Genomic DNA, 57,671 nt, shown 5'->3' with positions numbered 1-57,671 from the left:
TGGCGGCCATGCGGACAGTTCGCTGGGGGGCGGCTCTGGGGCTCGGTGCGCTGTGGTGGTGGGGTGTGCTGCGGCTCGCGCTGGTGCCGGACGCCGGCGCGGTGGAGGGGGCGGTCGCGGCCGGTGGGTGGGGGCTGAGTCTCCTGCCTGTGCACTGCGTACCGAAGGGGCGGGCGCCGGGACGGCCGGGGGACGCGTCAGGGGGCGCGGGGGGTGGCCCGGCTCTGGGGGGTGCGGTGGGGGCCGCGCTCACCAGGGCATGGCCACCCCGCCGTTCGGGCGGAGGATCTGGCCCGTGGTGAACGCCGAGGCGTCTGAGGCGAGATGCAGCACGGCGTGCGCGATGTCGTCGGGCTCACCGACCCGGCCCAGCGGTGACAGCCTGGCCATGAAGGACTCCGTCCGCGCCTGTGTCGCGCTGTCGTGGCGGTCGGTCATGGGCGTACGGATCCAGCCCGGGGCCACCGCGTTGACGCGGATGCCGTGCGGGCCGACCTCGGTCGCCAGGGTCTTCGTCAGCTGGACCACCGCGGCCTTGGTCACGCCGTAGCAGAGCAAGCCGGGACCGCCGGTGTCGACGGCGCCGGAGGCCATGGTGACGATGCTGCCCCGGGTCCCGTCGGCGATCATCCGGCGGGCCGCTTCCTGGCAAGCGTGCAGTACGCCCTTGAAGTTGACGCTCCACACCCGGTCGAGGTCCTCGTCGCGGGTCTCGAGGACCGGGCTGCTGTGCATGATCCCGGCGATGGCCGCAGTCACATGGAGCCGGTCGCAGGCGGCCACCGCCCGCGCGAGCTCGGCGCGGTCGGTGACGTCGAGATGGTGGGTGTGCGCGGTCCCGTTCCCCGCCTTGATCAGGGTCGCCGTCTCATGCAGGCCCTGCGCGTCACGGTCCGCGCAGTGCACGGTGGCGCCCGCCTGGGCGAGCAGCACGGCCGACGCGCGGCCGATACCGCTGCCGGCGCCGGTGACGAACGCGGTGCGGCCGGTGAGGTCATACGCCGGAATGGGCATGAGGCGACGGTACGAGCGTTTCTGACGGTCCGTCAATTAGGTGGGTGGCGTTGAGCGCGGGGGTTCGGACGGGGTGCTGCGGCGGTGCCCGGTGCCGGCGCGGGGCCCGTCTGGCAGGTGGGGCACCAGTAGGTGGGACGTTCGCGGGAGCCGTCGCCCTGGTCGGCCGCGCGGACGGAGGTGTGGCAGCGCAGACAGGGGCGGGGGGCTCTGCCGTACACGAAGAGGTCGTGGTGGCGGTGGCCCGTCGTGCTGCGGATCGGCCGGTCGCGGTTGGCCTCGAGGAGCTTCTTGGCGAGGGCGGGCAGACGGGTGGCGATGTCCTCCGGGAGCGCGCCGACGGGCAGCCAGGGGGTGACCCGGAGCAGGAAGCACAGCTCACTCTTGTAGACATTGCCGATGCCGGCGAGATTGCGCTGGTCCAGGAGGGCCTCGCCGAGGGGGCGGGCGGGGTCGCTCAGGAGGTTGGCGAGGGCCTGGTCGGGGTCCCAGTCCGGGCCGAGCAGATCAGGGCCGAGGTGGCCCACGGCGCGGTGTTCGTCGGTGGTGCGGATCAGCTCCAGCACGGGGAGGCGGTAGCCGACGGCCGTACGGTCGGTGGTGCCCAGGATCGCGCGGATCTGGTGCGCCGGGCCGCCGCGCCAGCGCTCGTCGTTGCGGTACACCTTCCAGGAGCCGTCCATCCGCAGGTGGGAGTGGAGGGTCACGCCGCCTTCGATGCGGGTGAGGAGGTGTTTGCCGCGGGGGGTCACGTCCAGGACGGTACGGCCGGTGAGGTCGGCCGTGGCGTACTTCGGGACCCTGAGGTCGAAGCGGGACAGGACTTTGCCGGCGAGGGCGGTGTGGAGTCGTCTCGCCGTTTGCCAGACGGTGTCACCTTCGGGCATGGGTCAAGGGTGGCATGGGTTTGGGGTCGGTCGCGCAGGTCCCCTCGCCCCTTCGGGCCGGGCTCTCGTGGTCAGGGGCTCAGTGATCAGGCTCGGATGCGTAGGCCGCGTGGGGTTGCGATGAAGCCTGCTCCTTCGAGAAGGGGGCCGTGGGGGGACGTGAGGGCGGAGGTGCCGTTCACGCGTTCCACGGTGACCGTGCCGAGTGAGCCTGCTCGTGCCGCTGCGGACAGGGCTTCGGCTGCCGGGCGGAGGCGGGGGTCGTCCATCGGTCTGCCGTCCGGGTCGGCGGGCCAGGCCAGCAGGGTCTTGCCGCCGCGCTCCATGTAGAGGGTCAGCTCGCCGTCTACCAGGACCACCAAAGAGCCCGCCTTGCGGCCAGGTTTGTGGCCGGCCTCGGTGGGCGGCTCGGGCCAGGGGAGGGCGGCGCCGTAGGCGTTCGCGGGGTCGGCGGCGGCCAGGACGACGGCTCGGGGGGAGGGGGTGGGGCGGGTGCGGTTCGGGGGGCCGCCTCGGCCGTAGGAGCTGGATTGGTTGTACGCGTTGCTTCGGCCGTGTGGGCTGCTGGGGTTGCTGTAGGAGGTGCCTTCGCCGTACGGGCTGTGCTCGCCGTAGCTGCCGTAGCTGCCGTAGCTGCCGTAGCTGCCGTGGGAGTCGGAGGCGGCCTCGGCGTCTGTGTCCGCGTCTGCCTTGGTCTGGGCGTCGAAATCGGCTGGGGCGAAGGGGGCGCTGAGAGTGGAGGAATTCCTTGGCCCGGGGCCGTCGGGGAGGGCAAGGCTGTCCGGGAAGCCGTCCCAGGGGGCCGGGGTCGGGCCGGGGCCTTCGGTGGAGTCGTGCGGGGTGGGGCTGGGCAGGGGCTCGTTTCGTTCGCGGGCGTTGGCCACGGCCCGTAGGCGGTCCACTGCGCCGTCCATCGCGAACTGGGCGGCGCCCAGACCCTCGACCACATAGCCGCGTCGGGCCTGGCCGCTCTCCTCGAAGACGGAGAGGACGCGGTAGATCGCGGAGAAGCCGCCCTCGACTCCCTCGGCGGCCACGGCGCCTCGGGTCACGACGCCGTGGCGGTCGAGGAGGGTGCGGGCCAGGGCGTGGGCGCGGACAGTGGGGTCGGGCTCCTGGGCGGGGAGGAGGGACCAGCGGCCGGCGACCGTGGGCGGGCCCGTACGGGACTGGGGGCGTGCGGCGGCGGTCAGGGAGCCGTACCGGCCGCGCGGGACCGTGCGCTTGGCGCGGTGGGCGGTGGAGCCCGCGGTGCGGCCCGAGCCGAGGAGGGAGCGCATGGGGGCGAGGGTGTCGTTGGTGAGCCGGCCCGACCAGGCCAGGTCCCAGACGGCATCGGACAGTTGGGGGTCGGTGACGTCGGGGTGGGTGGTCGCGCGGACCTGGTCGGCGATCTGGCGGAAGAACAGGCCGTAGCCGCCGGAGAGGGCGCTCAGGATCGACTCGTGGAGCGCGGTCAGCTCCAGGGGGAGCGGGGGTGGGAGGAGGAGCGGAGCGGAGTCCGCCAGGTACAGCGAGACCCAGCCGTCCTTGCCGGGCAGGGCTCCCGCGCCCGCCCAGACGACTTCGCCGGCCGCGGTGAGCTCGTCGAGCATCGCGGGGGTGTAGTGGGCCACCCGGGTCGGGAGGACCAGTTTCTCCAGCGCGGAGGCGGGCACCGAAGCGCCTTGCAGCTGCTCGATCGCGCGCACCAGTCCGTCGATGCCGCGCAGCCCGTGGCCGCCGCCCACGTGCTGCCACTGCGGCAGGAACTGGGCGAGCGCGGCGGGCGGCACCGGCTCCAGCTCGTGCCGCAGGGCCGCCAGCGAGCGGCGTCGCAGACGGCGCAGCACCGCCGCGTCGCACCACTCCTGGCCGATGCCCGCCGGGTGGAACTCACCCTGCACGACACGGCCGTTCGCCGCGAGGCGGTGGAGGGCGCCGTCCGTGACCGCCACGCCGAGGCCGAAGCGGGCGGCGGCGGTGGCCGAGGTGAACGGGCCGTGCGTGCGCGCGTACCGGGCGAGGAGGTCGCCGAGGGGGTCCTTGACCGGCTCGGTGAAGGCTTCCGGAACGCCGACCGGCAGGGCCGTTCCGAGAGCGTCGCGCAGGCGGCCCGCGTCCTCGATCGCCGCCCAGTGGTCCGTGCCGGCGATCCGGACCCGGATGGCACGGCGGGCCCCGGCCAGCTCCCGCGCCCACTGCGGTTCGGCGCCGCGCTCGGCCAACTCCGCGCCCCTGAGCGGTCCGAGGAGACGAAGCAGGTCCGCGACGCCTTCGGCGTCCTTGACGCGGCGGTCCTCGGTGAGCCACTGCAGCTCCCGCTCCAGCTCGACCAGCACCTCGGCGTCGAGCAGCTCCCGCAGCTCCGCCTGGCCCAGTAGCTCAGCCAGCAGCCGCGAGTCCAGGGAGAGGGCGGCGGCGCGGCGCTCGGCGAGCGGGGAGTCCCCCTCGTACAGGAACTGGGCGACGTAGCCGAAGAGGAGGGAGCGGGCGAAGGGGGAGGGCTCCGGGGTGGTGACCTCGACGAGGCGGACCTTGCGGGACTCGATGTCGCCCATCAGCTCGGTGAGGCCGGGGACGTCGAAGACGTCCTGGAGGCATTCGCGGACCGCTTCCAGGACGATCGGGAACGAGCCGAACTCGCTGGCGACCTGGAGCAATTGGGCCGCGCGCTGGCGCTGCTGCCACAGGGGCGTGCGCTTGCCGGGGTTGCGGCGGGGCAGCAGGAGCGCGCGGGCGGCGCATTCGCGGAAGCGGGACGCGAACAGCGCTGAGCCGCCCACCTGGTCGGTGACGATCTGGTCGACCTCGCCCTTGTCGAAGGCGACGTCCGCCGCGCCGACGGGGGCCTGCTCGGCGTCGTATGCGGTACCCGCCTTCATGGGCTCCATGTCGAGCAGGTCCAGGCCCATCAGGTCGGCGTCGGGCAACCGCAGCACGATGCCGTCGTCGGCGTGCATGACCTGGGCGTCCATGCCGTACCGCTCGGACAGCTTCGCGCCCAGGGCGAGCGCCCAGGGGGCGTGGACCTGGGCGCCGAAGGGGGAGTGGACGACGACCCGCCAGTCGCCCAGCTCGTCGCGGAAGCGTTCGACGACGATCGTGCGGTCGTCGGGGACGTGGCCGCAGGCCTCGCGCTGTTCGGCGAGGTAGGAGAGGACGTTGTCCGCGGCCCAGGCGTCGAGGCCGGCCGCCAGCAGGCGCAGCCGGGCGTCCTCCTCGGACAGGGAGCCCACCTCGCGCAGGAATGCTCCGACCGCGCGGCCCAGTTCGAGCGGGCGGCCGAGCTGGTCGCCCTTCCAGAAGGGCAGGCGGCCCGGGACGCCAGGGGCGGGGGAGACCAGCACCCGGTCGCGGGTGATGTCCTCGATGCGCCAGGAGCTGGTGCCGAGGGTGAAGACGTCCCCGACCCGGGACTCGTACACCATCTCCTCGTCGAGCTCGCCGACCCGGCCGCCGCCCTTCTTGGGGTCGGAGCCGGCGAGGAAGACTCCGAAGAGGCCTCGGTCGGGGATCGTGCCACCGGAGGTGACGGCGAGACGCTGGGCGCCCGGCCGCCCCGTGATCGTCCCGGCGACCCGGTCCCACACCACGCGCGGGCGCAGCTCCGCGAAGGCGTCGGACGGATAGCGGCCCGCGAGCATGTCGAGGACCGCTGTGAACGCGGACTCGGGGAGGGCGGCGAACGGGGCGGCGCGGCGGACGGTGGCGAGGAGGTCGTCGAACTGCCAGGTGTCCATCGAGGTCATGGCGACGACCTGCTGCGCCAGGACGTCCAGGGGGTTGCCGGGGATCCGCATGGACTCGATGGAGCCGCTGCGCATCCGCTCGGTGACCACGGCCGACTGGACCAGGTCGCCGCGGTACTTGGGGAAGACGACGCCTGTGGAGACCGCGCCCACCTGGTGTCCCGCGCGGCCCACGCGTTGCAGGCCGGAGGCGACCGAGGGCGGCGACTCCACCTGGACGACGAGGTCCACCGCGCCCATGTCGATGCCCAGTTCGAGGCTGGAGGTGGCGACGACGGCCGGGAGGCGGCCCGCCTTCAGATCCTCCTCGACCAGGGCGCGCTGCTCCTTGGAGACGGACCCGTGATGGGCCCGCGCGAGGACCGGGGGCGCTCCCTGGGCCGCGCCCGAGCCGCCCATCAACTCGGCCGGGGCGTGATGCTCGTCCAGGGGCTCGCCGGTGGCCCGCTCGTACGCGATCTCGTTGAGCCGGTTGCACAGCCGCTCCGCGAGGCGGCGGGAGTTGGCGAACACGATCGTGGAGCGGTGCGTCTGGACGAGGTCGGCGATCCGCTCCTCGACGTGCGGCCAGATCGACGGCCGCTCCGCGCCCTCGCTGCCGTCGGCGACCGGGGAGCCGCCCAGCTCGCCCAGATCCTCGACCGGCACGACGACGGAGAGGTCGAACTCCTTGCCGGACGGGGGCTGGACGATCTCCACCCGGCGGCGCGGGGAGAGATAGCGCGCGACCTCGTCGACGGGGCGCACGGTGGCGGACAGACCGATACGGCGTGCGGGCCTGGGCAGCAGCTCGTCGAGCCGCTCCAGGGAGAGGGCCAGGTGGGCGCCTCGCTTGGTGCCCGCGACCGCGTGCACCTCGTCCAGGATCACTGTCTCCACGCCCGTGAGCGCGTCGCGCGTGGCCGACGTCAGCATCAGGAACAGCGACTCGGGGGTGGTGATCAGGATGTCCGGCGGGCGCGTGGACAGGGCGCGGCGCTCGGCGGCCGGGGTGTCCCCTGAGCGGATGCCCACCTTGACCTCGGGCTCGGGCAGCCCGAGGCGCACCGATTCCTGTCGGATGCCGGTCAGGGGACTGCGCAGGTTCCGCTCCACGTCCACCGCGAGGGCCTTCAGCGGTGACACGTACAGCACCCGGCAGCGCTTCCTCGGGTCGGCCGGGGGCGGGGTCGACGTCAGCTGGTCCAGCGCGGCGAGGAACGCGGCCAGCGTCTTGCCGGAGCCGGTCGGGGCGACCACCAGCACGTCCGAGCCCTCGCCGATCGCCCGCCACGCGCCCGCCTGGGCCGCGGTGGGCGCGGAGAAGGCCCCCGTGAACCAACCGCGGGTCGCGGGGGAGAAGCCGTCGAGGGCTCGATCTGCGGAGCTGACCATGCCCCCATCCTGCACCCGCCCACTGACAATGGCCCGGGCCTGCGGTCGGACTGTCCGGGTTCGCCTTGGGCGCGACCTCGGCCGGTGGCGGGCCCAGCCCGCCGGTGTCCTGGTGGCCGCGCTGGCCCCCCGGGTCGTCCTCTGGGTGGAGGGGGCCGCAGAGCCGACGACCGACCGGGCGGCCGGAAGGAGGCGGCTGTCGGGCGGCACCGCGCGCGTGCGCCCTGTTTGTGCGGCACGCACGCGTGGCGGCGTTCTCGCCGAACCCCGACCGTCCTCAGCCGATCGGCCGCCCGTACGCCCGCAGCGTCCGCAGCGCCTCGATCGTCACGATCGGGCGGCTTTCCATCGCGGTGCTCGGGGCCCACCGTCGCCAGCGGATCGGCCAACCGCCGTCCTCGGTCTGCTCACTCGCCAGGAAGTCGAGGGAGCGGGCCATCTCCTCGTCGGTGAACCACGCGCGGGCGAGCGACTCCGGGGTGCGGGCGAAGTCGTGCGGGTAGTGGTGCTCGCCCGGTGCGTAACCGGCGGACACGGGGTAGTCGTCGGGCCGGTCCGGATCCAGCGTGGCGAGCCGGTGTTCGCGTACCAGGCGGCCGAGCCGGTCGGCGGCCGCCTGCGCGCGGGGGCGGTCGGGCACGGACTCCAGGAACGCCACGGCGGCGTGGACCTCGTAGGGGTGTGACTTCTCCAGGGACTCGACCGCCTGCCAGCAGAAGTCGGTGGCCCGGAACAGCCACGCGTGCCACACCTGGTTGCGGTGCAGCAGGCCCACCACGGGCCCGGTGGCCAGCAGGTCACTGGGCGGGTCGTCGACGATCGGCACGAACGGCGCGGCCGGGTAGCCCCGCTGGCTGGGATGCACGGCCGGAAGGGCCCCGTCCGGGGTGGACACCGAGGTCAGATAGCGGCAGACCCGCTCCACGCGCTGCCCGCCACAGCGTCCGATCGAGTCCAGGACGCGCAGCGCGTGCCCGGTGTGCAGCGGCTGGCTCACGGGCCCGCGCAGATCGGGTTCGAGCGCGTGGCCGTACCCCTCGTCGGCGTTGCGATAGGCGGCCAGCGCGGCCTCCACCGCGTCGGCACCCCCGTCCAGGAAGTGGTACGCGAAGCGGCGCTGTTCCAGTACGCGCGCGGTCAGCCAGACGAACTGCTCGGCGCGGGCGAGTGGGGTGTGCGCCGGGGACGACGAGGGGAGTGGGGATGCTCCGGTTTCGGCCATGGGTCCGACCGTAGGGCGGAAAGCGGTCTCGGGAGGCGGTCCCGGCGAGGCCCACCCCCTCGGCGGGATACTGGACTCATGCGGTTGACGGTCTTCTGGCAGCGGATGGCGGATCACTTCGGTGAGGGGTACGCCGAAACCTTCGCGCGCGATCACGTGATGTCCGACCTCGGCGGGCGCACCGTGCATGAGGCGCTGGACGCCGGCTGGGAGGCCAAGGACGTGTGGCGCGTGGTGTGCGCGACCATGGGCGTTCCGGCCGAAAACCGCTGAAAGCGCACGGACTTCACCGATCCGTCGCCGGTAGTCGGTCCGGAAGATCCGGGGGCGGCGTCTGATTGTCGGTGGTGTGGGCGAGACTTGGTCCGTGGCCCCCACAGACGAGACCGCGCAGTTCGAGCCCGAGGCACCCCCGTTCGGTACGACACCGCCCACCAGGCCCCTGGCCGGTCCGGGTCCCGGTGCCGCGCCGAACGGCCGCATGCCCGGCTGGCTGCCGCGCGCCATGGTGCTGGCGCTCTCCCTCGTCGCCGTCTTCCAGCTGGGCAGCTGGGCGTTCCACCAGCTCATCGGGCTGCTGGTCAACATCCTCATCGCGTTCTTCCTGGCGCTCGCCATCGAACCCGCGGTGAGCTGGATGGCCTCGAAGGGCCTGCGCAGGGGCTTCGCCACCTTCCTGGTCTTTTTGATCACGCTGATCGGGGCCGCCGGGTTCGTCACCCTGCTCGGCTCGATGCTCGCCGGCCAGATCATCAAGATGGTCGAGGACTTCCCGGCGTACCTCGACTCCGTCATCAGCTGGATCAACACGACCTTCCACACCGAGCTCAAGCGCGTCGACATCCAGGAGGGGCTGCTGCGCTCCGACTGGCTGCAGCGGTACGTGCAGAACAGCGCCACCGGCGTCCTGGACATCTCCACGCAGGTCCTGGGCGGCCTCTTCCAGTTGCTGACGATCGCGCTGTTCTCCTTCTACTTCGCCGCCGACGGCCCACGGCTGCGGCGCGCGCTGTGCTCGGTGCTGCCGCCCGCCAAGCAGGCCGAGGTGCTGCGCGCGTGGGAGATCGCCGTCGACAAGACCGGCGGCTATCTGTACTCACGCGGGCTGATGGCCCTGATCTCAGGTACGGCGCACTACGTCCTGCTGGAGTACCTGGACGTGCCGTACGCGCCCGCGCTCGCGGTCTGGGTCGGTCTGGTCTCGCAGTTCATCCCCACCATCGGCACCTATCTCGCGGGCGCCCTGCCGATGCTGATCGCCTTCACGGTCAACCCCTGGTACGCCCTGTGGGTCCTCGTCTTCGTGGTCATCTACCAGCAGTTCGAGAACTACGTGCTGCAGCCCAAGCTGACCGCCAAGACCGTGGACATCCACCCGGCCGTCGCCTTCGGCTCGGTCATCGCCGGCACCGCGCTCCTCGGCGCCGTCGGCGCGCTCATCGCCATCCCCGCCATCGCCACCCTGCAGGCCTTCCTCGGCGCGTACGTGAAGCGGTACGACGTCACGGACGACCCTCGGGTGCACGGGCACCGCAGACGCGGCTCGCGCAACCTCCTCGCCCGACTGCGCAAGCGCCCGCACGAGAGACGGGAGCAGGACGGGACCGGTGGGGATGTCCTCACGCGCGTGCGCAAGCGGCTGGAGGAGAAGCTGGACCACAGACGACGCACGGGGGACGGGGACGGCGCCGGACCAGGGGGCAGCACCGCACCGGAAGGCGGCTCCAGGCCCGACGACGGCTCGGGCCCCGACAAGGGCTCGGGACCGGACGACGGCCCCAGGCCCGACAACGGCTCCGGCCCTGGCGACGGCACCCCGTGAGGCGGCTGTCGCCGTAACCCGTCCACCCGACCGATGCCGAGCCCGGCACACGGCCCCCGTCCGCGCGTGAACCCACCCCTCCGGAAGCCCTCCGGGGGCCGAGTGGTGCGCTTGACACTAAAATCGAACATCCATTCTTATGGAGGCTCCGGCGGGGCCCCTGGCGGAAGTTCGCCAGGGTTTTCGTGGAGAAGTGCCCGAGTTATCCACAGGTCGGGCGGGCGTCGGGGCCCATTGTCAGTGGCAGGCGTTAGCGTCTTTCACGTGAAGCGATCGACTCAAGCAAATCGGGTGGAACCCATGGCAGGAACCGACCGCGAGAAGGCGCTCGACGCCGCGCTCGCACAGATTGAACGACAGTTCGGCAAGGGTGCGGTGATGCGCCTGGGCGAGCGGCCGAACGAGCCCATCGAGGTCATCCCCACCGGGTCGACCGCACTCGACGTCGCCCTCGGTGTCGGCGGCCTTCCGCGCGGCCGTGTGGTGGAGGTGTACGGCCCGGAGTCCTCCGGTAAGACGACCCTGACCCTGCACGCGGTGGCGAACGCCCAGAAGGCCGGCGGCCAGGTGGCCTTCGTGGACGCCGAGCACGCCCTCGACCCCGAGTACGCGAAGAAGCTCGGCGTCGACATCGACAACCTGATCCTGTCCCAGCCGGACAACGGCGAGCAGGCCCTGGAGATCGTGGACATGCTGGTCCGCTCCGGCGCCCTCGACCTGATCGTCATCGACTCCGTCGCCGCGCTCGTCCCGCGCGCGGAGATCGAGGGTGAGATGGGCGACAGCCACGTCGGTCTGCAGGCCCGCCTGATGAGCCAGGCCCTGCGGAAGATCACCAGCGCGCTCAACCAGTCCAAGACCACCGCGATCTTCATCAACCAGCTCCGCGAGAAGATCGGCGTGATGTTCGGCTCCCCGGAGACCACGACGGGTGGCCGCGCGCTGAAGTTCTACGCCTCCGTGCGCATCGACATCCGGCGCATCGAGACCCTCAAGGACGGCACCGAGGCGGTCGGCAACCGCACCCGCTGCAAGGTCGTCAAGAACAAGGTCGCGCCGCCCTTCAAGCAGGCCGAGTTCGACATCCTCTACGGCCAGGGCATCAGCCGCGAGGGCGGCCTGATCGACATGGGCGTGGAGCACGGCTTCGTCCGCAAGGCCGGCGCCTGGTACACGTACGAAGGCGACCAGCTCGGCCAGGGCAAGGAGAACGCCCGCAACTTCCTGAAGGACAACCCGGACCTCGCCAACGAGATCGAGAAGAAGATCAAGGAGAAGCTGGGCGTCGGCGTCCGGCCCGAGGAGCCCAGCACCGAGCCGGGCGCGGATGCGGCGGTCTCGACCGCGCCTGCCTCGGACGACGCCGCGAAGTCGGTGCCGGCCCCCGCTGCCAAGGCCCCCAAGACCAAGGCCGCGGCGGCGAAGAGCTAGTCCGTGACACGCAGAACGGACTGGGGCGAGTACGCATACCCCAGTGCCCCCGAGAGCCGGGGGCGCGGGGGTACCGGGGGACCCGTCAGGGAAGGGCACGGGTCCGGACCGTACGACGACCCACCGTCGTACGGCGCGGACGGGCTCCATGACGATGAGTTCCACGACGGCGAGCCGTACGACCGTGACGGCGACGGCGACGGCGACGGCTACAGCGACGGCGACGGCGATACCGGTCGGCGTGGGGACGGCTCGCGCTCCGGTGCGGGCTCGGGCGGCGGTGCCCGTCGGCGCGGTGGCGGTGCCTCGCATGGTGTGGGCGACGGCGATGCTCGTGGCCGGCGCGGTGGCCGTGGCGGTCGCCGGCGTGGCTTCGGGGAGTCGGGCGACGGCCCGGACGACGGGGGGCCGCAGGACGGGGGTTCGTCTTTCTCGTCGAGGGCCGAGAAAGGCGAGTCCTCAGGGGACCCGGCTGAGCGGGCGCGCGCGATCTGTCTGCGCCTGCTCACCGGGACCCCGCGCACCCGCAAGCAACTCGCGGACGCCCTGCACAAACGCGAGATCCCCGAGGATGTGGCGGACGAGGTGCTGTCACGGTTCGAGGAGGTCGGGCTGATCAACGACAGCGCGTTCGCGGACGCGTGGGTGGAGTCCCGGCACCACGGCCGGGGCCTGGCCCGTCGAGCCCTCGCCCGTGAGCTGCGCACCAAGGGCGTCGACTCGGCGCTGATCGACGAGGCCGTCTCCCAGCTCGACTCGGAGCAGGAGGAGAGCACCGCGCGCGAACTCGTCGCCCGCAAGCTGCGCTCCACCCGGGGCCTCGACCGCGACAAACGCCTCCGCCGCCTCGCCGGCATGCTCGCCCGCAAGGGCTACCCCGAGGGGATGGCCCTCCGGGTCGTCCGCCAGGCACTGGAGGAAGAGGGGGAGGACACGGAGGGGCTGGACGAGGGGTACTGAGCGAGGGGCTGCCGTTCACGCTCCTCGTCAGGCCAGTGTCCCCCGAGCTCACTGCCAGTCGGCCGGTCGCTCCACGTGCTCCAGGCGCAGCACCTGTCCCGTGCGGCTGAAGCGGCGGATGCGGGGGAGGGGCGGGTAGTAGGCGTGGACGGAGATCGCGTGCTCGTCGGTGGACTCGTTGAGCACCTCGTGGACGTGGTGGCGTCCGAAGGAGCGGCCCTTTCCGGCGGGCAGCTGACGTTCGCGGTCGACGCCTTCGGTGAGTTCGAGGGTCTTCCAGCCGTCGGTGGGCAGCCGGGCGGCGAGCGAGTACTCCTTGAGTTCGCCCGCCGCGGTGACGAAGGCACCCACCGAGTCGGCGTGGTCGTGCCAGCCGGTCCCGGTGCCGGGCGGCCAGCCGATGAGCCACGCCTCGCTGCCGCCGGGACCTTCGAGTCGAACCCAGGTGCGGCCCTCGGGGTCGAGGGGGAGCGAGGCGATCAACTCGGCGTCGGCGGCGGTTCGACGCGCGAAGCCGAGCAGTTCCGCCTGCGTGGGGGCGGAGACGGCCGGCGCGGAGGTGGGAGGAACAACGGGGGACACAGACACGGGTACCGTCCTGAATTGCGTTCGCTTGGGCGCGCGGCGGCAGACAGGCGGCGCGCGCGAAAGAAGAGGGATGCGAGTTCAGCAGGACGGACGACACACGCAACCCGCATAGCGGACGAGGTCCATATGGACCCTCCGCCACAGGCGCGTAGAGGTGTCGGTCACGGTCCGGAGTACACCATGACAGCGCGGAGCGGTCAACTGACCGTCACTATGTGGACACACAGTGACGGCGCGGCCCGGAGAGTCCGGCGTTTCAGCGGGAACCGGCGGCCGCCTCCGCGCTCTCGGGCTGTTGCCTCGCCCCGCCCAGCGTCGCCTCCGCCGCCGTGTACAGGTCGGCCGGGCGTACGCCGGCCAGGGCGGTGACGAGGTGACCGTCGGGGCGGATGAGGAGGACGGTGTGGGCCGCGGCGCCCGGGTAACTCTCGGCGACCAGCAGCTCGGCGGGGCGTGGCAGGGCGGCGACCGCGGCCGCGAGGCGGGGCATGAGTCCGGCGCTCATCCAGTGCCTGCGCTCCCACACTCCGGTACCCGGCGCGACCAGCAGCACCAGCAGCGCCCCGCGCCCGAGCCGGTCCCGCAGAGGAACGAAGGAACCGTCCTCGGCGGTCACCTCCACATCGACGACCTGGGCGCCCGGCAGTGTGTGGACAGGAGCTTCGGAGGCGGCGGGCGGAGGCATGAGCGGGGAGTCGGCGTACGTCCCCGGCGCACCCAGTGCACCACGCCCCAAGTGACCGTCGGCGAGCAACGCGTCATGGCCCCGGGTCGAGCCGGGGACGTACGAGCGAAGGCCCTTGCCGCCGCGCAGCAGGGGCAGCACCTGGTCGGCGGCGCGCAGCCGGGTGGCGACGACCGCGCGGCGCTCCGCCTGGTAGCTGTCGAGCAGCGCTTCGTGCGGGCCGTGGTGCCAGGCCAGGGCGAGTTTCCAGGCGAGGTTGTCGGCGTCCCGCAGCCCCTCGTCGAGGCCCTGGGTGCCGAGGGCCCCGAGCAGATGCGCGGCGTCCCCGGCGAGGAAGACCCGGCCGACCCGCCACCGCCGGGCGAGCCGGTGGTGCACGGTGTGGACACCGGTGTCCAGCAGGTCGTACGGCGGGGTGGAGCCGCCCGTCCAGCCCGCGAGGGTCTCGCGGACGCGGGCCACGAGGAGTTCCGGCGTCACCAGGTCCTTGCCCGGCGGCAGGAGCCAGTCCAGACGCCACACGCCGTCGTCGAGCGGCCGTGCGGTCACTTCGCCGCCGGACGGGCCGGAGGTCCGCCACGGTGGCATCCGGTGCAGCAACGCTTCGCCGGGCCAGGGGAGTTCCGCGCGCAGCGCCGCGACGGCGTGCCGTTCCACCGCCGTACGGCCGGGGAAGCGGATGTCCTGGAGTTTGCGGACCGTCGAGCGCGGACCGTCGCAGCCGACGAGGTAACTGCCCCGCCACCAGGTGCTCTTGGGCCCGCGGGTGTGGGCGGTGACGCCGGAGGCTTCCTGCTCGATCGCGTCGAGCCGGCCCTCCACGGCGACCTTGACGAGCCGTTCGCCGGCGATGGCGTCGCGCAGGGCGGCGGTCAGGACGTGCTGGGCGATGTGCAGCGGGGGGAGGTCTGAGGAGCCCTCGACGATGTCCTCGGGCCCGCCGCGCCCACCCCTTGCGCCTTCCCGGGCCGGAACCGCGGAGTCCTCGAAGTCGTCCTCCCCGAACCGGACGCGACGCATCACCTGCTTGCGCCGCATCGACCGCCATCCGGCCCAGCGGCAGCCGGCCTCGGTGAGCGGGACGCCGGACAACCGTTCCAGCAGACCGGCCGTGTCGTCGTGCAGGACGACCGTCCGCGCGAGCCGCTGCTCGTCCTTCCCCGGCCCCTCGTCCAGGACCACGGACGGCACCTCCTGGCGCGCCAGCGCCAGGGCGAGCGTGAGCCCCACGGGCCCCGCTCCGACGATGATCACCGGGTCCACGGCGCGGCGCTCCCTGCCCGACATGACGCCCCGGCGGACGTGGATGAACAGAAGGTTGGAGCAGGGTGCACGATCACAGAACGTATGCAACCCATTGCCGGTGCTTGCGTCAAGCGACGGAGGGGGTGGCGACCAGGTCTTTGTCCTACAAGTCGCTTCGCCCAGGCCTTCAGGGCTCTCGTGGCTGAAGCTTCTGCGAACGGCAGGCCCCGTCAGTACGGAGCGACCCGGGACGCCTTGAAACAATCGTGCGAGCGAGGCTCAACGAGGCGTGGAAAGGGCGGTAGGGCGCGAGTGCATGGTGCACGCCATAGCTGAACGCGGCCCATCACGGTTGTACGGTGCATCCTTGTCCCTGCGTTCCTCATTGGGAATTTGCGAATTCATCCAGTTGGAACACCGATGCGTACGAAGGGCGAGGGGAATGGGTTTGTCGTTGCTTGCGAGTCCGCTGCACTACATGACCAGACGGGGCTCCGTCGCAGTGGCCGGTGTCGTGTTGGTGGCGTCGACCATGTTCGCTGCCGCACCCCCTGCGGCGGCCGCTGGTTGCACCTCTCCAAAGCTAAAAATCCGATATGACACGACCCGATCGAGGGTGCATTTGAAGGCGTGGTTCCACACAAATCCCGGCTGTAAATCAAGAGTGTTGAAGCTTCGAGGCCAGATCTTCTGCGGGGATCCGGTAAAGAAGGTCTACGACAGGAACACGATGGGGAGGGCGCCGCTTGCGACGCAGATGAAAACTCTGCCTTCCAAGAAGAGGTGTCAGAGATTCGTCGCCTCCGTCGTCATCAACTATTACATCGGTGAAGACTTCGATGACAGGTGGACATGGAAGTGGGGCGAGTACCCGGCATGATCTGGCGCGGGCGAATGATGACGGCGGTGCGCTGTTGTGTACGCGCAAGGCTGATGACTCTGGGTATCGCTCTCGGCCTTGTCGCAGCTGGCCTTTCGGCGATGCCTGCCGCAGCCGACGACGTCGATGCTGTCTATCTCGGCACGCGTAAGGGGACTGTCGGCGTCGGTGCGCTCCCGACCAAGTGGAGGTACTCGGACAGGCAGTACCGCAGCCTGATGATGGCCAACACACGGAACCACTACTTTCGTGTGACCTACAAGGGGTGCATGGAATGGCGGGTACGAATCGCTGTGGCTCACCCCAGAGGTGGGTACATGGATGATGAGACGACCGTGGAGGGCTGCAACCAGACGGCTGTCGTGAGCATCATCGGCAAACGGAACGCCAACGTCACGCTCGGCATCACCATTTCCATGAGTGGAGATACCTCCAGCATCTCGGTGAAGCCCATCAAGTGATTGAGTGACCCGGAGATTGACCGAGTAAAACCCCGGGGAGGGCAGTACACCGTGTGTACTGCCCTCCCCGGGGTTTTACGGAAGGCCTCGGAGTTACGACTTGATGTCGCCCTGCGGCTCGGTCGGTGGGGCGTGCCCCACGGTTTCGAGGTCGTCGATCATCTCCGCTCCGACCACTGCGCCCGTGCTCTTCTTGCTTCTCCTGAGCCGGCCCTCCAGCCAGCTCGCGAAAGTGGTGAGCGCGAAGTTGAGGGCGATGAAGATGACGGCTACGACGGTGAAGCTGGCGATCGTGTTCGCGCCGTAGAACGAGCTCATCGGACGGACCGAAGCCAGCAGCTCGGAGAAGTTGAGCATCGCCCCGCCGAGCGCGGTGTCCTTCACGATGACCACCAGCTGGCTGACGATCGCGGGCAGCATCGCCGTGACCGACTGCGGAAGCAGTACGGAGCGCATGGTCTGGCTCTTGCGCAGGCCGATCGCCATCGCGGCTTCCGACTGGCCCTTCGGCAGGGCCAGGATGCCGGCCCGCACGATCTCAGCTAGCACCGACGCGTTGTACAGCACGAGGCCGGTGACCACCGCGTAGAGGGGGCGGTCATCCTGGCTGACGTCGGTGTACTCGGCGAACACCGCATTGGCGAAGAGCATCAGGATCAGCACGGGAATCGCGCGGAAGAACTCCACCACAGCCCCGGAGGGCCACCGCACCCACCGGTGGTCGGAGAGCCTCCCGATACCGAAGACCGCACCGAGCGGGAGGGCGATGACCATGGCGAGGGCGGCCGCGATGAGGGTGTTCTCCAGGCCGGGCCAGATGTAGGTGGACCAGACCTCGGTGCCCGTGAAGAAGGGCGACCACTTCTCCCAGGCGAGCTGGTTCTTCTCGTCGAGCTTGAGGTACACCCACCAGAGCACGACGGCGAGGACGGCTACGAACAGCACCGAGAGGATGGCGTTCCGCCGCTTGGCCTTGGGGCCGGGAACGTCGTAGAGGACCGAAGTCATCGCTTCACCGCCACCTTCTTGCTCACCCAGCCGAGGAACAGACCGGTCGGGAGGGTGAGGCAGACGAACCCGAACGCGAAGATGGCCGCGATAAGGAGGAGTTGGGCCTCGTTCTCGATCATCTCTCTCATCAGGAGCGCGGCCTCTGTCACGCCGATCGCGGCGGCCACCGTGGTGTTCTTGGTCAGGGCGATCAGCACGTTCGCCAGCGGCCCGACGACCGAACGGAACGCCTGCGGAAGCACTACCAGGCCCAGTACCTGGCTGAACTTCAGCCCGATGGCGCGGGCCGCCTCGGCCTGGCCGACCGGCACGGTGTTGATCCCGGAGCGCAGCGCCTCGCACACGAACGCCGCCGTGTAGGCGATCAGACCGAGCACGGCGAGCCGGAAGTTGATGGTCTCGAACCGCTCCCCGCCGAGATCGATGCTCAGGGTGGAGAAGAGGCCCAGGTTGGTGAAGACGATGATGATCGTCAACGGGATGTTCCGCACCACGTTCACATAGGCGGTGCCGAACCCGCGCATCAGGGGAATGGGGCTGACCCGCATGGCGGCCAGCAGAGTGCCCCAGATCAAGGAGCCGATGGCTGAGAGGACGGTGAGTTGTACCGTCGTCCAGAAGGCCCCGAGCAGGTTATAACCTTCAAGAAAGTCGAACACGATCTCCCGCGCTTCCGCGTAGGGGAGGGCGCGGCGCGCCGCCGCGACGGCGGCGCGCCTACACAGTCGCCCTGGGTCAGCTGACGATGTCGCCGATCTTCGGCGCGGGCTCGTTCTTGTAGTTCGCCGGGCCGAAGTTGGCCTTTACGGCCTCCTCCCAGGAACCGTCCGAGACCATCTTCTCCAGGGCAGTGTTGATCTTCGCCTTGAGGTCGCTGCCCTCCTTGACGCCGATGCCGTAGTTCTCGTTGCTCAGCTTGAAGCCGGCCAGCTTGAACTTGCCCTTGAACTGCTCCTGCGCCGCGTAACCGGCGAGGATCGAGTCATCGGTGGTCAGCGCGTCGACGGCCTCGTTCTCCAGACCGGTGAGGCACTCGGAGTAGCCGCCGTAGTTCTGGAGGTCGGCCTTCGGGGCGATCTTCTCCTTGACGTTCTGCGCCGAGGTGGAACCGGTGACCGAGCAGAGCTTCTTCTCGTTCAGGTCTTCCGGCTGCTTGATCGAGTCGTCATCGGCGCGGATCAGAACGTCCTGGTGGGCGAGGAGGTACGGACCGGCGAAGTCGACCTTCTCGTCGCGCTCCGGGGTGATCGAGTAGGTGGCGGCGATGAATTCGACGTCACCGCGATCGAGCATGGTCTCGCGGTCGGCGCTCTTCGCCTCCTTCCACTCGATCTGGTCCTCGTTGTAGCCGAGTTCCTTGGCGATGTACGTGGCGACGTCGACGTCGAAGCCCGAGTAGCCGTCCGGGGTCTTCTGGCCGAGGCCCGGCTGGTCGATCTTGATGCCGACGGTGATCTTCTTGCCGCCACCGGACCCCGAGCCACTCTCGCCGTCACCGTTGTCACCACCACAAGCGGTGGCCGTGAGAGCGAGGACGAGAGCGGCGGCCGAGGCGGCTGAGACCTTGCGGAGCTTCATGGTGAACATCCTTTTCTGGTAAGAATGCGGGCCGTGCAAGTGCGGGCGACGTGGGTCGTACGGGGACCCAGGGACCGCCGTCAGTGGTGCAGGATCTTCGACAGGAAGTCCTTGGCCCGGTCGCTGCGGGGGTTGCTGAAGAACTGGTCCGGCACAGCCTCTTCGACGATGCGGCCGTCCGCCATGAACACCACCCGATTGGCGGCCGAACGGGCGAAGCCCATCTCGTGGGTGACGACGACCATGGTCATGCCGTCCCGGGCGAGCTGCTGCATGACTTCCAGGACCTCGTTGATCATCTCGGGGTCGAGCGCCGAGGTCGGCTCGTCGAAGAGCATGACCTTGGGGTCCATGGCCAGCGCCCGCGCGATGGCGACACGCTGCTGCTGACCGCCCGAGAGCTGTGCGGGGTACTTGTCCGCCTGGGTGCCCACACCGACCCGGTCGAGCAGGCTCCGGGCCTTCTCCTCGGCCTTCTTCTTGTCGGCCTTGCGGACCTTGAGCTGCCCCAGCATCACGTTCTCGAGCACGGTCTTGTGCGCGAAGAGATTGAACGACTGGAACACCATGCCGACATCGGCCCGCAGCTTCGCGAGCGCCTTGCCCTCGGCGGGCAGCGGCTTGCCGTCGATCTGGATGTCGCCGGAGTCGATCGACTCCAGCCGGTTGATGGTGCGGCACAGGGTGGACTTACCGGACCCGGAGGGTCCGATCACCACGACGACCTCGCCCCTGGTGATCGTGAGATCGATGTCCTGGAGTACGTGCAACGCGCCGAAGTGCTTGTTGACGCTCTTCAGGACGACCAGGTCGTCGGCCGCGGGCACCGCGTCCTTGACCACCGAAACTTCGGTCATCGCTTTCTGGCTCCGTCCTCCTCGGTTTCGGAGGACAGTAGTGACCCTCGGCGACCAGCGTCATTACATCTGAGGGAAGTTTGAGCATAACGATCTGGTAGCCGGGCAGGCACTGCCCGTAGCGGGGCTCCGCGGGGCATTTCGGCTCCGTAACGGAACCGGCGCGGAACCCGTACGGCCTTGACGGCGTCCTCACTCATCAGTGTGACTGCGAACGGGTACGAAAGCGCGTGCCCACTCTATTCGTGCGCGTAATGTGTGCCAGCCGAGACCGTACGTATGACCGAGAACGTGCGGTCGGCGAACCAAGACCGACCGATGCGCCAAGAACGATCGATGCACCAGGAACGACCGATGCACCGAGACCGACCGGTGCACCAGGAACGACTGATGCACCAGGAAGGGGCCGGAATGAGGCTGCTCCTCGTCGAGGACGACAACCACGTCGCCGCCGCCCTGTCCGCGGTCCTGGCCCGGCACGGCTTCGACGTCACCCACGCCCGCAGCGGCGAGGAGGCGCTCCAGGCGCTCGTCCCGGAGGGGAACGGCTTCGGCGTCGTCCTGCTCGACCTCGGCCTGCCCGACCAGGACGGATACGAGGTCTGCGGCAAGATCCGCAAGCGCACCAGCACCCCGGTGATCATGGTGACGGCCCGTTCCGACGTACGGTCCCGGATCCACGGCCTCAACCTCGGCGCCGACGACTACGTGGTCAAGCCGTACGACACCGGCGAGCTGCTCGCCCGTATCCACGCCGTCGCCCGCCGTCGGGCCCCCGACGAGACCGCGGCTCCCGGCGACACCGGACTGCGCCTCGGGTCCGTGCTCATCGAGCTGCCCACCCGCCAGGTCAGCGTGGACGGCTCAGTCGTCCAGCTGACCCGCAAGGAGTTCGATCTGCTCGCGCTGCTGGCCCAGCGGCCCGGCGTGGTCTTCCGCAGGGAACAGATCATCAGTGAGGTGTGGCGGACCAGTTGGGAGGGGACCGGCCGCACCCTGGAAGTGCACGTAGCCTCGCTGCGGTCGAAGCTGCGGATGCCCGCCCTGATCGAGACGGTGCGCGGGGTCGGGTACCGGCTGGTCGCCCCGACGCCGTAGCGTGCCCGCGTGCGCACTCGTCTTCTTCCGCTGCTCATCGTCCTGATGGCCGCCGTGCTGCTGGCACTCGGCATCCCGCTGGCGGTGAGCCTCGCGGCGGCGCGCCAACAGGAGGTGGTCGTCGACCGCATCGACGACACGGCGCGCTTCGCGGCCCTCGCCCAGTTCGTCACCGAGCGCCCGAGCGGATCCCGGGTGGACACCACGGACGGCCGCCGCGAGACCCTGCAGCGGGAGCTCGACCAGTACTACAGCGTGTACGGCATCAAGGCCGGCGTCTTCTACCGCGAGGACGACCAGGCACCCATGGCCAACGCCCCCTACGAGTGGGGTGTGCCCAGCGAGGGCGAAGGTCTCGCGGCGTTCGACGAGGCGCTGCTGGGACGCCGCCCGCACGACCCCGCGCAGGTGTGGCCCTGGCAGCGTGGCGGCCGGCTCGTCGTCGCGTCCCCCGTCATCCACGACGGTGACGTCGTCGCGGCCGTCGTGACCGACTCGCCCACGGACCAGATGCGCTGGAAGATCCTGCGCGGCTGGCTGATCATCGGCGCGGGTGAGGCCGCCGCGATGCTCCTCGCCGTCGGTGCCGCGCTCCGTCTGACGGGCTGGGTCCTCAAGCCCGTGCGCGTCCTCGACGTCACCACCCACGCCATCGCCTCCGGGCGCCTGAAGTCACGCGTCGCGGCGGCCGGCGGGCCGCCGGAACTCCGGCGTCTGGCACGGTCGTTCAACGAGATGGCCGACAACGTCGAGGACGTTCTGGAGCAGCAGCGCGCCTTCGTCGCCGACGCCTCCCACCAACTGCGCAACCCCCTCGCCGCGTTGCTGCTACGTATCGACCTGCTCGCGCTCGAACTGCCCGAGGGCAACGAGGAGATCGCCTCCGTCCGCACCGAGGGCAAGCGCCTCGCCCAGGTCCTCGACGACCTGCTCGACCTCGCGCTGGCCGAGCACGCGGAGTCCGATCTGCGGCTCATCGACGTGGGTGAGCTGACCGCCGAGCGCGTCGCGTCCTGGTCACCGCTGGCCGACGACAAGGGCGTGACGCTGACCGGCGCCTGCCCGGCCACCACCGCCTGGGCCGACCCCATCGCCCTGTCCAGCGCTCTGGACGCGGTGATCGACAACGCGCTGAAGTTCACGCCCGCCGGGGAGAGCGTCGAGGTCCGGGTCACCTCGAACGGTGAGGTCTCCACGGTCGTCGTCACCGACGGCGGACCGGGCCTCAGCGACGAGGAACTGGAACGCGTCGGCGACCGCTTCTGGCGCAGCACCGCACACCAGAACATCAAGGGCTCGGGCCTCGGGCTCTCCATCTCCCGGGCGCTCATCGCGGCGGGCGGCGGTTCCATCTCGTACGCCCACCACAAGCCGCACGGGCTGCGGGTGACGGTGACGGTGCCCAGGTCGCGCCCACCGGCCTGAGCAACGGCTTCAGCGCCTTCCGGAGGCTCCCTGACCTGACGGACGCGGCCTCGCCCCTCCCAGAGCACCGGGCTACGGCTTCACCGACCGGTAGTACGCCCCCGCCCCCTTGTGCAACGGCAGCGGGTCCGTATAGATCGCGGTGCGTAGATCCACCACCTGGGCCGCGTGGACGTGTTCGCCGATGTTGTCCCGGCTCTTGAGGACGACACGGGTCAGCCACTCGGTGAGCCGGGGGTCCATGTCCTCGCGGGTGATCAGCAGGTTCGCCACCGTGAGAGTGGGCACGGAGTTGGTGAGGATGGTCGGGTAGGCGTCCGCGGGCATCACGGACGCCCGGTAGTGGCTGAAGACACCGCCCTGGTCGTGCAGCTTCGTCACCAGGTCGCTGCGGATCGGGACGAAGCGGAAGTCGTACTTCTCCTGCACCGCGAGGTTGGTCAGCCCCTTCGTGGGCAGGCCGCCCGACCAGAAGAAGGCGTCGATCTTGCCGGTGCGGAGTGCGTCGGGGCTCGTCCCGATGGTGTCGCGCCGCGCGTCGATGTCCTTGTCGATGTCCAGTCCGTCCGCCGCCAGCAGGCGTTCGGCTATCAGCCGGACGCCGGAGCCCTCGGGCCCGACGGCCACCCGCTTGCCCTTCAGCTCCCGGACGCTCTGGATGGTGGAGTCGGCGGGGACGACCAGCTGCACGTAGTCGTCGTACAGCCGGGCCACGCCGCGCAGCTTGTCGGCTCCGGGCCGGTCGTCGTCGATGTACGTCTGTACGGCGTCGGCGGCGGCGATGGCGAAGTCGGCCTGGCCGGTGGCCACCCGGCGGACGTTCGTCTGTGAGCCGTTGCTGGGCATCAGCTGGACCCGTAGACCCGGCATGTCCCCGGCGATGGCGTTCCGCAGCCGGGTGCCGTACTCCTGGTAGACGCCCCGGTCGGCTCCCGTGGTGAGCGTGATCGCACCGCTCGGGGGCTCCTCGCGCGGCCACAGCCACCACGCCAGCAGTCCGAGGACCACCAGCGAGGCCACCGAGCCCAGCAGCGCGTGCCGCTTGCCGATGCGGGGGAGTACCTGGACCATGCGACGAGATCCTGCCAGGTCACCCGGCGGGCGGCCAGGGCCGGACGAATCCGGAGCCCCGTGCCCCCGAAAAGCGGGCCGCTTTTCGTCGGCCCGCCGGGAGACGGGTCAGCGGCCGGTGGCCACCGCCGTGCGGAGGCGCTCCAGCTCCTGGTACATGACCTCGCCGGGGCACTCCGTCTCCATCCAGTCCCGGTGTCCGCTGATCTCCGCCACCTCCTTCTGCGTGCCGTTGACCGGGTTCGTGTATGTCACGCGGGCCTGCGGGTCGACGCCGTGCTGCCGGACCAGCACCTTCACCAGCCGGGTCAGCGAGTCGCGGGCGGCCTCCTTCGGGCCCTGCTCGGTGAAGGTGCCCAGGAGCGCGATGCCGAGGTTGCCGGAGTTGAAGCCGCCGACGTGGAAGGCGGTCACCACCTTGCCGTCGGCGTCGTGCGCGGGCAGGCCGTCGTCGCCGGAGTAGCGGCCCTCGTAGACGCGGCCCTCCTCGTCGATGAGGAAGTGGTAGCCGATGTCGCCCCAGTCGTTGGTGATGGCGTGCAGGTGGTAGATCGCGCGGACCGTGGCGGCCGGGTCCGGGTCGTCGTTCGCCATGGCGGTGTGGTGCACGGTGATCGTCTGGAACGGGTAGAACGCGGTCGGCGAGTTCTCCGTGCCGTCCGCCTTGAACCGCAGCGACTCGTCGGCACCCCAGGCGGCCCGCGTCAGGTACTGGACGCCCCGGACGCGGGTGGGGTCGGACGGGACGGTCACCTTCCGCTCCGGGCCGTCCTGGGTGTCGACCGCGAGCGAGCGCAGACCCGTGGCCCCCTCGGGCGCCTTCAGCTCGTAGCCGGCGGCCCGGTCGGCGGCGAGCAGCACGCCACCGCCGTTGGCCACCGAGCAGCCGCCGTCGCCGAGCGACTGCCAGGCGCCCGGGCCGCCGTCGGCGTCCCGCAGCCGGATGCCGCCGCCGGTGGTCTCGTCGGTGCCGCCCCAGCGGACCCCCACGTAACCGATGGGGAAGGCCGTCTCGACGGGCGCCTCGCCGGTGGCGGCCTCGCTGCGCGTCTTCGGGAAGGTCTCGGTCGTGGTGCCGGCCTTGATGTCCTGCGTGCCGGTGTCCGCGGAACCTGAGTCGGTCGTCGCCATCACGGTCGGCGTGATCACGGCACCGGCCGCGACCGCGCCGGCGGCGCCGATCACGGCACGACGGGTCACCCGGGACTTGGCCCGGTGGGTGGGGGAGGTGGGGGGAACGCTCACGGTTGGGTCCTCAATCGCTCGGGGTGGTACTTGAAGACACAACGGAGAGTACGGAGGGGAGTCACCGCTTCCACCAGCGCCCCCCTGCACTGACGTAGCGTCAAAGGTCCATGACGCAGAGGGACTTGGCGTGTCATGACCGTGCGCGAGGGACAGAACTGTCGGGGCGGGACGGTCGGTCGATAGGGTCGCCGGATGAGTTCCTCTCCCGCTCGCCTGGTCCGCGAGTTCCACCAGGCCTTCGGCCTCGACGCCCGGACCACGCCCACCGAGGTCTCGCCCGAGCTGGCCGCCCACCGGGCCGAGCTGCTGGCCGAGGAGGCCGCCGAGGTCGCCGAGGTGGCGGTCGACGGCCCGCTCGACCGGCTGGCGCACGAACTGGCCGACGTCGTGTACGTGGCCTACGGCACCCCCTCGTCCACGGCATCGACCTCGACGCCGTGATCGCCGAGATCCACCGCTCCAACATGACCAAGCTGGGCCCCGACGGCAGGGTCGCGCGCCGGGCCGACGGCAAGGTGCTCAAGGGAGACCACTACCGGGCGCCCGACGTGTCCGCCGTGCTGCGCGGGCAGGGATGGGCCGGGTGAGCCCCCGGCCGCCGCGCCTGCCCCGGCCTGACCCAGGCCGAGGGACCGTCGCGCTGGGGACGAGGGCTCCCCGGGGGCTGCCTTAGGCTTACGGAGTGACCAACAGCAGCGACCGGAGTCAGGCAGTGGGCGTCAAGACATACGAAGTGCGTACTTATGGATGTCAGATGAACGTCCACGACTCCGAGCGCCTGTCCGGTCTCCTGGAGGAGGCCGGGTACGTGCGCGCACCCGAGGACGCCGGCGAGGGCAACGCCGATGTCGTCGTCTTCAACACGTGCGCCGTACGCGAGAACGCCGACAACCGTCTCTACGGCAACCTCGGCCGCCTCGCCCCGATGAAGAACGCCCGGCCCGGAATGCAGATCGCCGTCGGCGGCTGTCTGGCCCAGAAGGACCAGGACACCATCGTCAAGAAGGCGCCCTGGGTCGACGTCGTCTTCGGCACGCACAACATCGGCAAGCTGCCCGTCCTCCTGGAGCGCGCCCGCGTCCAGGACGAGGCGCAGGTCGAGATCGCCGAGTCACTGGAGGCGTTCCCCTCCACTCTGCCGACCCGCCGCGAGAGCGCCTACGCCGCCTGGGTCTCGATCTCGGTCGGCTGCAACAACACCTGCACGTTCTGCATCGTCCCGGCCCTGCGCGGCAAGGAGAAGGACCGCCGCACCGGCGACATCCTCGCCGAGATCGAGGCCCTGGTCGCCGAGGGCGTCTCCGAGATCACCCTGCTCGGCCAGAACGTGAACGCCTACGGCAGCGACATCGGCGACCGTGAGGCCTTCAGCAAACTGCTGCGGGCCTGCGGGAAGATCGACGGCCTGGAGCGGGTCCGCTTCACCTCCCCGCACCCCCGCGACTTCACCGACGACGTGATCGCCGCGATGGCCGAGACGCCGAACGTGATGCCGCAGCTGCACATGCCGCTCCAGTCCGGCTCGGACACGGTCCTCAAGGCCATGCGCCGCTCCTACCGCCAGGAGCGCTACCTCGGGATCATCGAGAAGGTCCGCGCCTCCATCCCGCACGCGGCCATCACCACCGACATCATCGTGGGCTTCCCCGGGGAGACCGAGGAGGACTTCGAGCAGACGATGCACGTGGTCCGCGAGGCACGCTTCACCCAGGCCTTCACCTTCCAGTACTCCAAGCGGCCCGGCACTCCCGCCGCCACGATGGAGAACCAGATCCCCAAGGAGGTCGTCCAGAAGCGCTACGAGCGCCTCGTCGCCCTCCAGGAGGAGATCTCCTGGGAGGAGAACAAGAAGCAGGTCGGCCGCACCCTGGAGCTGATGGTCGCCGAGGGCGAAGGCCGCAAGGACGGCGCCACGCACCGCCTCTCCGGCCGCGCCCCCGACAACCGCCTGGTCCACTTCACCAAGCCCGACCAGGAAGTCCGCCCCGGTGACGTCGTGACCGTCGAGATCACGTACGCCGCCCCGCATCACCTCCTCGCCGAGGGCGCCGTCCTCGACGTACGCCGCACGCGCGCGGGCGACGCCTGGGAGAAGCGGAACGCCGCGCCTGCGGAGAAGTCGGCGGGTGTGATGTTGGGGCTGCCGAAGATCGGGGTTCCGGAACCGCTGCCGGTGGCCACGACCGGTGGGTGCGCCGTCGGTCCGTAGCGGGTTCAGCTTGTCGTCAGCGTCGTCAGCGTCGTCAGCGTCGTCAGCGTCGTCAGCGTCGTCAGCGTCGTTCGCGGGCTGCGGGTGCTTGGGGTGTGGGGGCGTTCGCGCACTTCCCCGCGCCTCTGGCGGGGCGCGGCGTTACCCTGCGGACCATGCTTGTAGCCGCCGCCGTGTGCCCATGCCCGCCGCTGCTCGTGCCCGAGGTCGCCGCAGGGGCCGCGCCTGAGCTGGGCCCGGCCCGGGACGCCTGTGCGGATGCGCTCGGGGTGCTTGCCGCGGCTCGGCCCGATCGCCTGGTGGTTGTGGGTCCGGCCGGGCAGGACGGGGCGTATCCGGAGGGTTCACGAGGCTCCTTCCGTGGGTTCGGCGTGGACCTCGACGTTCGCCTGGGACGTGGGCCGGCGGGCCCGCCGGACTCGCCGGCCGCGCTGCCCGCTTCCCTCGCCGTCGCCGCCTGGCTGCTCGACCGCACCGGCTGGGCCGACGCCCCCGTGGAAGGGCTCGGCGTGGCGGAACCGCTCGCCGTCGAGCGGTGTATCCAAGTCGGACGGGACATCGCCGGGGCGGCCGAGCGGGTGGCCCTGCTGGTGATGGGCGACGCCAGCGCGTGCCGGACGGTGAAGGCCCCGGGGTATCTGGACGACCGTTCGGCCGGTTTCGACGCCTCGGTGGCGCGTGCGCTCGCCGACGCAGACGTCGCCGCCCTGAAGGCGCTGGACGTCCAGCCGGCACACGAGCTGAAGGCCTCCGGCCGCGCCCCCTGGCAGATCCTGGCCGGAGCCGCCGAGGACGCCGGTCTGGGTGGCAGCCTCCTGTACGACGACGCGCCGTACGGCGTTGGCTACCTCGTGGCCGCCTGGTCGTAGACCGGACACGGCGGGGCGGACACGGCGGACGGCCGGGAGTATGAGGTGCTCCGCGGCCGTCCGACGATGTGAACGTGTTCAGGAAGCCGGAGGCGGTGGCGTGGTGCCCCCGCCCGTGGACGGGGGCGTGGGACCGCCACCCGCGGACGGGGGTGTGTGACCGCCACCCGGAGGCGGGGGCGTGATGCCGCCGTCGTCGTCCTTGTGCGCGAGTCGGTCCATGGCGTGCTTCGCCCTGCCCGTGCCCGACTGGATCCGCTCGCTGTACTTGCCCTTGGTCTTCTTGTCGACCGTGTGCGCGGCCTTGTCGAGACCGTGCTGGATCTTGTCCTCGTGCTTCTGCGCGAGGTGCGAGACCTTGTCCTTGGCCGGGGTGAGTTTGGATTTCAAATTATCCATCAGGCCCATGGTTCACCTTCCGCGCGGGTCGGTCACTTGCGGGCGCTCTCACTGGCCTCGTTGTCGGCCGCCTGCTCGGCGGTCTGCTGCTTGGGGATCTCCACGTCGTCCGCCGCGTCGACGTCCTCCGCCGCGGGCTCCGGCGATTCCTCCTCGGCCTCGGCCTCGGGCTGGGCGGTCTCGGTCGATCCCTTCGCCTCGTCCGACTCCTCCGCCTCCGTCTCGGGGGTCGGCGCGGGTGCCGTCACGCCGGTCTCGTCCGCGTCCTTCGCCTTACGACGGAACAGTGAAAAAACGCCCATATCAACCTCAATGCTAATCATGCGGGTTAATTCCCGCGCTCTCCCGGAGCGTCCCATTGCGTCACCCGGGTCGCCGGCACTCGAATCCGGCGCTTCGAACTCGCAACACGCAACGACCCCGGCCCCCTCGCGTCACGTAGCTCGTTCGAGAAGAGGCCCGGCATTTGCGAGACTGGGGCGGTGAGTAGCGCAGTCCCCCCTCCGCGGGTCATCGCCGTCGTCGGACCGACCGCGGCCGGAAAGTCCGATCTGGGTGTCTTCCTGGCCCAGCGCCTCGGCGGTGAGGTCGTCAACGCCGATTCCATGCAGCTCTACCGGGGGATGGACATTGGCACAGCCAAGCTGACCCCCGGGGAGCGCGGCGGAGTCCCGCACCATCTGCTGGACATCTGGGACGTCACCGTCACCGCCAGCGTCGCCGAGTACCAGCGGCTCGCCCGCGCGCGCATCGACGCCCTGCTCGCCGAGGGCAGCTGGCCGATCCTGGTGGGCGGCTCCGGGCTGTACGTCCGCGGGGCCGTCGACAACCTGGAGTTCCCCGGCACCGACCCCGAGGTCCGCGCCCGGCTGGAGGAGGAGCTGACGCTGCGCGGCTCCGGCGCGCTGCACGCCCGGCTCGCCGCCGCCGACCCCGAGGCAGCGCACGCGATCCTGCCGAGCAATGGCCGCCGGATCGTCCGCGCCCTCGAAGTGATCGAGATCACCGGAAAGCCGTTCACGGCGAACCTGCCGGGCCATGACTCGATCTACGACACCGTCCAGATCGGTGTCGACGTGGCGCGCCCGGAACTCGACGAGCGCATCACCCGCCGCGTCGACCGCATGTGGGACGCCGGACTGGTCGAGGAAGTGCGCGCACTGGAGGCGCAGGGGTTGCGCGAGGGGCGTACGGCGTCGCGTGCGCTCGGCTACCAGCAGGTCCTCGCCGCGCTCGCCGGGCAGTGCACCATGGACGAGGCGCGTGCCGAGACCGTGCGTGCCACCAAGCGCTTCGCGCGCCGTCAGGATTCATGGTTCAGGCGCGACCCGCGGGTGCATTGGCTCAAGGGGGGGCTCGCCGACCTGACGGAACTCCCGGAGCTCGCACTGGCGTTGGTCGAACGACCGGTTACAGCCTGATCACGTCATGGCATCGGGTCGCCCCGGCGGTCATCCCGGCCTCCGGGAGCGTGCCATCATCGAGCTTCGATCGACCAAGTGGAGTCCGAGTTGGGAGGGCGCGTGGCGATGGAGGCCGGCCCTCGCGACACCGCACAAGGCGCGGAGCACGACACCGCGGAGGACGCGGAGCAGCTGGTTACCGAGGGGTACGGACTGGATCCCGACGGCGACCCGCTGAGCCCCGACGGTCCTGAGGACCAGGCTCCCGGTGGCGTGAGCGACGACGGACCGGAACCGGACGAGATGTCCGGCCCGGAGGTCGAGGTCGAACTGCGCCCGCAGCGCAGACTGCGGCTCTGGCAGCTCGCGCCCATCGTGGGTCTCGCCGCGCTCGGCTCCCTGATGTTCGCCTTCCCGCTCGCCTTCGAGTTCGGGGACGGCGGCGCCGTGGTCGCCATGCTCGGTCTGCTGATCTGCTCCACCGCGGCCGGCTGGGGCATGATGGCCGCCCGCCGGGTCGGCTACACGTGGCCCGGCCTGCCTGCCCGTGGCTCCGGCCGCCGCCCGGACTGGCGCCTCGTCCTCGCCTACGCCCTGATCGTGGCCGCGGTGGCCTTCCTGGCAGTCTGGCGAGTGGCACGGCTCCGCTAGAGCGCCCCGTAAGGGGCGCGAGGAACTGCGCGACCAGCCACGAACAGACCCGCGCGGAACCCTCCACCCGCAGGCTCTCCCGTCGGCCAACCCAGCGGAGCGCTCCCGTACGATCGAGGAATGAGCACGCGGATCGCCTTCCTCAAGGGGCACGGGACCGAGAACGACTTCGTGATCGTCCCGGACCCCGAGAACGTCATCGACCTCTCCCCGGCCGCCGTCGCCGCCCTGTGCGACCGGCGCGCGGGCATCGGGGGCGACGGCGTGCTGCACGTCGTACGGTCCGCCGCGCACCCCGAGGCGAAGGAGCTGGCGGCCGAGGCGGAGTGGTTCATGGACTACCGCAACGGCGACGGATCGATCGCCGAGATGTGCGGAAACGGCGTCCGGGTCTTCGCGCGCTACCTCCTGCACGCCGGTCATGTCACCGAGGGCGACCTCACCGTGGCCACGCGCGGAGGCGTGAAGAAGGTCCACATCGACAAGGACGGCGACGTCACGGTCGGGATGGGCCGCGCTCGCCTCCCCGAAGGGGACGTCACGGTGAGCGTCGGCGGGCACAGCCGGCCCGCGCGGAACGTGAACATGGGCAACCCGCACGCGGTGACGTTCGTCGACGACCTCGCGGACGCCGGCGACCTGTACACGGCGCCGCCCTTCAGTCCCGCCTCCGCCTACCCGGACGGCGTGAACGTCGAGTTCGTCGTCGACCGGGGCCCCGGGCACGTGGCGATGCGCGTCCACGAGCGCGGCTCCGGCGAGACCCGTTCCTGCGGCACCGGCGCCTGCGCCGTCGCCGTGGCCACCGCCCGCCGTGACGGCATCGACCCGGCCGTCACGGGTGCCCCGGTGACGTACACCGTCGACGTGCTCGGTGGCACGCTCGTGATCACCGAACGGCCCGACGGCGAGATCGAGATGACCGGCCCCGCGGTGATCGTCGCCGAGGGCGAGATCGATCCCAAGTGGCTGGAAAACGCTGCGCGTTGAGGTGTGGTAGGGCTTGGGATGGTGGCATCCGGGGCGTGGGCGCCGTAGGGATCCAAGCCCGTCATGCGTTCAGAAGGGTGAATCCATGGCACACCCCGGGTGCGGTGGCTCGAAACCGTAAACCTCGGAACCTTCGCTCGAATGGGTGATCCGTTTCACGCTCGGCGAGAGGCGGTCGGACGGGCGTGGTGGGCTCGGTAGCATCAAGCACCGGCACGGACGGGGGAACGACACGATCCCTGAGCCGCCGCACGCCCTGGGGCACCCGTCCGCCGGTCCACGCAGCCGGAGGTGCCCATGAGCGCGGAGGCCACGAACCCCGCCGTATCGCCCGCCCCTGCGCCGCCCACAGCGCACCGCAGGAAGGGTCGACCTCGTATCGACCTGCGCCGTCTGGGCCGCGCCGCACTCCTGGGCCCGACGACCCGCGACCGGTTGCCCGACGCGATCAGCCATGTCGCCGAGGCACACCGCGCCCACCATCCCGACGCCGATCTGGAGCCGCTGCGCCGGGCGTACGTCCTCGCGGAGTCCTCGCACCGCGGTCAGATGCGCAAGAGCGGTGAGCCGTACATCACGCACCCGCTCGCCGTGACCCTGATCCTCGCCGAACTCGGCGCGGAGACCACGACCCTGACGGCCTCTCTGCTCCACGACACCGTCGAGGACACGGATGTGACCCTCGATCAGGTGCGCGAGGAGTTCGGCGCGGAGGTCTGCTATCTCGTCGACGGCGTCACCAAGTTGGAGAAGGTCGACTACGGCGCAGCCGCCGAACCCGAGACCTTCCGAAAGATGCTCGTCGCCACCGGCAACGACGTCCGTGTGATGTCGATCAAACTCGCCGACCGGCTGCACAACATGCGCACCCTCGGCGTGATGCGCCCCGAGAAGCAGGAACGCATCGCCAAGGTCACCCGGGACGTACTGATCCCGCTCGCCGAACGGCTGGGTGTCCAGGCGCTCAAGACCGAACTGGAGGATCTCGTCTTCGCGATCCTCCACCCCGAGGAGTACGCCCACACACGCGAACTCATCGCGGACAACGCGGCGCAGGACAGCGACCCGCTCGCCGAGATCTCCGACGAGGTGCGCGGCGTCCTGCGCGAGGCGGGAATCCAGGCCGAAGTCCTCATAAGGCCACGCCACTTCGTCTCCCTGCACCGGGTCTCGCGGAAACGCGGACGACTGCGCGGCACCGACTTCGGACGGCTCCTGGTGCTCGTGGCCGAGGACGCCGACTGCTACGCCGTCCTCGGCGAACTGCACACCTGCCTCACGCCCGTGGTCTCGGAGTTCAAGGACTTCATCGCCGTACCGAAGTTCAACCTGTACCAGTCGCTCCACACGGCCGTCGCGCGTGGCGACGGCCAAGTCGCCGAAGTCCTCATCCGCACACACCAGATGCACAAGGTCGCCGAGGCCGGCGTCGTCGCCCTGGGCAATCCATACGCCGCTCCCTCCGAGGAGCAGACCGACAGGGAACGGGCCGGCGGCGAGGGCGAGCGTGTCGACCCCACCCGTCCCGGCTGGCTCTCCCGGCTCCTCGACTGGCAGGAGGCGGCACCGGACGCGGACATGTTCTGGTCGACCCTGCGCGAGGACCTCGCCCAGGACCGCGAGATCACCGTCTTCCGGCCCGACGGGGGCGCGTTGGGGCTCCCCGAGGGCGCCAGTTGCGTGGACGCGGCGTACGCGCAGTACGGCGAGGACGCGCACGCCTGCATCGGCGCCCGCGTCAACGGCCGCCTGGCGACGCTGAGCACGGTCCTCAGGGACGGCGACACCGTCCAGCTCCTCATGGGTCAGGACCCGGCCTCCGAGCCCTCCAGAGAGTGGCTGGAGCACGCCCACACGCCTGCCGCGCGCATCGCCATCCAGCGCTGGCTCGCCACCCACCCCTCGCCCGCCGACGACGAGCAGGGGGAGCGCGACGGCGGCCGCGACGACGAGACGCCCGCCCTCCGCCCCGCCCTCGACGAGTCCGCCGCCGCCTCCGACACCGCGAACGCCGTGGTCGTCGTCGACAGGCCCGAGGCGAACGTACGCCTCGCCGGCTGCTGTACGCCCGTACCACCCGACGAGGTCACCGGTTTCGCCGTCCGTGGGGGAGTGGTGACGGTGCACCGCGTCGAATGCGCCGCCGTGACACGCATGAAGGGCTTGGGGCGCCCGGAGACCGACGTGCGCTGGGGGGACACCACCGAGTTCCGGGTCACTCTCGTCGCCGAGTCCTTCCAGCGGCCCCACCTCCTTGCCGACCTCACCGAGGCCATCGCCCTCGAAGGCGTCGACATCGTCTCCGCCACCGTCGAACCCCCGACCCAGCAGCGCGTCCGGCACACCTACACGCTGCAACTCCCGGACGCCGCCCACCTCCCGGTCCTGATGCGGGCCATGCGGAACGTCCCCGGCGTGTACGACGTGGGGCGCACCCAGCACCAGACGGCGGGCGCGCACTGACCCCGGGGGCCGCCGGGCACCGACTTCGCGGGCGGAGCGGGTAGGGGGCGGCTCGGCGGATGGTGGGCCGCTCGTTCGGGTGGGACCGCTGCGCGTCGGCGGCGCGGAGCACGGCCGCGCTGGTAGCGGTGATCCATGCCGCTCATCCCACTCTCCAGGAGCCGCCGCGTCCGGTCGGCGCTGCTCGCGCCCGCCGTCTCCGTCTGTCTGATCGCCGCGAGCGCCCCCTCACCCGCCGTGCCCCTCGGCATCGGCGACCGGCTCTTCCCTCACCTCGGCAACCCGGGGTACGACGTGCGGTCGTACGACCTCTCCTTCATCTACCCCGGCAGCAACCGCGAGCCCCTCACGGCCGTCACCAAGATCGACGCCCGGACGACCTCCCCTCTGGAACGGATCAACCTCGACTTCACGCACGGAAAGGTGCGCTCCGTCGAGGTCGACGGCGAACCCGCCGCCTTCACGAGCGCCGGGGAGGACATGGTGATCACCCCCCGGGCGCCGCTGCCCGAGGGGAGCCGGACGCGCATCACGGTGCGGCACACCAGCGACCCCGTGTACACCGGGGACGAGGAGGGCGGCTGGCTGCGGACCGCCGACGGGCTCGCGATGGCCAACCAGGCCGACGCGGCGCATGCGGTCTTCCCCTGCAACGACCACCCCTCCGACAAGGCCATGTTCACCGTCCGCGTCACCACGCCCGACGGCTACACGGCCGTCTCCAACGGCCTGGCGACCGGCACGGACCGCGTCCGCGGGGCCACCACCTGGACCTACCGCACCCAGCACCCCATGGCCACCGAGCTGGCCCAGATCTCCATCGGCCGCTCCGCCGTGCTCCACCGGACCGGGCCCCACGAGCTGCCCGTACGTGACGTGGTCCCCGCCAAGGACCGCGGGAAGCTCGAACCGTGGCTCAAGAAGACCCCCGCCCAGATCGCGTGGATGGAGGACAAGGTCGGCCGGTACCCCTTCGAGACGTACGGCGTGCTGATCGCCGAGGCGCAGACCGGGTTCGAGCTGGAGACGCAGACACTCTCGCTGTTCGAGAAAGAGCTGTTCACGCGGCCGGAGTACCCGAAGTGGTACGTCGAGTCGATCATGGTGCACGAGCTGGCCCACCAGTGGTTCGGCAACAGCGTCAGCCCCCGCACCTGGTCCGACCTGTGGCTCAACGAGGGACACGCCACCTGGTACGAAGCCCTGTACGCCGAGGAGACCGCCGGGAAGACCGTGGAGGCCCGTATGAAGGCCGCCTACGGCGCCTCCGACCGCTGGCGGGCCGCCGGAGGGCCGCCCGCGGCACCGAAGGAGCCCAAGAACGGCCAGAAGGTCGGCATCTTCCGGGAGAACGTCTACGACGGTGCCGCGCTCTTCCTGTACGCGCTGCGCCAGGAGATCGGCGGCCCCGCCTTCGACGCCCTGCAGCGGACCTGGGTCGCCATCCACCGGGACGGCGTCGCCTCGACCGCCGACTTCCAGGAACTCGCCTCCCGGCTCGCCGGACGCGACCTGACCGCGTTCTTCCACGCCTGGCTGTACGAGGAGAAGACCCCGCCGATGCCGGGGCACCCGGACTGGAAGCAGGCTCCGGTGCGGGCCTCGGCGAAGGGGTAGGCGGGCTCGGCCCGGAAGCGGTGGGGGCCCCACCGGAAGCGGTGGGCGGGGGCGCCCGCGGCAGCGGTGCGCGGGGGCCGCGCGGGTGTGGCTTCGGCGCGGACGGGAATAACCCGGGTGACGAGACGGGGCGTGCCGTGCGACCATCTTCGAGCCGGCGACGGGAATCTCCCGGCAGCCCCGGGCGTTGTCGCCAGTGACGGGTCGTGATCCGTCACCCTTCGGTATCCCCTCGACGTAAGGACCCAATGACCTCCTCTTCTTCCCCTTCCCAGGCCGCACAGCGCGCCTTCGCGCAGAACAACCCCGAAGGTCTTCGGGCCGATGCCCTGATGGAAGAGGACGTCGCCTGGAGCTTCGAGATCGACGGAGAACGGGACGGCGACCAGTTCGACCGCTCCGACCGCGCGGCTCTGCGCCGTGTCGCGGGCCTCTCCACTGAGCTCGAGGACGTCACCGAGGTCGAGTACCGCCAGCTCCGCCTGGAGCGCGTCGTACTCGTCGGTGTCTGGACCACGGGAACCTCACAGGAGGCGGAGAACTCGCTGGCCGAGTTGGCCGCCCTCGCGGAGACCGCGGGCGCGCTCGTGCTCGACGGCGTGATCCAGCGTCGCGACAAGCCGGACGCGGCCACCTACATCGGCTCCGGCAAGGCCAACGAGCTGCGGGACATCGTCCTCGAATCGGGCGCGGACACCGTCATCTGCGACGGTGAGCTGAGCCCGGGCCAGCTCATCCACCTCGAAGACGTCGTCAAGGTCAAGGTCATCGACCGTACGGCCCTGATCCTCGACATCTTCGCCCAGCACGCCAAGTCCCGAGAGGGCAAGGCGCAGGTCGCGCTCGCGCAGATGCAGTACATGCTGCCGCGACTGCGAGGCTGGGGTCAGTCGCTGTCCCGGCAGATGGGCGGCGGCAAGGGCGGCGGCCTCGCCACCCGTGGTCCCGGTGAGACCAAGATCGAGACGGACCGGCGTCGGATCCGCGAGAAGATGGCGAAGATGCGCCGGGAGATCGCGGAGATGAAGACCGGCCGCGAGATCAAGCGCCAGGAGCGCCGCAGGAACAAGGTGCCCTCGGTCGCTATCGCCGGGTACACGAACGCCGGAAAGTCCTCGCTGCTCAACCGCCTCACCGGCGCGGGCGTACTCGTGGAGAACGCGCTGTTCGCCACCCTCGACCCGACCGTGCGCCGGGCCGAGACCCCGAGCGGGCGGCTGTACACGCTGGCGGACACCGTCGGCTTCGTACGCCACCTGCCGCACCACCTCGTCGAGGCGTTCCGCTCCACGATGGAGGAGGTCGGCGACTCCGACCTGATCCTGCACGTGGTCGACGGTTCGCACCCCGCGCCGGAGGAGCAGCTGGCCGCCGTGCGCGAGGTCATCCGTGACGTGGGCGCGACGAACGTGCCCGAGATCGTGGTGATCAACAAGGCGGACGCGGCCGACCCGCTGACGCTGCAGCGGCTGCTGCGGATCGAGAAGCGCTCCATCGCGGTCTCGGCCCGCTCGGGCCAGGGCATCGAGGAACTGCTCGCCCTGATCGACAACGAGCTGCCGCGTCCCTCGGTCGAGATCGAGGCGCTCGTGCCGTACACCCACGGCAAGCTCGTCGCCCGCGCCCACACCGAGGGCGAGGTGATCTCCGAGGAGCACACCCCGGAGGGCACGCTGCTCAAGGCCCGGGTGCACGAGGAACTGGCCGCGGACCTGGCACCGTACGTCCCGGCGGCGACCACGGCCTGACCGTCGTAGCCAGCCGTACCCGAAGGCCCGCCCCCTCCGCCGAGGGGCGGGCCTTCGGTCTGCGCGGGGACACCGGCCGCTTGGTGTCCCCGCACACCCCCGTCCGTCCCCCGCGCTACGTGGTCTTCTCCTTGACCTCGTAACCGGGGAAGGTCTCCACCTCGCTCTCGGCCATCGAGCGGGCGCGTCCGCCGTAGTAGGCGGCGATCAGCTCACCGGGGCCGTAGGCGGGGTGTCGGCACGTGCCTTGTTCAGCCGGACGAGGATGTTCCACTCGTTGTGGCAGCCGAGGCTGTACGAGCCGCCCGCGCGCACGGTGTAGAAGCGCACGAACTCCTTGCGCCGGGCCTCCCAGACCGCCGCGTCGTCCGGATCGGTGAGATCGAGCGGGCGCCGCGTGCCGTCGGGGCCCGGGAGGGCGCCGAAGTCGGTCCAGAAGTCGGGGTCGATGGCGTACTTGCGGGCGAAGTACGCCTCCACCGCCGCCACCAGCGCACCGCCGCCGCCCGAGTCCGCTCGGAAGAAGCCGTGCACGTCTTCGGGCCCGAGGAAGTAGAACGCGTCGAAGAGGCCGCCGAGCTGCAGCTTCTGGCGCGAGGGCCGACCGGGCGGGCCGGGCGGGTCCGTGAGGTAGTGGTCCTCGGCGAGGACACGGGTCCACATGCGCATGTAGTCGCCGCCGGTCGGCCGGGCGGTGGCCATGAGGTCATCCAACGTTAGCGACCGGTTGGTCTCCCGGGCGAGTTCGAGGATGTGCCGGGCCACCAGGCCGGTGCCCTCCTTCGACTCCAGCTGATACGCGGCCGGGTTGACGACGAAGAACCGCTCGCCCCGCTCGGACGCCAACCGGCGGGACACGAAGTTCGCGATCTCGGTGTTGGTCCGGAAGTGACCGCCGCCGCGCGAACTGATCGGGCAGCTCAGATAGACGACGACACGGTCCTCGGCCTGGGCACGGGCGATGTCCCTCCAACTCGCCTGCGAGACGCTGGGCCTGGGTCCCGGCGACAAGGTGATCGTCCCCGGCCTCACCCGTCCGGCGACGGTCGGCGCGATCCTCGACGCGAGCGCCGTGCCCGTCCTGGTCGACGTGGACCCCGACACCTGGTGCCTGGACCCGGCCGCCGTGGAGGCCGCCGTGACCGAACGGACCCGAGCGGTCGTCGCCGTCCACCTCTACGGCGCCATGTCCGACCTCGCCGCCCTGGCCGCCCGGTACGGCCTCGCGCTGATCGAGGACTGCGCCCACGCGCACGGCGCCCGCTGGGAGCGGTACGGCGCCGGCTCGGTCGGCACGCTGTCCTGCTTCGACTTCGGTATGAGCGCGACCCTCACCGCGGGTGAGGGCGGCTGTGTGGCCACCGCCGACCCGCTGCTGGCGGGGCGCCTGTCCAGCCTCTGCGACTGCGGACGCGCACCGGAGGGCTCAGCGCCGGGCTGGCGGCCCGTGCAGGGCGGCAACCACCGGATGACGGAGTGGCAGGCGGCGATCCTGCTCGCCCAGTGCGACCGGTTCGCCAAACAACGCGAACGCCGGGAGGCGGTCACCCGCCGCTGGCGCGAAGCGGCGCTCGCCCACGGCTTCCTGCGCCCCGCCCGCCTGCTTCCCCGGGTCGAGCGGCCACCCGGCTACGCCCTGGCCCTGTCGTACGATGCCGACACGACCCTCCTGCGCGACATCCCCGTGGAGACCGTCCGCGCCGCCCTCGCCGCCGAACTGAGCGTCCCCGTCGAGGCCGGCCACCGCCCCCTCGACGCCTCACCCGCCTACCTTCCGCACAGCAAGCCCCGGCACCGCCTGTCCCAGGAGTACTGGGAAGCCATCGACCCGCGTCGGGCCCGACTCCCGCACTCCGCCCGTCTGTACGACTCCTCCGTGGTTCTCCCGCACACCGCGATGCTCCGCCCAGGCGCCGAGGAACACCTGCCCCAGGCACTCGACCGACTGGCCCGCCACGCCGGCCGACTGCGCGACTGGTCCGCCGGACGGAGGAGGACGGCCACGTGAAACCCCCTCCAGCACCGCGCGAGGGCTCACCGACCGCCGTACGACGTCCTCATCTAGTCGAACAAGGCCTCGGCCCCGTCGCCCAACCGCGGTCCGGGCGCCCGTCGGAACTATCCGTGTGTCAAGGCCACCATGCGGGGACGCTGGGGCACCGGCGGAGGGCGCGCGGCCAAGATCTCCGCGCGCCGTCCGACTTCCACCCCTCGCGGGGCGGCACCATCCTCGTCAGCTCGGCGTCACTGCGACGCGAACTTGTCGCTCACCGCCTGGTACACACCCTCGGCCTCCTTGCCCAGCCGCGGACCGGCCAGCCAGCCGGCGCTCACCGGGCCGATGGAGGTGTTGGACACCAGCGCGGGCTCACCGTTCGAACCGGTCGCCACCCAGCCACCACCAGACGAACCGCCGGTCATGGTGCAGCCGATGCGGTACATCGTGGGGTCCGACTCGACGAGCGAGAGCCGCCCCGGCTTGTCCGTGCACTGGTACATCGTCTCGCCGTCGTACGGCGCCCCCGCCGGGTAGCCGGTCGCGGTGATGCTCTCCACCTGCGGCACGGCAGGCGCGTCGAAGTCCACCGGCAGCGCCGAACCGACCATCTCCTCAAGCGACTTGCCCCCGCTGCCCTCCTCCGGCGTCACATGGATCACCGCGAAGTCGTACGGCGCTCCGTCACCGCCCGTCTGGCCGCCCTGCTCGATCCACTGGTCCGAGGTCTGCGCCCAGTCGCCCCACCAGACGCCGTACGGGGCGACCTCCTCCTTCGTGGCCGTCTGCAGCTCCGCCGCCGCCATGCCGCTGTCGTTGTACGACGGCACGAACGCGATGTTGCGGTACCAGCCGCCCGACTTGCCGGCGTGCACACAGTGGCCGGCGGTCCACACGAGGTTGGACTTGCCCGGGTTGGCCGGGTCCTGGACCACCGTCGCCGAGCAGACCATCGTGCCCTCGGGCGCGTCGAAGAACACCTTGCCCGCCTCGGGCACGTTCTCGTGGTACTTCGCCGACACCGCCTCCGCGTCGATGGACTCCGGGGTCGGGTCGGTCACGCCCTGGTCACCGGCGAGGTCGCTCTCGTCGACCTCCTTCTCCGGCTCCTCGGCGTCCCGCATCCGGTCCGGGTCCCACAGGTCCTTGATGATCGGGTTGACGTAGTCCTCGGCCTCGCGCAGCCAGTCGTCCTTGTCCCAGTTCTTCCAAGCCCCGCCCCGCCACTTGTCGAGGTCGATCCCGTGTTCCTTGAGCTTGTCCTTGATGTCGTCCGGGATCTGGATCTTGCCGTCGCCGCCACTGTCGCCGCCCTGTGCGGAAGCCGACGCCTCGGCGTTCGCCGTGGTGTCACCCGAGCCGCACGCGGTGGCGGTCAGCGACAGGATCGTGACGAGGCCCACCGCGGCCAGAACGGGGGAGGTTCTGCGGCGCGTGCTCCTCCCACGACGAGCGGCGAAGAGCGGTCGTATGGGTCGCATGGTCTGAACTCCCCCTGGGGCGTAAGAGAACTCTGTGCTGCCGAAGCGGCTCGCGCACGGCTCCACCGCGCACCCACCGCCTTCTTGTACGCAACCGACACGGCAAACGCGCGGCTCTGTACCTCTGTTTCTTCGTACGTAGTGGTCGTACGCGCGGCTTGGTGAGGGTCCGCCGAGCCACATCCCTACGGAACGGCACCACACACTATGCGGTCGTTGTGGGGGACATCCGATGGAACGGCAACGGTTTCGCTACGAGCTTTCTGATCTGGCAATTCATCCGGAGAGCCACGGATCTGACGACCCCTCGCGTCCGGCCCTGTCGGGGGCTGCCCGGCTGGTGAGCGGTCAGGAGTCCTGACCCAGCACTCCTGGGTCAGGACTCCCGGGTCGGGACTCCTGGGTCAGGCCGAGGGCCACGGCCAGTTCGCCGAGGCACTGTTCGAAGAGCGGTTCCATGTCGGTCAGGACGAAGTCCATCTGGCGGAGGACTTCCAGGCACAGCAGTCCGTAGAGCCTGCTCCAGCCGGTCACGTACACGTGCAGCGCTTCCGGGGGCAGCCGCTCGTCGATCAGACGGGAGTACGCGCGCAGCTGCTCGCGCAGGGACTCTGGCAGTTCGTCCAGAGCGGGAACCGGGAACGGCTGGGTGTTCCACGCCTCGACGATCATGTCGAGGAAGACATACGCGAAGCGCAGGCCGGCCTGGTACCGGGCGGAGTCGGGCTGGTGCTGTGCGCCGCTCATGGGGCTCGCGAAGATCCACTCGAACTCGGCGGGATGGGACACGGCCCAGGAGCGCATCGCGCGGCACGCGGCCAGGAGCCGCTCCGCGAGCGGGGCGTCCGCGTGCTTGTCCCGGTCGCGCTCCATGGCCTCGGCCAGTTCCTGGAAGAAGTCCGTGGTCACCGCGTCCACCAGGGCGTCCCGGCTCGCGTAGTAGTGGTAGAGCGATGGCCCGCTCATGCCCATCTCGCGCGCCACCGCGTTGATCGTGACCGCGGCCGACCCCTTGTCGGCCAGGAGCGTCCGAGCGGTCTGGTGGATCTCTCTCAGGGTGGCCTCGCGCATCCGGTCGCGTCGGCCCGTCCCCTGCTTGCTCATGAAACACCCGCCTTCATGGCGTCAGCCTAGAGGCTCTAGAGTTACCTAGACCTACTAGGTGACAGTGGCTACGTCTGCTGGACCTTCGGGTCGCCGCTCGGACCGCAAAGGCGGACAAGTTATGCACAGCCAAGACATCCCAAGAGAGATCGTTCGTGTGAGGAGGGAGGAGCCATACGTCCATGCGTTCGTGACCGTGCCGGTGTGGCACAACCCGCGTGCCGGTCAGGGGCGTCCGTCCCACGATCATCTCACCCCACCCTTGGACGCGAGGACCGTCGACCGCTCCGGGCGCATGGCAGCCCTGCTGCTCACCATGTCGGCGCTGGCCATGGCCGCCTTCGTCGCCTCGTACACGACGATTCCCCCCGACGCGGCGGTCGTCGTCTTCCCTCTCGGGCAGGTCGAGGCGCTGAACTTCTCGCTGGGCATGACCCTGGGCGTGGCGCTGAGCTGTCTCGGAGCGCGCGCCCACTGCTGGGCCCGTGGCCCCGATGGCCCTGGCCGAGACCACCGCCCGGCGCCTGTGGTCCGAGGGCACGCGGCTCATCAACCCGACGACGAATCAGCCGCTGCGTCCCTCGGACCTCGCCGTCGGCTCGATCGTCTCCGCCACACCCGAGGCCGTGCACAGCCACGGTGAGAACGTCCGGTCCGAGATCGACAAGGCGACCCTGATCGTCGTCCGGCTCCGGCCGGACGACATCGAGGACCGGAAAGCGAACTCGACTGGTCACAGGAGGCCATCGTCGCCTTCTCGAAGATCTGCACCCACGCAGGGTGCCCGATCACGCACCACAACGAGCAGACGCACCACGTGCTGTGCCCCTGCCACCAGTCCAGTTTCGACCTCTCCGACGGTGCCCGAGTGATCTTCGGCCCCGCTCCTCGCGCCCTGCCGCACCTGCGTGTCGGCGTGAACGACGAGGGCTACCTGGAGGCGTTCGGCGACTTCGAAGAGCCCGTCGGTCCTGCTTTCCGGGAGCACGCTTGAGCACCGAGTCCACCACCGAAACGCCCGCGCGGGGCAAGGCACCGGCCGGCGAGCGCCTCGCCGACTGGGCCGACGGCAGGCTGGGGATCTACACCCTGGCCAAGGCCAACATGCGCAAGATCTTTCCCGACCACTGGTCGTTCATGCTGGGCGAGATCTGCCTCTACAGCTTCCTCATTGTGATCCTCACGGGTGTGTATCTGACGCTGTTCTTCCACCCGTCGATGAACGAGGTGGAGTACAACGGCAGTTACGTCCCGCTCCAGGGGCAGCTGATGAGCGAGGCGTACAAGTCCACGCTGGACATCAGTTTCGAGGTCCGCGGTGGTCTGCTGATCCGGCAGATCCACCACTGGGCCGCCTTGGTCTTCATCGCGGGCATGTTCGTGCACATGATGCGGGTGTTCTTCACCGGCGCGTTCCGCAAGCCGCGCGAGGTCAACTGGATCTTCGGCTTCCTGCTGCTCTTCCTGGGCATGTTCACCGGCTTCACCGGCTACTCGCTCCCGGACGACCTGCTCTCCGGCACCGGTCTGCACTTCATGGAGGGCGCGATCCTGTCGGTCCCGATCGTCGGGACCTACCAGTCCTTCTTCCTCTTCGGTGGCGAGTACCCCGGGCACGACCTGATCCCGCGCTTCTACTCGATCCACGTCCTGCTGCTGCCGGGCATCATGCTCGGCCTCGTGGTAGCGCACCTGATCCTGGTCTTCTACCAGAAGCACACGCAGTACGCCGGGCCCGGCAAGTCGAACGAGAACGTGGTCGGTATGCCGCTGCTGCCGGTCTACATGGCCAAGGCCGGAGGCTTCTTCTTCCTGGTCTTCGGGGTCATCGCGGCCATCGCGGCGATCGCCACGATCAATCCGATCTGGGCCTTCGGCCCGTACCGGGCCGATCAGGTGGCCGCGGGTTCCCAGCCCGACTGGTACATGGGCTTCGCCGAGGGACTGCTGCGCATCATGCCCGGCTGGAGATCAACCTGTGGGGCCACACGCTCGCCCTGGGCGTGTTCGTCCCGCTTGCCGCCTTCCCTGTGGTCATGGCCGCTCTCGCGGTCTACCCGTTCATCGAGTCCTGGGTCACGGGCGACAAACGCGAGCACCACATCCTGGACCGCCCGCGCAACGCCCCGACCCGTACGGCCTTCGGTGTCGCCTGGCTGACCGCCTATTTCGTGGCGATGATCGCCGGCGGCAACGACATCATCGCCACCCATCTCCACCTCTCCCTCAACGCGATCACCTGGTTCTCCCGGATCTTCTTCTTCGCCGGCCCGGTCATCGCGTTCGTTGTCACCAAGCGGATCTGCCTGGGCCTGCAGCACCGGGACCGGGACAAGGTGCTGCACGGCCGCGAGACCGGCATCATCAAGCGCCTCCCGCACGGTGAGTTCATCGAGGTCCACGCCCCGCTCAGCCAGGAGGAACTGCACACGCTCACCGCGCACGAGCAGTACCAGCCGGCCGAGATCGGTCGGGCGGTCGACGAGAACGGTGTCGCCCGCAAGATCACGCGCCGCGAGAAGCTCCGCGCCAAGCTGAGCAGGAGCTACTACGGACAGGACGGCCAGATCACCAAGCCGACCATCGAGGAGTACGAGGAGATCCCGAGCGGTCACGGACACCCCGGACACCACTGATCACCGGCGTCACCGGCGTCACCGGCGCCGGTGACGCCGGTCGCGCCGGTCCGCGCCGTACGGCAGCGGAAGGGGTACGCCCGAGGGGCGGGCGGGCCCTGTGGTTTGAATGACCTGGCGGGCAAGCCGCGAAGCCGGCCGTCGAACCCTGCGTCCGTCGCTGCTTGACCGCCGACGCGTGCACCGGGTCGTGATGGACGGCCTGGTCGGCGGCACGGAGTTCTGTCGGGACGTGCATCACGCGATCTGTCCGTCGAGGTCCTCGGCCGCGCCCTGCCGGCCCCGTCGGCCCTCGCCCCGGTCGGCGTACTGTCGATCATGCACCCGGCCGCTGAGCCGACGGCCGCCCGGGCCGCCGCACAACGCGTGCCGGACACCCTTCATCGGTGTCCAGCGCGCCGGTGGAGCAGGTCGAGGAGGCGATGGGGGACGCGGAGCGCTGGTTCCCGCTGTGCTGGCTGAAGGGCCCCGCGGTGGCCCGGAGCGTCTGCACCGGGCGAAGGCGGCCGGGCAAGGCATACCTGCCGTTCCTGCAGGGCGTCGGCACGGGTCCGCCGGCTCTGCCCGGCGCCCTGTGCTGAACCTCAGGTCGGGCCGCCGGGCGGTATGTCCCCCGGGTGGCCAGGCAGGCGCCGAAGTGCGGCGACAGACATCGCCACCGGGAATGGGGGTCCAACCGGCGACCTTGAGGTAGCTGCGGATCTCGTCGAAACCAAAGGTCCGGCTTTCGGGACGCCACGTCAGTTCGCCTCCGCGACGGAGGTTGAGTACCGCGGCACCGCTGGATCTCCACGCCCTTGGAGATCCGCGTGACGGTCCATGGCGAGGTGTGCAGGATCGGTCGGGCGGCTGAAGAGACTCTGACGGAATCAGACTGATGTCGCCATCGGACGTCAAATGCCTCTGGACCTGGGTTTGCAGTGGACCGTCAACGGTTCCGTCACGGCAAGGATCTTCGCCTCACCCGCTTCCCCGTGCCAGCCGCGTCGTTGGTACCGACGGGGGACCCGCCGGTGCTCGGTGCCCCGTGCCAACTCGCCTCTGAACAGCGGGAGGAAATGCAGTCGTGGCGGTGACCGAGTCTCTGGTGGCGCCGGTGGGGCGCGAGCCCGAGCGAGCGCGTTCGGGACACGAGGACGAACTGGTGCGCACACGGCGGCAGCGCGGTGGGGCGCGCTCGGCACACGAAGGGCTTCTGCGGCGGCAGGCCGCGCGCGAGTCGGCGGCGCGCACCTATGCGCGTGCCTTGCCCATCGTGCCGGTACGCGCACGCGGGCTGACCATCGAGGGCGCCGACGGCCGCCGCTATCTCGACTGTCTGTCCGGCGCAGGCACCCTGGCCCTCGGCCACAACCACCCCGTCGTTCTCGAAGCGATTCGCAGAGTCCTCGATTCGGGCGCCCCACTGCACGTCCTCGACCTCGCCACCCCCGTCGAGGACGCCTTCACCACCGAACTCTTTCGCACCCTTCCGTCCGGACTCGCCGACCGCGCACGCGTCCAGTTCTGTGGGCCGACCGACACGGACGCGGTCGAGGCAGCCTTCCGGCTGGTCCGGGCGGCGACCGGCCGCACCGGAATGCTCGCCTTCACCGGCGCCCACCACGGCATGACCACCGCGGGACCCGAAGCGGCCGGTGGCGCACGTGACGTACGGATGGCACGCCTGCCGTATCCCCAGGGCTACCGCTGCCCGATCGGCGTCGGCGGTGCCCGTGGTGCCGAACTCGCCGCCCGCTGGACGGAGTCCGCCCTCGACGACGCCACGTCCGGCGTACCGCTCCCCTCCGGGATGATCCTTGAACCCGTCCTGGGGGAGGGTGGCGTCATCCCCGCCCCGGACGGCTGGCTGCGCCGCATGCGCGAGATCACCGCCGCACGCTCGATCCCGTTGATCGCCGACGAGACCCAGACGGGCGTGGGCCGCACGGGCCGCTTCTGGGCAGTGGAGCACAGTGGTGTCGTCCCCGATGTGATGGTCCTGTCCAAGGCCATCGGCGGCAGCCTTCCCCTCGCCGTCGTGGTCTACCGGGACGACCTCGACGTCTGGCAGCCCGGCACGCACGCGAGCACCTTCCACGGCAACCAACTCGCCATGGCCGCCGGCGCCGCCACCCTCGCCCACGTCCGCGAGAACGGCCTCGCCGAACGCGCCGAAACTCTCGGTGCACGCATTCTCACCCAACTCCACGACCTCACCAAGCAGTTCACCTGCGTCGGCGACGTACGGGGACGGGGCCTGATGATCGGCATCGAAATGGTCACCCCGGATGCCCGTCCTCCCTCCGACGACACCGGCCCACGCGCACCCGCCCCCTCCCTCGCCGCCGCCGTCCAACGCGAGTGCCTCCGCCGCGGCCTGATCGTCGAACTCGGCGGCCGCCACGCCGGTGTCGTGCGCCTTCTCCCGCCCCTCACGATCACCGACGAACAGACGGATGCCGTGCTCGACCGCCTGACGGACGCGATCGCCTCCGTGGCCGCCGCCGCTGTGGCGCGGCGCCCACGAAGCCTGCTGCCCGAGCCGACCGGAGGACCTGGACGCACGCCGGGCGGATAACTGCGGAGCCGACCCGCCGAGCCGCCGGGCCCAGGCATCACCCCACCCCCGAACCAACCGCCCAAACCAGGCACTGCCCCGCACCACCACCGCCCCACACCCCTCCCGCACAACCCTCACCCCGCACGACCGCACAAACCCGCGACTGCCGTCCCGCACGAGCAACCCCAGGAACCGCCTTGAACCCGCCGCCCGCCCCCGAGGCCAGCACCCACGATCACGTAGATCACACACACGATCTCGAGACAAAAGCCCGCCTTCCGCAGCCCACGCCCCCACCGACCGCCGAGCCCTCCCCCCACCAGGCTGCCCTGCGGCCCGGCCTGGGCGAGCGGGGCTCGGGGCAGATCGGCCCAGGTTCCTGCCAGGCCGAGCGAAGGTCGGGCCAGGCCACCCCGGTTTCCCGGCACGCCGCCCCAGGCCCTGCTCAGCCCGAGCGGGGAGCCGGCGAGCCCGAGTCGGCTTCGCCCCCTGCCCCGCCGATCTCCTTCCAAGCCATGCCCGTTCACAAGCCGATCGAGCCACCTCACGAACGCCTCCAGCCGATCCCCCGCCAAGCCGCCGAAACCCGGGCCATCGAGTCTCTGCGCACCCTCGCCACCGACCCGTTGAACCACCCCGATCCGCACATCGCGGCGCAGGCGGCAGCTATTGAGAACCTGTTGCGTTGCTGGGTACGCGAGCACAACCTCACCTCCCCCCACGACGGCACCCTCCACATCCCCCTCCCCACCTCCGGCACGAGACTCCTCGCCCCGGTGCACTACTGGTCCCCGACCGGCTGGCACCGCTTCGGCCTCCCACACCTCGTAGGCACCCCCGAGGCCGCACCGCCCGTCGACGCGGTGACGGTGGCGGCCCTGCTGGCCAGGGAATCGGCTGCACGCTCCTCGCCCCTGACGGCCGCCCCCGAGCTCAGCCCGACGTCAGCGCCCATCCCCGCGCCCGACCACATGGATCAGCCGCACCAAGGCAATCCACTTGCCCAACGAGATCCGATCGCCCAATTCGACCGTCCTGACCAGCTCAACCGGTCCAACCCGCTCACGCTGCCCGAGCAGCTCAACCTGCCCGACCAGCTGGACCTGGTCGGCAGGGTCGCCGACTCAGTCCGACGAGTCGCCGTGTTCATCACCGAGCGCCGGGCCGAGCCCAGTGACGATCCGGACCGGTTCCTCGCCGCCGAGCAGGCCCTCGTCCTCGGCCATCCGCTGCACCCCACCCCGAAAAGCCGGGAGGGACTCTCCGAGGCCGAAGCGTGGCTCTACTCATCGGAGTTGCGTGGCTCCTTTCCCTTGCACTGGTTGGCGATCGCCCCGTCCGTCGTGTCGTCCGACTCGGCATGGACCGAGCGCGGTCGTGTCATCCCCGCCGAACAGCTGACCGCCAGGCTGGCCGGCCCGGGGCTGCCGCTGCCCGACGGGTACGCCGCCCTGCCCCTGCACCCCTGGCAGCTTCGCGAGGCCAAACACCGCCCGGCCGTCGCCGCCCTGATCGACGCCGGGCTGCTCCGGGACCTCGGCCCGCACGGCTCCCCGTGGCATCCCACCTCCTCCGTCCGCACCGTCCACCGCACCGGCGGCCCCGCGATGCTGAAGCTCTCGCTGGGCCTGCGCATCACCAACTCCCGTCGTGAGAGCCTCCGCAAGGAACTCCACCGCGGCGTCGAGGTCCACCGTCTGCTGCGCACCGGCCTGGCCAAGCAGTGGCAGGCGGTCCACCCCGGGTTCGACATCGTCCGCGACCCGGCCTGGCTGGCGGTCACCGCACCGGACGGCGAGCCCGTGCCCGGCCTCGACGTGGTGATCCGGCACAACCCCTTCGGCCCGACGGACGACGCGTCCTGTGTCGCGGGACTCGTGTCACCGAGGCCGTACGCCTCTGGCGGACCACAGACGGATCACCACGATGAGCCGCAGAAGCGCTTGACCGACCAGGAGCCGGAGCGTCTCGGCAGCCCCCTCCGACAGCCGCACGACACGCTTCCCCGTCACACACCTCCCCCTCACACCCCTCTCCACCAGACCATGCGGTCGCGGCTCGCCGATCTGGTCACCCGCCTCGCCGTGCGCACCGGACGACCGCTGAGTGCGGTCTCCGTCGAGTGGTTCCTGCGCTATCTGGAGCAGGTCGTGCGGCCGGTGCTGTGGCTGGACAGCGAGGCGGGGATCGCCCTCGAAGCACACCAGCAGAACACGCTCGTCCTGCTGGACCCCGACGGCTGGCCCAGAGGCGGCCGGTACCGCGACAACCAGGGCTACTACTTCCGCGAGTCCCGCCGCGCGGATCTCGACGCCCGGCTGCGCGGTATCGGCGAGCGCAGCGACACGTTCGTCTCCGACGAGGTGACCGACGAACGGTTCGCCTATTACCTCGGCATCAACAACGTGCTCGGCCTGATCGGTGCATTCGGCTCTCAGAGCCTGGCTGACGAGCGGCTCCTGCTCGCCGCCTTCCGCCGCTTCCTCACCGATGTGGCCACCGGCCCCGCCCGGCTGAACACGCCCCTGCCGGCCCGGCTGCTCGACTCACCCGTCCTGCGCTGCAAGGCCAACCTGCTGACCCGCCTCCACGGTCTCGACGAACTCGTCGGCCCGGTGGACACCCAGTCCGTCTACGTCACCATCGCCAACCCCCTCCATCTCTGACCAGCCGCTCACCCCGCCTGTCAGTCCAGCCGTCTCCGTAATCCGACTCCCTTCAGCCCGAGGAACATGACTCACCCGATCTCCTGAGAGGAGCGTCGCCGTGCCTCCCACCGACGCGAGCACCGCCACCGGCACCGCCTCGACCCCGAGCAACGAGGACACGCTCGAACTGCGCCTGCCCGACGACTTCCTCGCCCTCATGGCCGCGGACGGCGACTCGTACGGCGGCGGGGCCGAAGCGGGAGGGGAGGCCCCTCCGGTCAAGGGCGAGCTGCTCGACCACCTCGTCGACTGGGGGCCGGTCGTCACCCCGGTGGGCACCCTCCATCTCGTCCCCGTCCGCGTCGAACGGGACCTCCCGCTGATCTCCCGGTGGATGAACGACTCCGCCGTAGCTTCCTACTGGAAGCTCGCGGGACCCGAGAGTGTGACCGCGGGCCACCTCCGGGCCCAGCTCGAGGGTGACGGCCGCAGCCTGCCCTGCCTCGGGCTGCTGGGCGGCACGCCGATGAGCTACTGGGAGATCTACCGGGCCGACCTCGACCCCGTCGCCCGCCACTACCCCGCCCGCCCGCACGACACCGGAATCCACCTCCTGATCGGCCCCGTGGCCCGCAGGGGACGGGGGCTCGGCTCCACCCTGCTCCGTGCCGTCGCCGATCTCGTCCTAGACAAGAGACCGTCCTGTGCCCGTGTCATCGCTGAACCCGACCTTCGCAACTTCCCCTCCGTCTCCGCTTTTCTGAGCGCAGGATTCCGGTTCTCCGCCGAGGTCGACCTGCCCGACAAGCGGGCCGCCCTCATGGTCAGGGACCGTCTCCTGCGTGATCTGATGTAGATCCGATGTGATCTGCTGTGACGTCGTCATTTCTGGTACACCGCTCGCGCCGAGCCGGTTCCCGGACGGGCCGACTCGTTTTCCGGTCGAGCCGAATCGATTTCCGACGGCCGGCGTGCGTCCGCGCAGCCGACTCGCGAAACGGCCCCTCCTGTCGAAGAGAACCCGGTCTTGATTCCGCCCCTCATGCCTCACGCTTCCGCCTTGACCACTCGTTTGTCAGTGGCGAGCCGTAGGGTGGTCGCGCTATGACGAAGCCCTCACTCCACGAACTCCTGCATGCTGCCGTCACCGCTGTCGGCGGCACGGAGCGCCCCGGCCAGGTGACCATGGCCGAAGCCGTCGCGGAGGCGATCGACGACGGCTCCCATCTGCTGGTCCAGGCGGGCACCGGCACGGGAAAGTCGCTCGGCTATCTGGTGCCCGCGCTCGCCCAGGGAGAGCGGGTCGTCGTCGCGACGGCGACTCTGGCGCTGCAGCGCCAGCTCGTGGAGCGGGACCTGCCGAGAACGGTCGACGCGCTGCACCCGCTGCTGCGCCGCCGCCCCGAGTTCGCGATGCTGAAGGGCCGGTCGAACTACCTGTGCCTGCACCGCCTGAACGAAGGCGTGCCGCAGGACGAGGAGGAGGGCCTCTTCGATCAGTTCGAGGCGGCCGCGCCCACCAGCAAGCTGGGCCAGGACCTGCTGCGGCTGCGGGACTGGTCGCAGGAGACCGAGACCGGCGACCGCGACGACCTCACCCCAGGTGTGTCCGACCGAGCCTGGGCACAGATCTCCGTGTCGTCCAGGGAGTGCCTGGGCGCCTCCAAGTGCGCGTACGGCGCGGAGTGCTTCGCCGAGATGGCCCGGGAGCGAGCCAAGCTCTCCGAGGTCGTCGTCACCAATCACGCGCTGCTCGCGATCGACGCCATCGAGGGCGCGCCGGTGCTCCCGCAGCACGAGGTGCTGATCGTGGACGAGGCGCATGAACTCGTCTCGCGGGTGACAGGCGTGGCGACGGGCGAGCTCACCCCGGGCCAGGTCAACCGCGCTGTGAAGCGGGCGGCGAAGCTGGTGAACGAGAAGGCCGCCGACCAGTTGCAGACCGCCGCCGAGGGGTTCGAGCGGGTCATGGAGCTGGCCCTGCCGGGGCGTCTGGAGGAGATCCCGGAGGACCTGGCGTACGTCCTGATGGCGTTGCGCGATGCCGCTCGCACGGTGATCTCGGCGCTCGGCAGCACCCGCGACAAGTCCGTCCAGGACGAGGACGCGGTCCGTAAGCAGGCCCTGGCCGCCGTGGAGAACGTGCACGACGTCGCGGAGCGGATCACCAACGGTTCCGAGTGGGACGTCGTCTGGTACGAACGCCATGACCGCTTCGGCGCGTCCCTGCGCGTGGCCCCCATGTCCGTCTCGGGTCTCCTCAGAGAGAAGCTCTTCGCGGACCGTTCCGTCACCCTGACCTCGGCCACGCTCAAGCTGGGCGGCGACTTCAACGGCGTAGGGGCGTCGCTGGGTCTGGCGCCCGAGGGCACCCAGGGAGACGACATTCCCCAGTGGAAGGGCGTGGACGTCGGCTCGCCGTTCGACTATCCGAGACAAGGCATCCTCTATGTCGCCAAGCATCTGTCGCGTCCCGCGCGTGACGGCGACCGGGCGGACATGCTGGATGAGCTCACGGAGCTGATCCAGGCGGCCGGCGGCCGTACGCTCGGCCTCTTCTCGTCGATGCGGGCAGCCCAGCTGGCGGCGGAGGAGTTGCGCGTCCGGATTCCCGAGTACCCGATCCTCCTGCAGGGCGAGGAGACCCTCGGAGAGCTGATCAAGGGGTTCGCGGCCGACCCGAAGACCTGTCTCTTCGGCACGCTGTCGCTCTGGCAGGGCGTCGATGTGCCCGGTCCCAGCTGTCAGCTGGTCGTGATGGACAAGATCCCGTTCCCCCGCCCCGACGACCCGTTGATGAGCGCCCGCCAGAAGGCAGTCGAGGAAGCGGGCGGGAACGGCTTCATGGCTGTCGCCGCCACCCACGCGGCTCTGCTGATGGCGCAGGGCGCCGGCCGCCTCGTACGGGCACAGGGGGACCGCGGCGTGGTCGCTGTACTGGATCAGCGCCTGGCGACCGCACGGTACGGGAGCTATCTGAAGGCGTCACTGCCCGACTTCTGGTACACGACGGACCGTAACCAGGTGCGCAGGTCGCTCGCCGCGATCGACAAGGCGGCGAAGGACAAGGACAGGGACACGGAAGAGACGGAAACGGCGAAGGCATGACGAGCGGCCGTTGGCCGACCCCGACCGGGGGAGGCCAACGGCCGCTCGTCATCACCGGGCTCAGGGTCCGGACTGAGGTTCTTCACCGGGCCCTGGACAGCCCAGGGCCCCGGAACCGGCGCAGTGGATTCCGGGGCCCGGATCAGGGGCGGGGTTTCGGCCACGGGCGACCGTCCGCCGTTGGGTGTCAGACGCGGCGCAGGACCGCCACCACCTTGCCGAGGATGGTCGCGTCGTCACCCGGGATGGGCTCGTAGGCGGCGTTGTGCGGCAGCAGCCAGACGTGGCCGTCCTCTCGCTTGAAGCGCTTGACCGTGGCCTCGCCGTCCAGCATGGCCGCCACGATGTCGCCGTTCTCGGCGACGGGCTGACGGCGGACCGTCACCCAGTCCCCGTCACAGATCGCGGCCTCGATCATGGAATCGCCGACGACCTTCAGGACGAAGAGTTCTCCGTCGCCCACCAGCTGGCGGGGGAGCGGGAACACGTCCTCGACCGATTCCTCGGCCAGGATCGGGCCGCCGGCGGCGATCCGGCCGACGAGCGGCACGTACGACGCGGCCGGCTTGCCCGCGGTGTCCGTAGGCTGCGCCGAGGACTGGTCGGAACCGCGGACCTCGTACGCACGCGGCCGGTGCGGGTCGCGGCGTAGGAAGCCCTTGCGCTCCAGTGCCATCAGTTGATGTGCCACGGAGGATGTGCTGGACAGGCCGACGGCCTGTCCGATCTCCCGCATCGACGGCGGGTATCCGCGCCGCTGCACCGAGTCCCTGATCACCTCGATGACTCGGCGCTGCCGGTCGGTGAGCCCGGAGCTGTCCGCCCTGATGCCTGGAGGTCGGCCGGGCAGGGCTCGCTTGGGCCCTTCATGGTTCGTGGCTTCGTTCATTGCATGCACCGGCTCGAGTCGGCTCTGGGAGCGGTCCTGGGCAGTGATGGTGGCACTGTCAGCGGTGGTGGTCACGTCGGCCCCTCTCGATGGTCTCCCGTGCAGCACAACGGTAGTTGCTTTCGAAAGGTTGCGCCAAACACACGTTCGAGTGAAAAACCGTGGATTGTCTGACGTGACCATGTGCCTGGGTGTAGAGGCTCGCTGCCCGGCGGACAAAAGCGCTGATTGTTGTACTCTTCACCGCCGGGACGAAGGCCTTGTGGGCCGCTGTCGCCTCGTGGCCCAGTCTGCCACCCGGTGCTCCGTCGGCCGGGAACCGGCCCCTTTTCCGTGGCGTCCCCCAGTGGCCCCGCCCGCTCCGCGACCGTCCGGCTGCGCTCTGCGACGACGCTTCCGTCTGGCACATGCCCATACGTGGGCGACACGCGCGTCGTGGGCGGATTTACGTGCCAGGCCCTACATCTAGTGCTTGGATTGCTGTAACGGCCCAGAAGTTGTGGTCCCCCCGGTCCTCGGGTCCTTGGTCATCCCCTATGCTTGGGGCTGCTTCCGCGGGGTCCAAGTGGCCCGTGGGGCTATCGAGTCGTGCTGTGAGGAGGGTTGGAGTTATGCACTGTCCCTTCTGCAGGCACCCCGACAGCCGCGTCGTCGACAGTCGTACGACGGACGACGGCACGTCGATCCGCAGGCGCCGTCAGTGTCCCGACTGCTCCCGTCGTTTCACGACGGTGGAGACGTGCTCGCTGATGGTGGTCAAGCGGTCCGGCGTGACCGAGCCCTTCAGCCGTACCAAGGTCATCAACGGCGTCCGCAAGGCATGCCAGGGACGGCCTGTCACCGAGGACGCGCTCGCCCAGCTCGGCCAACGGGTCGAGGAGGCGGTGCGCGCGACCGGAAGCGCCGAACTGACCACCCACGACGTGGGTCTGGCCATACTCGGCCCGCTGCAGGAACTCGACCTCGTCGCCTACTTGCGGTTCGCCTCGGTCTACCGGGCGTTCGACTCGCTGGAGGACTTCGAGGCCGCCATCGCGGAACTCAGGGAAGAGCAGGAGAAGCGCCCCGACGCGAACGACGAGGACGTCGAGATCGCGGTCGCGGAGCGCCCGGAGAACGACCGCGGGTCCGGAGGGGCTACCCAAGTCCCCGTGCCCGCCAACGCCGCCGACTGACGGCGGGCCGCACCGCCGGACCAGTGGGTCCGGTCGGTCGGTGGCGATCCAGACCTGTCGCGGACGGCTGTGTCGGCCGGGTCGCGACACAAGACAGAAACACCGTGTCACGGGAACAAAGTGGCACTTCAGGGCGTTTTCGCCCGTACAGGGAGGCGGCATGACAGAGACGGCGAGCGGTCCGGCACGGAGTTCCCGCGCCAAGGGCACCAAGGCGAGCAAGGGCCTGCGTATCGAGCGCATCCACACGACTCCCGGCGTGCATCCGTACGACGAGGTGGAGTGGGCGCGCCGTGACGTCGTCATGACCAACTGGCGCGACGGCTCGGTCAACTTCGAGCAGCGTGGCGTCGAGTTCCCCGAGTTCTGGTCGGTGAACGCGGTCAACATCGTCACCAGCAAGTACTTCCGCGGTGCCGTCGGCACCCCGCAGCGCGAGGTGAGCCTGAAGCAGCTCATCGACCGCATCGTGAAGACGTACCGGAAGGCCGGCGAGGACTACAAGTACTTCGCGTCACCCGCCGACGCCGAGATCTTCGAGCACGAACTGGCGTACGCCCTCCTGCACCAGATCTTCAGCTTCAACAGCCCTGTCTGGTTCAACGTGGGTACCCCGCAGCCCCAGCAGGTCTCCGCCTGCTTCATCCTGGCCGTCGACGACTCCATGGAGTCGATCCTCGACTGGTACAAGGAAGAGGGCATGATCTTCAAGGGCGGCTCCGGTGCCGGCCTGAACCTCTCCCGTATCCGTTCCTCCAAGGAACTGCTCTCCTCCGGCGGCAACGCCTCCGGTCCCGTCTCCTTCATGCGCGGCGCCGACGCCTCCGCAGGAACGATCAAGTCGGGCGGTGCCACCCGTCGTGCCGCCAAGATGGTCGTCCTCGACGTGGACCACCCGGACGTCGAGGACTTCATCGCCACCAAGGTGAAGGAAGAGGAGAAGATCCGCGCCCTGCGCGACGCGGGCTTCGACATGGACCTCGGCGGCGACGACATCACGTCCGTCCAGTACCAGAACGCCAACAACTCGGTCCGTGTGAACGACGAGTTCATGACGGCCGTCGAGAACGGCACCGAGTTCGGCCTCCGCGCCCGTATGACCGGCGAGATCATCGAGAAGGTCGACGCCAAGGCGCTGTTCCGCAAGCTCGCCGAGGCCGCGTGGGCCTGTGCCGACCCGGGCATCCAGTACGACGGTGTGATCAACAACTGGCACACCTGCCCCGAGTCCGGGCGTATCACCGCGTCCAACCCGTGCAGCGAGTACATGCACCTGGACAACACGTCCTGCAACCTCGCCTCCCTGAACCTGATGAAGTTCCTCAAGGACGACGGGTTGGGCCACCAGTCCTTCGAGGTCGAGCGCTTCGCCAAGGTCGTCGAGCTCGTCATCACCGCGATGGACATCTCCATCTGCTTCGCCGACTTCCCGACGCAGAAGATCGGCGAGAACACCCGCGCCTTCCGCCAGCTCGGCATCGGCTACGCCAACCTCGGCGCCCTGCTGATGGCGACGGGCCACGCGTACGACTCCGACGGCGGTCGCGCCCTCGCCGGGGCCATCACCTCCCTGATGACCGGCACGGCGTACAAGCGCTCCGCGGAACTGGCGGCGGTCGTCGGCCCCTACGACGGCTACGCCCGTAACGCCGACGCCCACAACCGCGTCATGAAGCAGCACTCCGACGCCAACGGCACGGCCGTCCGCATGGACGACCTGGACACCCCGGTGTGGGCCGCCGCCACCGAGGCCTGGCAGGACGTGCTCCGCCTCGGCGAGAAGAACGGCTTCCGCAACTCGCAGGCGTCCGTGCTCGCCCCGACCGGCACCATCGGCCTCGCCATGTCGTGCGACACCACCGGTGTCGAGCCGGACCTGGCGCTGGTCAAGTTCAAGAAGCTGGTCGGCGGCGGCTCGATGCAGATCGTCAACGGCACGGTCCCGCAGGCCCTGCGCCGCCTGGGCTACCAGGAGGAGCAGATCGAGGCGATCGTCGCCCACATCGCCGACCACGGCAATGTGATCGACGCCCCCGGCCTGAAGCACGAGCACTACGAGGTGTTCGACTGCGCCATGGGCGAGCGGGCCATCTCCCCGATGGGCCACGTCCGCATGATGGCCGCGATCCAGCCGTGGATCTCCGGCGCCATCTCCAAGACGGTCAACATGCCGGAGACGGCGACCGTCGAGGAGGTCGAGGAGATTTACTTCGAGGCCTGGAAGCTCGGCGTCAAGGCGCTCGCGATCTACCGTGACAACTGCAAGGTCGGCCAGCCGCTCTCCGCCAAGACCAAGGAGACGGAGAAGGCGGAGATCACCGAGAAGGCCGAGGAGACGATCCGGGCCACGGTCGAGAAGATCGTCGAGTACCGCCCGGTCCGCAAGCGCCTGCCGAAGGGGCGTCCCGGCATCACCACGTCCTTCACCGTCGGCGGCGCCGAGGGCTACATGATCGCCAACTCCTACCCGGACGATGGCCTGGGCGAGGTCTTCCTGAAGATGTCCAAGCAGGGCTCGACGCTCGCGGGCATGATGGACGCCTTCTCGATCGCCGTGTCGGTGGGTCTGCAGTACGGCGTGCCGCTGGAGACGTACGTCTCGAAGTTCACGAACATGCGCTTCGAGCCGGCCGGTATGACGGACGACCCGGACGTGCGGATGGCGGCGTCCATCGTCGACTACATCTTCCGCCGTCTGGCGCTGGACTTCCTGCCCTTCGAGACGCGTTCCGCACTCGGCATCCACTCCGCCGAGGAGCGCCAGCGCCACCTGGAGACCGGTTCGTACGAGCCGATCGAGGAGGAGGTCGACGTCGAGGGCCTCGCGCAGTCGGCGCCGCGCCAGTCCCTGAAGGCCGTCGCCGCTCCGAAGGCCGACGAGGAGGGTGCCAAGCCCGCCCCGAAGCAGGCCCACACCAGTGCCGAGCTGGTGGAGATGCAGCTGGGCATCCAGGCCGACGCTCCGCTCTGCTTCTCCTGCGGTACGAAGATGCAGCGCGCCGGTTCCTGCTACATCTGCGAGGGCTGCGGCTCGACGAGCGGCTGCAGCTGAACATGAGCGCCGTGCAGGCGTGACATGACAGATCCGTGGGGGGGGGGGGGGAAAGCGGCGCCCCCCCCCGCCGGGCAGCCCCCCCGTGGGGGGGTTAGCCGGG

General features: G+C 70.2%; 43 protein-coding genes and 4 pseudogenes. 28 read left to right on the top strand and 19 right to left on the bottom strand.

Annotation, left to right across the window (positions count from 1 at the left end):
- The first annotated feature begins 8 nt into the window (after nt 1-8).
- A complete protein-coding gene (locus tag ACWD26_RS30765) occupies nt 9-302 on the top strand; it encodes a hypothetical protein (protein ID WP_451275220.1) in 294 nt (97 codons plus the stop codon).
- Here the strand turns inward: ACWD26_RS30765 and ACWD26_RS30760 are convergent.
- From ACWD26_RS30760 to ACWD26_RS30745, 4 genes are all read right to left on the bottom strand, one after another.
- A complete protein-coding gene (locus ACWD26_RS30760) occupies nt 250-1,014 on the bottom strand; it encodes an SDR family NAD(P)-dependent oxidoreductase (RefSeq protein WP_451275219.1) in 765 nt (254 codons plus the stop codon). The two genes, ACWD26_RS30765 and ACWD26_RS30760, sit on opposite strands and share 53 nt — an antisense overlap.
- 32 nt (nt 1,015-1,046) lie before the next feature.
- Nucleotides 1,047-1,901 carry an Fpg/Nei family DNA glycosylase gene (locus ACWD26_RS30755; RefSeq protein WP_451275218.1) on the bottom strand — a complete coding sequence of 285 codons (855 nt, stop codon included), beginning with the start codon at nt 1,899-1,901 and terminating at the stop codon, nt 1,047-1,049.
- Between the two features lie 86 nt (nt 1,902-1,987).
- Nucleotides 1,988-7,006, bottom strand: a complete 5,019-nt coding sequence (locus ACWD26_RS30750) for an ATP-dependent helicase (protein ID WP_451275217.1) — start codon at nt 7,004-7,006, stop codon at nt 1,988-1,990.
- A 277-nt stretch (nt 7,007-7,283) separates the two neighbouring features.
- Nucleotides 7,284-8,228 (bottom strand): hypothetical protein, encoded by a 945-nt coding sequence (locus ACWD26_RS30745; protein ID WP_451275216.1) that lies wholly within the window; start codon nt 8,226-8,228, stop codon nt 7,284-7,286.
- Nucleotides 8,229-8,306: 78 nt separating this feature from the next.
- Between ACWD26_RS30745 and ACWD26_RS30740 the strand changes: the two genes are divergently transcribed.
- The 4 genes from ACWD26_RS30740 to recX all read left to right on the top strand — a co-directional run bounded on the left by ACWD26_RS30740 (nt 8,307) and on the right by recX (nt 12,441).
- Complete coding sequence (locus ACWD26_RS30740; protein WP_451275215.1) at nt 8,307-8,501, top strand: DUF3046 domain-containing protein; 195 nt, start codon at nt 8,307-8,309, stop codon at nt 8,499-8,501.
- 208 nt (nt 8,502-8,709) lie between these two features.
- Nucleotides 8,710-10,050: an AI-2E family transporter gene (locus tag ACWD26_RS30735; RefSeq protein ID WP_451275233.1), complete on the top strand. Its 1,341-nt coding sequence runs from the start codon at nt 8,710-8,712 to the stop codon at nt 10,048-10,050.
- Between the two features lie 300 nt (nt 10,051-10,350).
- A complete protein-coding gene (recA, locus tag ACWD26_RS30730; protein WP_451275214.1) occupies nt 10,351-11,481 on the top strand; it encodes a recombinase RecA in 1,131 nt (376 codons plus the stop codon).
- A 3-nt stretch (nt 11,482-11,484) separates the two neighbouring features.
- Nucleotides 11,485-12,441, top strand: a complete 957-nt coding sequence (gene recX / locus ACWD26_RS30725; protein ID WP_451275213.1) for a recombination regulator RecX — start codon at nt 11,485-11,487, stop codon at nt 12,439-12,441.
- A gap of 48 nt (nt 12,442-12,489) precedes the next feature.
- On the opposite strand, the gene ACWD26_RS30720 is transcribed toward recX, so the two are convergent.
- From ACWD26_RS30720 to ACWD26_RS30710, 3 genes are all read right to left on the bottom strand, one after another.
- On the bottom strand, nt 12,490-13,029 hold the full coding sequence (locus tag ACWD26_RS30720) for a cysteine dioxygenase (RefSeq protein ID WP_451275212.1): 540 nt from the start codon (nt 13,027-13,029) through the stop codon (nt 12,490-12,492).
- A 78-nt stretch (nt 13,030-13,107) separates the two neighbouring features.
- Nucleotides 13,108-13,194: a putative leader peptide gene (locus tag ACWD26_RS30715; protein ID WP_316731559.1), complete on the bottom strand. Its 87-nt coding sequence runs from the start codon at nt 13,192-13,194 to the stop codon at nt 13,108-13,110.
- 91 nt (nt 13,195-13,285) lie between these two features.
- Nucleotides 13,286-14,977 carry an FAD-dependent monooxygenase gene (locus ACWD26_RS30710; protein WP_451275211.1) on the bottom strand — a complete coding sequence of 564 codons (1,692 nt, stop codon included), beginning with the start codon at nt 14,975-14,977 and terminating at the stop codon, nt 13,286-13,288.
- A gap of 460 nt (nt 14,978-15,437) precedes the next feature.
- Here ACWD26_RS30710 and ACWD26_RS30705 point away from each other — a divergent pair, with 460 nt between their 5' ends.
- Nucleotides 15,438-15,839 carry a hypothetical protein gene (locus tag ACWD26_RS30705; RefSeq protein ID WP_451275210.1) on the top strand — a complete coding sequence of 134 codons (402 nt, stop codon included), beginning with the start codon at nt 15,438-15,440 and terminating at the stop codon, nt 15,837-15,839.
- A 53-nt stretch (nt 15,840-15,892) separates the two neighbouring features.
- On the top strand, nt 15,893-16,300 hold the full coding sequence (locus ACWD26_RS30700) for a hypothetical protein (RefSeq protein ID WP_451275209.1): 408 nt from the start codon (nt 15,893-15,895) through the stop codon (nt 16,298-16,300).
- A 93-nt stretch (nt 16,301-16,393) separates the two neighbouring features.
- Here the strand turns inward: ACWD26_RS30700 and ACWD26_RS30695 are convergent, their stop codons facing one another.
- The 4 genes from ACWD26_RS30695 to ACWD26_RS30680 form a co-directional block, all read right to left on the bottom strand.
- Complete coding sequence (locus ACWD26_RS30695) at nt 16,394-17,308, bottom strand: amino acid ABC transporter permease (RefSeq protein WP_451275208.1); 915 nt, start codon at nt 17,306-17,308, stop codon at nt 16,394-16,396.
- On the bottom strand, nt 17,305-17,970 hold the full coding sequence (locus tag ACWD26_RS30690; RefSeq protein ID WP_451275207.1) for an amino acid ABC transporter permease: 666 nt from the start codon (nt 17,968-17,970) through the stop codon (nt 17,305-17,307). The genes ACWD26_RS30695 and ACWD26_RS30690 overlap by 4 nt, the downstream gene beginning before the upstream one ends.
- A gap of 76 nt (nt 17,971-18,046) precedes the next feature.
- The gene (locus ACWD26_RS30685) at nt 18,047-18,889 is read right to left on the bottom strand and encodes a glutamate ABC transporter substrate-binding protein (RefSeq protein WP_451275206.1); all 843 of its coding nucleotides are present in this window, start codon (nt 18,887-18,889) and stop codon (nt 18,047-18,049) included.
- A gap of 80 nt (nt 18,890-18,969) precedes the next feature.
- Entirely contained in the window at nt 18,970-19,746 is a 777-nt protein-coding gene (locus ACWD26_RS30680) for an amino acid ABC transporter ATP-binding protein (protein ID WP_451275205.1), read from the bottom strand.
- 411 nt (nt 19,747-20,157) lie between these two features.
- Here ACWD26_RS30680 and ACWD26_RS30675 point away from each other — a divergent pair, with 411 nt between their 5' ends.
- Nucleotides 20,158-20,844, top strand: coding sequence for a response regulator transcription factor (locus ACWD26_RS30675; protein WP_451275232.1), 687 nt, complete (start codon nt 20,158-20,160; stop codon nt 20,842-20,844).
- Between the two features lie 9 nt (nt 20,845-20,853).
- Complete coding sequence (locus ACWD26_RS30670; protein ID WP_451275204.1) at nt 20,854-22,269, top strand: ATP-binding protein; 1,416 nt, start codon at nt 20,854-20,856, stop codon at nt 22,267-22,269.
- A 72-nt stretch (nt 22,270-22,341) separates the two neighbouring features.
- Here the strand turns inward: ACWD26_RS30670 and ACWD26_RS30665 are convergent, their stop codons facing one another.
- Together ACWD26_RS30665 and ACWD26_RS30660 are read right to left on the bottom strand one after the other, a co-directional pair.
- Nucleotides 22,342-23,340 carry a TAXI family TRAP transporter solute-binding subunit gene (locus ACWD26_RS30665; protein ID WP_451275203.1) on the bottom strand — a complete coding sequence of 333 codons (999 nt, stop codon included), beginning with the start codon at nt 23,338-23,340 and terminating at the stop codon, nt 22,342-22,344.
- 108 nt (nt 23,341-23,448) lie between these two features.
- A complete protein-coding gene (locus ACWD26_RS30660; protein WP_451275202.1) occupies nt 23,449-24,585 on the bottom strand; it encodes a peptidoglycan recognition protein family protein in 1,137 nt (378 codons plus the stop codon).
- A gap of 195 nt (nt 24,586-24,780) precedes the next feature.
- Here ACWD26_RS30660 and ACWD26_RS30655 point away from each other — a divergent pair.
- The 3 genes and pseudogenes from ACWD26_RS30655 (at nt 24,781) to ACWD26_RS30645 (ending at nt 27,666) form a co-directional block, all read left to right on the top strand.
- Nucleotides 24,781-25,175, top strand: a pseudogene (locus tag ACWD26_RS30655) (pyrophosphohydrolase domain-containing protein).
- Nucleotides 25,176-25,270: 95 nt separating this feature from the next.
- Complete coding sequence (gene miaB, locus ACWD26_RS30650) at nt 25,271-26,797, top strand: tRNA (N6-isopentenyl adenosine(37)-C2)-methylthiotransferase MiaB (RefSeq protein ID WP_451275201.1); 1,527 nt, start codon at nt 25,271-25,273, stop codon at nt 26,795-26,797.
- A 155-nt stretch (nt 26,798-26,952) separates the two neighbouring features.
- Nucleotides 26,953-27,666 (top strand): class III extradiol dioxygenase subunit B-like domain-containing protein, encoded by a 714-nt coding sequence (locus tag ACWD26_RS30645; RefSeq protein ID WP_451275200.1) that lies wholly within the window; start codon nt 26,953-26,955, stop codon nt 27,664-27,666.
- A gap of 78 nt (nt 27,667-27,744) precedes the next feature.
- Here ACWD26_RS30645 and ACWD26_RS30640 read toward each other — a convergent pair whose 3' ends face one another.
- Together ACWD26_RS30640 and ACWD26_RS30635 are read right to left on the bottom strand one after the other, a co-directional pair.
- Nucleotides 27,745-28,074, bottom strand: a complete 330-nt coding sequence (locus ACWD26_RS30640) for an antitoxin (protein WP_451275199.1) — start codon at nt 28,072-28,074, stop codon at nt 27,745-27,747.
- 23 nt (nt 28,075-28,097) lie between these two features.
- Entirely contained in the window at nt 28,098-28,367 is a 270-nt protein-coding gene (locus ACWD26_RS30635; protein WP_451275198.1) for a hypothetical protein, read from the bottom strand.
- A 180-nt stretch (nt 28,368-28,547) separates the two neighbouring features.
- Between ACWD26_RS30635 and miaA the strand changes: the two genes are divergently transcribed.
- The 6 genes from miaA to hflX all read left to right on the top strand — a co-directional run bounded on the left by miaA (nt 28,548) and on the right by hflX (nt 36,937).
- The gene (gene miaA, locus ACWD26_RS30630) at nt 28,548-29,486 is read left to right on the top strand and encodes a tRNA (adenosine(37)-N6)-dimethylallyltransferase MiaA (protein ID WP_451275197.1); all 939 of its coding nucleotides are present in this window, start codon (nt 28,548-28,550) and stop codon (nt 29,484-29,486) included.
- A 108-nt stretch (nt 29,487-29,594) separates the two neighbouring features.
- A complete protein-coding gene (locus ACWD26_RS30625) occupies nt 29,595-30,119 on the top strand; it encodes a hypothetical protein (protein ID WP_451275231.1) in 525 nt (174 codons plus the stop codon).
- 120 nt (nt 30,120-30,239) lie between these two features.
- A complete protein-coding gene (gene dapF / locus ACWD26_RS30620) occupies nt 30,240-31,109 on the top strand; it encodes a diaminopimelate epimerase (RefSeq protein ID WP_451275196.1) in 870 nt (289 codons plus the stop codon).
- 297 nt (nt 31,110-31,406) lie between these two features.
- On the top strand, nt 31,407-33,572 hold the full coding sequence (locus tag ACWD26_RS30615; protein ID WP_451275195.1) for a RelA/SpoT family protein: 2,166 nt from the start codon (nt 31,407-31,409) through the stop codon (nt 33,570-33,572).
- Between the two features lie 135 nt (nt 33,573-33,707).
- Nucleotides 33,708-35,189 carry a M1 family metallopeptidase gene (locus ACWD26_RS30610; RefSeq protein ID WP_451275194.1) on the top strand — a complete coding sequence of 494 codons (1,482 nt, stop codon included), beginning with the start codon at nt 33,708-33,710 and terminating at the stop codon, nt 35,187-35,189.
- Between the two features lie 248 nt (nt 35,190-35,437).
- Nucleotides 35,438-36,937, top strand: a complete 1,500-nt coding sequence (gene hflX / locus ACWD26_RS30605; RefSeq protein ID WP_451275193.1) for a GTPase HflX — start codon at nt 35,438-35,440, stop codon at nt 36,935-36,937.
- A 207-nt stretch (nt 36,938-37,144) separates the two neighbouring features.
- On the opposite strand, the gene ACWD26_RS30600 is transcribed toward hflX, so the two are convergent.
- Complete coding sequence (locus tag ACWD26_RS30600; protein WP_451275192.1) at nt 37,145-37,948, bottom strand: hypothetical protein; 804 nt, start codon at nt 37,946-37,948, stop codon at nt 37,145-37,147.
- On the opposite strand from ACWD26_RS30600, the gene ACWD26_RS30595 reads away from it, so the two are divergent.
- A complete protein-coding gene (locus tag ACWD26_RS30595; protein WP_451275191.1) occupies nt 37,899-38,945 on the top strand; it encodes a DegT/DnrJ/EryC1/StrS family aminotransferase in 1,047 nt (348 codons plus the stop codon). The two genes, ACWD26_RS30600 and ACWD26_RS30595, sit on opposite strands and share 50 nt — an antisense overlap.
- Nucleotides 38,946-39,181: 236 nt before the next feature.
- On the opposite strand, the gene ACWD26_RS30590 is transcribed toward ACWD26_RS30595, so the two are convergent.
- Nucleotides 39,182-40,414 (bottom strand): trypsin-like serine peptidase, encoded by a 1,233-nt coding sequence (locus ACWD26_RS30590; RefSeq protein WP_451275190.1) that lies wholly within the window; start codon nt 40,412-40,414, stop codon nt 39,182-39,184.
- Between the two features lie 348 nt (nt 40,415-40,762).
- A complete protein-coding gene (locus ACWD26_RS30585; RefSeq protein WP_451275189.1) occupies nt 40,763-41,518 on the bottom strand; it encodes a TetR/AcrR family transcriptional regulator in 756 nt (251 codons plus the stop codon).
- 121 nt (nt 41,519-41,639) lie between these two features.
- On the opposite strand from ACWD26_RS30585, the pseudogene ACWD26_RS30580 reads away from it, so the two are divergent.
- The 7 genes and pseudogenes from ACWD26_RS30580 to ACWD26_RS30550 all read left to right on the top strand — a co-directional run bounded on the left by ACWD26_RS30580 (nt 41,640) and on the right by ACWD26_RS30550 (nt 52,452).
- Nucleotides 41,640-42,512 (top strand): annotated as a pseudogene (locus ACWD26_RS30580) (QcrA and Rieske domain-containing protein).
- Nucleotides 42,509-44,154 (top strand): annotated as a pseudogene (gene qcrB, locus ACWD26_RS30575) (cytochrome bc1 complex cytochrome b subunit). The pseudogenes ACWD26_RS30580 and qcrB overlap by 4 nt, the downstream one beginning before the upstream one ends.
- Nucleotides 44,155-44,296: 142 nt before the next feature.
- A pseudogene (locus tag ACWD26_RS30570) lies at nt 44,297-44,702 on the top strand (alpha-hydroxy-acid oxidizing protein); the annotation flags it as partial.
- Between the two features lie 596 nt (nt 44,703-45,298).
- Complete coding sequence (locus tag ACWD26_RS30565; RefSeq protein ID WP_451275230.1) at nt 45,299-46,714, top strand: diaminobutyrate--2-oxoglutarate transaminase family protein; 1,416 nt, start codon at nt 45,299-45,301, stop codon at nt 46,712-46,714.
- A 497-nt stretch (nt 46,715-47,211) separates the two neighbouring features.
- A complete protein-coding gene (locus ACWD26_RS30560) occupies nt 47,212-49,362 on the top strand; it encodes an IucA/IucC family protein (RefSeq protein WP_451275188.1) in 2,151 nt (716 codons plus the stop codon).
- Nucleotides 49,363-49,462: 100 nt separating this feature from the next.
- Nucleotides 49,463-50,200: a GNAT family N-acetyltransferase gene (locus ACWD26_RS30555; RefSeq protein WP_451275187.1), complete on the top strand. Its 738-nt coding sequence runs from the start codon at nt 49,463-49,465 to the stop codon at nt 50,198-50,200.
- A gap of 248 nt (nt 50,201-50,448) precedes the next feature.
- Nucleotides 50,449-52,452, top strand: a complete 2,004-nt coding sequence (locus ACWD26_RS30550) for an ATP-dependent DNA helicase (RefSeq protein ID WP_451275186.1) — start codon at nt 50,449-50,451, stop codon at nt 52,450-52,452.
- A 187-nt stretch (nt 52,453-52,639) separates the two neighbouring features.
- Here the strand turns inward: ACWD26_RS30550 and lexA are convergent, their stop codons facing one another.
- Nucleotides 52,640-53,416, bottom strand: a complete 777-nt coding sequence (lexA, locus tag ACWD26_RS30545; protein ID WP_020114122.1) for a transcriptional repressor LexA — start codon at nt 53,414-53,416, stop codon at nt 52,640-52,642.
- 536 nt (nt 53,417-53,952) lie between these two features.
- On the opposite strand from lexA, the gene nrdR reads away from it, so the two are divergent.
- Together nrdR and ACWD26_RS30535 are read left to right on the top strand one after the other, a co-directional pair.
- Nucleotides 53,953-54,516 (top strand): transcriptional regulator NrdR, encoded by a 564-nt coding sequence (gene nrdR, locus ACWD26_RS30540; RefSeq protein WP_451275185.1) that lies wholly within the window; start codon nt 53,953-53,955, stop codon nt 54,514-54,516.
- A 160-nt stretch (nt 54,517-54,676) separates the two neighbouring features.
- The gene (locus ACWD26_RS30535; protein WP_451275184.1) at nt 54,677-57,568 is read left to right on the top strand and encodes a vitamin B12-dependent ribonucleotide reductase; all 2,892 of its coding nucleotides are present in this window, start codon (nt 54,677-54,679) and stop codon (nt 57,566-57,568) included.
- Nucleotides 57,569-57,671 lie beyond the last annotated feature (103 nt).

It is taken from the genome of Streptomyces sp. NPDC002787 (assembly GCF_053592095.1).
The sequence above is the reverse complement of the archived record's forward strand: the minus strand, read 5'-3'. Positions and strand labels throughout refer to the sequence as shown.

Excerpts from the sequence above, each read along its gene's own strand:
- ACWD26_RS30705 (WP_451275210.1), top strand. The coding sequence starts at position 15,438 with ATGACCAGACGGGGCTCCGTCGCAGTGGCCGGTGTCGTGTTGGTGGCG.
- ACWD26_RS30625 (WP_451275231.1), top strand. The coding sequence starts at position 29,595 with ATGGAGGCCGGCCCTCGCGACACCGCACAAGGCGCGGAGCACGACACC.
- ACWD26_RS30535 (WP_451275184.1), top strand. The coding sequence starts at position 54,677 with ATGACAGAGACGGCGAGCGGTCCGGCACGGAGTTCCCGCGCCAAGGGC.
- ACWD26_RS30765 (WP_451275220.1), top strand. The coding sequence starts at position 9 with ATGCGGACAGTTCGCTGGGGGGCGGCTCTGGGGCTCGGTGCGCTGTGG.
- ACWD26_RS30750 (WP_451275217.1), bottom strand. The coding sequence starts at position 7,006 with ATGGTCAGCTCCGCAGATCGAGCCCTCGACGGCTTCTCCCCCGCGACC.
- ACWD26_RS30665 (WP_451275203.1), bottom strand. The coding sequence starts at position 23,340 with ATGGTCCAGGTACTCCCCCGCATCGGCAAGCGGCACGCGCTGCTGGGC.
- ACWD26_RS30560 (WP_451275188.1), top strand. The coding sequence starts at position 47,212 with ATGCCCGTTCACAAGCCGATCGAGCCACCTCACGAACGCCTCCAGCCG.
- ACWD26_RS30700 (WP_451275209.1), top strand. The coding sequence starts at position 15,893 with ATGACTCTGGGTATCGCTCTCGGCCTTGTCGCAGCTGGCCTTTCGGCG.
- dapF (WP_451275196.1), top strand. The coding sequence starts at position 30,240 with ATGAGCACGCGGATCGCCTTCCTCAAGGGGCACGGGACCGAGAACGAC.
- ACWD26_RS30595 (WP_451275191.1), top strand. The coding sequence starts at position 37,899 with ATGTCCCTCCAACTCGCCTGCGAGACGCTGGGCCTGGGTCCCGGCGAC.
- recA (WP_451275214.1), top strand. The coding sequence starts at position 10,351 with ATGGCAGGAACCGACCGCGAGAAGGCGCTCGACGCCGCGCTCGCACAG.
- ACWD26_RS30585 (WP_451275189.1), bottom strand. The coding sequence starts at position 41,518 with ATGAGCAAGCAGGGGACGGGCCGACGCGACCGGATGCGCGAGGCCACC.
- ACWD26_RS30615 (WP_451275195.1), top strand. The coding sequence starts at position 31,407 with ATGAGCGCGGAGGCCACGAACCCCGCCGTATCGCCCGCCCCTGCGCCG.
- ACWD26_RS30740 (WP_451275215.1), top strand. The coding sequence starts at position 8,307 with ATGCGGTTGACGGTCTTCTGGCAGCGGATGGCGGATCACTTCGGTGAG.
- ACWD26_RS30755 (WP_451275218.1), bottom strand. The coding sequence starts at position 1,901 with ATGCCCGAAGGTGACACCGTCTGGCAAACGGCGAGACGACTCCACACC.
- ACWD26_RS30685 (WP_451275206.1), bottom strand. The coding sequence starts at position 18,889 with ATGAAGCTCCGCAAGGTCTCAGCCGCCTCGGCCGCCGCTCTCGTCCTC.
- nrdR (WP_451275185.1), top strand. The coding sequence starts at position 53,953 with ATGCACTGTCCCTTCTGCAGGCACCCCGACAGCCGCGTCGTCGACAGT.
- ACWD26_RS30760 (WP_451275219.1), bottom strand. The coding sequence starts at position 1,014 with ATGCCCATTCCGGCGTATGACCTCACCGGCCGCACCGCGTTCGTCACC.
- ACWD26_RS30695 (WP_451275208.1), bottom strand. The coding sequence starts at position 17,308 with ATGACTTCGGTCCTCTACGACGTTCCCGGCCCCAAGGCCAAGCGGCGG.
- hflX (WP_451275193.1), top strand. The coding sequence starts at position 35,438 with ATGACCTCCTCTTCTTCCCCTTCCCAGGCCGCACAGCGCGCCTTCGCG.
- ACWD26_RS30645 (WP_451275200.1), top strand. The coding sequence starts at position 26,953 with ATGCTTGTAGCCGCCGCCGTGTGCCCATGCCCGCCGCTGCTCGTGCCC.
- ACWD26_RS30590 (WP_451275190.1), bottom strand. The coding sequence starts at position 40,414 with ATGCGACCCATACGACCGCTCTTCGCCGCTCGTCGTGGGAGGAGCACG.
- ACWD26_RS30680 (WP_451275205.1), bottom strand. The coding sequence starts at position 19,746 with ATGACCGAAGTTTCGGTGGTCAAGGACGCGGTGCCCGCGGCCGACGAC.
- ACWD26_RS30735 (WP_451275233.1), top strand. The coding sequence starts at position 8,710 with ATGCCCGGCTGGCTGCCGCGCGCCATGGTGCTGGCGCTCTCCCTCGTC.
- ACWD26_RS30640 (WP_451275199.1), bottom strand. The coding sequence starts at position 28,074 with ATGGGCCTGATGGATAATTTGAAATCCAAACTCACCCCGGCCAAGGAC.
- ACWD26_RS30635 (WP_451275198.1), bottom strand. The coding sequence starts at position 28,367 with ATGGGCGTTTTTTCACTGTTCCGTCGTAAGGCGAAGGACGCGGACGAG.
- ACWD26_RS30610 (WP_451275194.1), top strand. The coding sequence starts at position 33,708 with ATGCCGCTCATCCCACTCTCCAGGAGCCGCCGCGTCCGGTCGGCGCTG.
- ACWD26_RS30675 (WP_451275232.1), top strand. The coding sequence starts at position 20,158 with ATGAGGCTGCTCCTCGTCGAGGACGACAACCACGTCGCCGCCGCCCTG.
- ACWD26_RS30745 (WP_451275216.1), bottom strand. The coding sequence starts at position 8,228 with ATGGCCGAAACCGGAGCATCCCCACTCCCCTCGTCGTCCCCGGCGCAC.
- ACWD26_RS30550 (WP_451275186.1), top strand. The coding sequence starts at position 50,449 with ATGACGAAGCCCTCACTCCACGAACTCCTGCATGCTGCCGTCACCGCT.